The organism is Winogradskyella echinorum, assembly GCF_014297365.1.
Lineage (GTDB): Bacteria > Bacteroidota > Bacteroidia > Flavobacteriales > Flavobacteriaceae > Winogradskyella > Winogradskyella echinorum.
In genome coordinates this window covers 230686-288356 of record NZ_JACOQD010000003.1, presented here as the reverse complement: position 1 = coordinate 288356, position 57671 = coordinate 230686, and the positions used below count along the sequence as shown (strand labels likewise).

60 protein-coding genes (1 of these 60 running past the window's edge) are annotated in these 57671 nt (G+C 32.6%); 23 read left to right on the top strand and 37 right to left on the bottom strand.

The annotated features are described in order from the left end of the window. Nucleotides 1-461 carry the 5' portion of a helix-turn-helix domain-containing protein gene (locus H8K90_RS13090; protein WP_186846434.1) on the bottom strand. Its footprint begins 388 nt before the window's first position, so the window shows 461 of its 849 coding nt (coding positions 1-461); it begins with the start codon at nucleotides 459-461; its stop codon lies beyond the left edge, outside the window. Nucleotides 462-645: 184 nt separating this feature from the next. On the opposite strand from H8K90_RS13090, the gene H8K90_RS13085 reads away from it, so the two are divergent. The 3 genes from H8K90_RS13085 to H8K90_RS13075 all read left to right on the top strand — a co-directional run bounded on the left by H8K90_RS13085 (nucleotide 646) and on the right by H8K90_RS13075 (nucleotide 2452). After that, the gene (locus H8K90_RS13085) at nucleotides 646-1941 is read left to right on the top strand and encodes a DEAD/DEAH box helicase (protein ID WP_186846433.1); all 1296 of its coding nucleotides are present in this window, start codon (nucleotides 646-648) and stop codon (nucleotides 1939-1941) included. 69 nt (nucleotides 1942-2010) lie between these two features. Next, nucleotides 2011-2226, top strand: coding sequence for a DUF6500 family protein (locus H8K90_RS13080; RefSeq protein ID WP_186846432.1), 216 nt, complete (start codon nucleotides 2011-2013; stop codon nucleotides 2224-2226). A 1-nt stretch (nucleotide 2227) separates the two neighbouring features. Then, a complete protein-coding gene (locus H8K90_RS13075) occupies nucleotides 2228-2452 on the top strand; it encodes a VF530 family protein (RefSeq protein WP_186846431.1) in 225 nt (74 codons plus the stop codon). A 5-nt stretch (nucleotides 2453-2457) separates the two neighbouring features. Here H8K90_RS13075 and H8K90_RS13070 read toward each other — a convergent pair whose 3' ends face one another. From H8K90_RS13070 to H8K90_RS13005, 14 genes are all read right to left on the bottom strand, one after another. Then, a complete protein-coding gene (locus H8K90_RS13070; RefSeq protein WP_186846430.1) occupies nucleotides 2458-3753 on the bottom strand; it encodes a serine hydrolase domain-containing protein in 1296 nt (431 codons plus the stop codon). A 48-nt stretch (nucleotides 3754-3801) separates the two neighbouring features. Further along, the gene (locus H8K90_RS13065; protein WP_246457747.1) at nucleotides 3802-4293 is read right to left on the bottom strand and encodes a hypothetical protein; all 492 of its coding nucleotides are present in this window, start codon (nucleotides 4291-4293) and stop codon (nucleotides 3802-3804) included. A 160-nt stretch (nucleotides 4294-4453) separates the two neighbouring features. Then, nucleotides 4454-5185, bottom strand: a complete 732-nt coding sequence (locus tag H8K90_RS13060; RefSeq protein ID WP_186846429.1) for an acetolactate decarboxylase — start codon at nucleotides 5183-5185, stop codon at nucleotides 4454-4456. 137 nt (nucleotides 5186-5322) lie between these two features. Further along, complete coding sequence (locus H8K90_RS13055) at nucleotides 5323-6087, bottom strand: hypothetical protein (RefSeq protein ID WP_186846428.1); 765 nt, start codon at nucleotides 6085-6087, stop codon at nucleotides 5323-5325. A gap of 297 nt (nucleotides 6088-6384) precedes the next feature. Further along, nucleotides 6385-6561, bottom strand: a complete 177-nt coding sequence (locus H8K90_RS13050) for a hypothetical protein (protein WP_186846427.1) — start codon at nucleotides 6559-6561, stop codon at nucleotides 6385-6387. Between the two features lie 83 nt (nucleotides 6562-6644). Continuing rightward, on the bottom strand, nucleotides 6645-7013 hold the full coding sequence (locus H8K90_RS13045; RefSeq protein WP_186846426.1) for a hypothetical protein: 369 nt from the start codon (nucleotides 7011-7013) through the stop codon (nucleotides 6645-6647). Between the two features lie 137 nt (nucleotides 7014-7150). Beyond that, complete coding sequence (locus H8K90_RS13040) at nucleotides 7151-7480, bottom strand: EF-hand domain-containing protein (RefSeq protein WP_186846425.1); 330 nt, start codon at nucleotides 7478-7480, stop codon at nucleotides 7151-7153. Nucleotides 7481-7549: 69 nt separating this feature from the next. After that, a complete protein-coding gene (locus tag H8K90_RS13035) occupies nucleotides 7550-8002 on the bottom strand; it encodes a tRNA (cytidine(34)-2'-O)-methyltransferase (RefSeq protein WP_186846424.1) in 453 nt (150 codons plus the stop codon). 51 nt (nucleotides 8003-8053) lie between these two features. After that, on the bottom strand, nucleotides 8054-8266 hold the full coding sequence (locus tag H8K90_RS13030) for a hypothetical protein (protein WP_315970279.1): 213 nt from the start codon (nucleotides 8264-8266) through the stop codon (nucleotides 8054-8056). Next, the gene (trpA, locus tag H8K90_RS13025; protein ID WP_186846423.1) at nucleotides 8263-9024 is read right to left on the bottom strand and encodes a tryptophan synthase subunit alpha; all 762 of its coding nucleotides are present in this window, start codon (nucleotides 9022-9024) and stop codon (nucleotides 8263-8265) included. The genes H8K90_RS13030 and trpA overlap by 4 nt, the downstream gene beginning before the upstream one ends. An 88-nt stretch (nucleotides 9025-9112) precedes the next feature. Further along, nucleotides 9113-10294: a tryptophan synthase subunit beta gene (gene trpB, locus H8K90_RS13020; RefSeq protein WP_186846422.1), complete on the bottom strand. Its 1182-nt coding sequence runs from the start codon at nucleotides 10292-10294 to the stop codon at nucleotides 9113-9115. A 294-nt stretch (nucleotides 10295-10588) separates the two neighbouring features. Then, nucleotides 10589-11284 (bottom strand): tRNA (5-methylaminomethyl-2-thiouridine)(34)-methyltransferase MnmD, encoded by a 696-nt coding sequence (gene mnmD / locus H8K90_RS13015; RefSeq protein WP_186846421.1) that lies wholly within the window; start codon nucleotides 11282-11284, stop codon nucleotides 10589-10591. Nucleotides 11285-11287: 3 nt separating this feature from the next. Next, nucleotides 11288-11701 carry a hypothetical protein gene (locus tag H8K90_RS13010; protein WP_186846420.1) on the bottom strand — a complete coding sequence of 138 codons (414 nt, stop codon included), beginning with the start codon at nucleotides 11699-11701 and terminating at the stop codon, nucleotides 11288-11290. A gap of 19 nt (nucleotides 11702-11720) precedes the next feature. Then, nucleotides 11721-12224: a DUF4920 domain-containing protein gene (locus H8K90_RS13005; protein WP_186846419.1), complete on the bottom strand. Its 504-nt coding sequence runs from the start codon at nucleotides 12222-12224 to the stop codon at nucleotides 11721-11723. Between the two features lie 118 nt (nucleotides 12225-12342). On the opposite strand from H8K90_RS13005, the gene H8K90_RS13000 reads away from it, so the two are divergent. Next, nucleotides 12343-13410: a branched-chain amino acid aminotransferase gene (locus H8K90_RS13000; RefSeq protein ID WP_186846418.1), complete on the top strand. Its 1068-nt coding sequence runs from the start codon at nucleotides 12343-12345 to the stop codon at nucleotides 13408-13410. Between the two features lie 46 nt (nucleotides 13411-13456). Here H8K90_RS13000 and H8K90_RS12995 read toward each other — a convergent pair whose 3' ends face one another. Beyond that, nucleotides 13457-13843, bottom strand: a complete 387-nt coding sequence (locus H8K90_RS12995) for a pyrophosphohydrolase domain-containing protein (protein ID WP_186846417.1) — start codon at nucleotides 13841-13843, stop codon at nucleotides 13457-13459. A 41-nt stretch (nucleotides 13844-13884) separates the two neighbouring features. Between H8K90_RS12995 and H8K90_RS12990 the strand changes: the two genes are divergently transcribed. Continuing rightward, on the top strand, nucleotides 13885-14070 hold the full coding sequence (locus H8K90_RS12990) for a hypothetical protein (RefSeq protein WP_186846416.1): 186 nt from the start codon (nucleotides 13885-13887) through the stop codon (nucleotides 14068-14070). Between the two features lie 62 nt (nucleotides 14071-14132). Here the strand turns inward: H8K90_RS12990 and H8K90_RS12985 are convergent, their stop codons facing one another. Then, the gene (locus tag H8K90_RS12985; protein WP_186846415.1) at nucleotides 14133-14783 is read right to left on the bottom strand and encodes a YceI family protein; all 651 of its coding nucleotides are present in this window, start codon (nucleotides 14781-14783) and stop codon (nucleotides 14133-14135) included. A gap of 147 nt (nucleotides 14784-14930) precedes the next feature. Here H8K90_RS12985 and H8K90_RS12980 point away from each other — a divergent pair, with 147 nt between their 5' ends. The 14 genes from H8K90_RS12980 (at nucleotide 14931) to H8K90_RS12915 (ending at nucleotide 28907) form a co-directional block, all read left to right on the top strand. Further along, entirely contained in the window at nucleotides 14931-15485 is a 555-nt protein-coding gene (locus H8K90_RS12980; protein WP_186846414.1) for a nucleotide exchange factor GrpE, read from the top strand. 52 nt (nucleotides 15486-15537) lie between these two features. Further along, the gene (gene dnaJ / locus H8K90_RS12975; RefSeq protein ID WP_186846413.1) at nucleotides 15538-16653 is read left to right on the top strand and encodes a molecular chaperone DnaJ; all 1116 of its coding nucleotides are present in this window, start codon (nucleotides 15538-15540) and stop codon (nucleotides 16651-16653) included. 233 nt (nucleotides 16654-16886) lie between these two features. Then, nucleotides 16887-17813: an ABC transporter ATP-binding protein gene (locus H8K90_RS12970; RefSeq protein ID WP_186846412.1), complete on the top strand. Its 927-nt coding sequence runs from the start codon at nucleotides 16887-16889 to the stop codon at nucleotides 17811-17813. A 3-nt stretch (nucleotides 17814-17816) separates the two neighbouring features. Beyond that, entirely contained in the window at nucleotides 17817-19130 is a 1314-nt protein-coding gene (locus tag H8K90_RS12965; protein WP_186846411.1) for an ABC transporter permease, read from the top strand. A 4-nt stretch (nucleotides 19131-19134) separates the two neighbouring features. Beyond that, nucleotides 19135-20010: a mechanosensitive ion channel family protein gene (locus H8K90_RS12960; protein ID WP_315970278.1), complete on the top strand. Its 876-nt coding sequence runs from the start codon at nucleotides 19135-19137 to the stop codon at nucleotides 20008-20010. A 9-nt stretch (nucleotides 20011-20019) separates the two neighbouring features. Continuing rightward, nucleotides 20020-20907, top strand: coding sequence for a DUF6268 family outer membrane beta-barrel protein (locus tag H8K90_RS12955; RefSeq protein ID WP_222611357.1), 888 nt, complete (start codon nucleotides 20020-20022; stop codon nucleotides 20905-20907). Nucleotides 20908-20909: 2 nt separating this feature from the next. Next, nucleotides 20910-22073 (top strand): sigma-54-dependent transcriptional regulator, encoded by a 1164-nt coding sequence (locus H8K90_RS12950; RefSeq protein WP_186846410.1) that lies wholly within the window; start codon nucleotides 20910-20912, stop codon nucleotides 22071-22073. A 12-nt stretch (nucleotides 22074-22085) separates the two neighbouring features. Beyond that, nucleotides 22086-22964, top strand: coding sequence for a PPK2 family polyphosphate kinase (locus H8K90_RS12945; protein WP_186846409.1), 879 nt, complete (start codon nucleotides 22086-22088; stop codon nucleotides 22962-22964). Further along, entirely contained in the window at nucleotides 22957-24378 is a 1422-nt protein-coding gene (locus H8K90_RS12940) for a M20/M25/M40 family metallo-hydrolase (protein ID WP_186846408.1), read from the top strand. Before H8K90_RS12945 ends, H8K90_RS12940 begins: the two co-directional genes overlap by 8 nt. A 9-nt stretch (nucleotides 24379-24387) precedes the next feature. Further along, nucleotides 24388-24678, top strand: coding sequence for a hypothetical protein (locus H8K90_RS12935; protein ID WP_186846407.1), 291 nt, complete (start codon nucleotides 24388-24390; stop codon nucleotides 24676-24678). Continuing rightward, nucleotides 24675-25244 carry a hypothetical protein gene (locus tag H8K90_RS12930; RefSeq protein ID WP_186846406.1) on the top strand — a complete coding sequence of 190 codons (570 nt, stop codon included), beginning with the start codon at nucleotides 24675-24677 and terminating at the stop codon, nucleotides 25242-25244. The genes H8K90_RS12935 and H8K90_RS12930 overlap by 4 nt, the downstream gene beginning before the upstream one ends. Nucleotides 25245-25264: 20 nt before the next feature. Next, nucleotides 25265-26791, top strand: a complete 1527-nt coding sequence (locus tag H8K90_RS12925; RefSeq protein ID WP_186846405.1) for a carboxypeptidase-like regulatory domain-containing protein — start codon at nucleotides 25265-25267, stop codon at nucleotides 26789-26791. Between the two features lie 69 nt (nucleotides 26792-26860). Further along, nucleotides 26861-27238, top strand: a complete 378-nt coding sequence (locus H8K90_RS12920) for a glyoxalase superfamily protein (protein WP_186846404.1) — start codon at nucleotides 26861-26863, stop codon at nucleotides 27236-27238. Nucleotides 27239-27290: 52 nt separating this feature from the next. After that, complete coding sequence (locus H8K90_RS12915) at nucleotides 27291-28907, top strand: peptidase associated/transthyretin-like domain-containing protein (RefSeq protein WP_186846403.1); 1617 nt, start codon at nucleotides 27291-27293, stop codon at nucleotides 28905-28907. Nucleotides 28908-28948: 41 nt separating this feature from the next. On the opposite strand, the gene H8K90_RS17020 is transcribed toward H8K90_RS12915, so the two are convergent. The 5 genes from H8K90_RS17020 to lysA all read right to left on the bottom strand — a co-directional run bounded on the left by H8K90_RS17020 (nucleotide 28949) and on the right by lysA (nucleotide 33634). Then, nucleotides 28949-29080 (bottom strand): hypothetical protein, encoded by a 132-nt coding sequence (locus H8K90_RS17020; protein ID WP_261799354.1) that lies wholly within the window; start codon nucleotides 29078-29080, stop codon nucleotides 28949-28951. 49 nt (nucleotides 29081-29129) lie between these two features. Then, nucleotides 29130-30320: a DUF1624 domain-containing protein gene (locus H8K90_RS12910; RefSeq protein WP_186846402.1), complete on the bottom strand. Its 1191-nt coding sequence runs from the start codon at nucleotides 30318-30320 to the stop codon at nucleotides 29130-29132. A gap of 84 nt (nucleotides 30321-30404) precedes the next feature. Further along, nucleotides 30405-30797, bottom strand: a complete 393-nt coding sequence (locus H8K90_RS12905) for a response regulator (RefSeq protein WP_186846401.1) — start codon at nucleotides 30795-30797, stop codon at nucleotides 30405-30407. Then, nucleotides 30794-32287, bottom strand: coding sequence for a sensor histidine kinase (locus H8K90_RS12900; RefSeq protein WP_186846400.1), 1494 nt, complete (start codon nucleotides 32285-32287; stop codon nucleotides 30794-30796). Before H8K90_RS12900 ends, H8K90_RS12905 begins: the two co-directional genes overlap by 4 nt. A 141-nt stretch (nucleotides 32288-32428) precedes the next feature. Continuing rightward, nucleotides 32429-33634 (bottom strand): diaminopimelate decarboxylase, encoded by a 1206-nt coding sequence (lysA, locus tag H8K90_RS12895; protein WP_186846399.1) that lies wholly within the window; start codon nucleotides 33632-33634, stop codon nucleotides 32429-32431. Between the two features lie 121 nt (nucleotides 33635-33755). On the opposite strand from lysA, the gene H8K90_RS12890 reads away from it, so the two are divergent. The 3 genes from H8K90_RS12890 to H8K90_RS12880 all read left to right on the top strand — a co-directional run bounded on the left by H8K90_RS12890 (nucleotide 33756) and on the right by H8K90_RS12880 (nucleotide 36247). After that, complete coding sequence (locus tag H8K90_RS12890; protein ID WP_186846398.1) at nucleotides 33756-34412, top strand: hypothetical protein; 657 nt, start codon at nucleotides 33756-33758, stop codon at nucleotides 34410-34412. Nucleotides 34413-34553: 141 nt separating this feature from the next. Further along, nucleotides 34554-35744, top strand: coding sequence for an ADP-forming succinate--CoA ligase subunit beta (gene sucC, locus H8K90_RS12885; protein WP_186846397.1), 1191 nt, complete (start codon nucleotides 34554-34556; stop codon nucleotides 35742-35744). Between the two features lie 167 nt (nucleotides 35745-35911). Continuing rightward, a complete protein-coding gene (locus tag H8K90_RS12880; protein ID WP_186846396.1) occupies nucleotides 35912-36247 on the top strand; it encodes a hypothetical protein in 336 nt (111 codons plus the stop codon). A 37-nt stretch (nucleotides 36248-36284) separates the two neighbouring features. Here H8K90_RS12880 and H8K90_RS12875 read toward each other — a convergent pair whose 3' ends face one another. Both H8K90_RS12875 and H8K90_RS12870 read right to left on the bottom strand, forming a co-directional pair. Next, on the bottom strand, nucleotides 36285-36551 hold the full coding sequence (locus tag H8K90_RS12875; protein ID WP_186846395.1) for a DUF1456 family protein: 267 nt from the start codon (nucleotides 36549-36551) through the stop codon (nucleotides 36285-36287). A gap of 17 nt (nucleotides 36552-36568) precedes the next feature. Next, nucleotides 36569-37378, bottom strand: coding sequence for an alpha/beta hydrolase (locus tag H8K90_RS12870; protein ID WP_186846394.1), 810 nt, complete (start codon nucleotides 37376-37378; stop codon nucleotides 36569-36571). A 142-nt stretch (nucleotides 37379-37520) separates the two neighbouring features. Between H8K90_RS12870 and H8K90_RS12865 the strand changes: the two genes are divergently transcribed. Further along, nucleotides 37521-37922, top strand: a complete 402-nt coding sequence (locus tag H8K90_RS12865) for a TerB family tellurite resistance protein (RefSeq protein WP_186846393.1) — start codon at nucleotides 37521-37523, stop codon at nucleotides 37920-37922. 102 nt (nucleotides 37923-38024) lie between these two features. On the opposite strand, the gene uvrB is transcribed toward H8K90_RS12865, so the two are convergent. The 13 genes from uvrB to H8K90_RS12800 form a co-directional block, all read right to left on the bottom strand. Further along, nucleotides 38025-40031 (bottom strand): excinuclease ABC subunit UvrB, encoded by a 2007-nt coding sequence (gene uvrB, locus H8K90_RS12860; RefSeq protein WP_186846392.1) that lies wholly within the window; start codon nucleotides 40029-40031, stop codon nucleotides 38025-38027. Nucleotides 40032-40061: 30 nt separating this feature from the next. After that, a complete protein-coding gene (locus H8K90_RS12855; protein WP_186846391.1) occupies nucleotides 40062-42377 on the bottom strand; it encodes a tail fiber domain-containing protein in 2316 nt (771 codons plus the stop codon). 39 nt (nucleotides 42378-42416) lie between these two features. Beyond that, nucleotides 42417-43916 (bottom strand): T9SS type A sorting domain-containing protein, encoded by a 1500-nt coding sequence (locus tag H8K90_RS12850; RefSeq protein ID WP_186846390.1) that lies wholly within the window; start codon nucleotides 43914-43916, stop codon nucleotides 42417-42419. Between the two features lie 6 nt (nucleotides 43917-43922). Then, nucleotides 43923-45386: a tail fiber domain-containing protein gene (locus H8K90_RS12845; RefSeq protein WP_186846389.1), complete on the bottom strand. Its 1464-nt coding sequence runs from the start codon at nucleotides 45384-45386 to the stop codon at nucleotides 43923-43925. After that, nucleotides 45383-45529: a hypothetical protein gene (locus H8K90_RS12840; protein WP_186846388.1), complete on the bottom strand. Its 147-nt coding sequence runs from the start codon at nucleotides 45527-45529 to the stop codon at nucleotides 45383-45385. Before H8K90_RS12840 ends, H8K90_RS12845 begins: the two co-directional genes overlap by 4 nt. Nucleotides 45530-45643: 114 nt before the next feature. After that, the gene (locus H8K90_RS12835) at nucleotides 45644-49519 is read right to left on the bottom strand and encodes a hybrid sensor histidine kinase/response regulator transcription factor (protein WP_186846387.1); all 3876 of its coding nucleotides are present in this window, start codon (nucleotides 49517-49519) and stop codon (nucleotides 45644-45646) included. A 182-nt stretch (nucleotides 49520-49701) separates the two neighbouring features. After that, complete coding sequence (locus tag H8K90_RS12830) at nucleotides 49702-50472, bottom strand: T9SS type A sorting domain-containing protein (protein WP_186846386.1); 771 nt, start codon at nucleotides 50470-50472, stop codon at nucleotides 49702-49704. A gap of 10 nt (nucleotides 50473-50482) precedes the next feature. Beyond that, nucleotides 50483-51520, bottom strand: a complete 1038-nt coding sequence (locus H8K90_RS12825) for a hemagglutinin protein (protein ID WP_246457742.1) — start codon at nucleotides 51518-51520, stop codon at nucleotides 50483-50485. A 254-nt stretch (nucleotides 51521-51774) separates the two neighbouring features. Continuing rightward, the gene (locus tag H8K90_RS12820; protein WP_186846385.1) at nucleotides 51775-52395 is read right to left on the bottom strand and encodes a hypothetical protein; all 621 of its coding nucleotides are present in this window, start codon (nucleotides 52393-52395) and stop codon (nucleotides 51775-51777) included. 20 nt (nucleotides 52396-52415) lie between these two features. Next, nucleotides 52416-53855, bottom strand: coding sequence for a hypothetical protein (locus H8K90_RS12815; RefSeq protein WP_186846384.1), 1440 nt, complete (start codon nucleotides 53853-53855; stop codon nucleotides 52416-52418). 6 nt (nucleotides 53856-53861) lie between these two features. Further along, a complete protein-coding gene (locus tag H8K90_RS12810; RefSeq protein ID WP_186846383.1) occupies nucleotides 53862-54548 on the bottom strand; it encodes a hypothetical protein in 687 nt (228 codons plus the stop codon). A 16-nt stretch (nucleotides 54549-54564) separates the two neighbouring features. Further along, nucleotides 54565-56295 (bottom strand): OmpA family protein, encoded by a 1731-nt coding sequence (locus tag H8K90_RS12805; RefSeq protein WP_186846382.1) that lies wholly within the window; start codon nucleotides 56293-56295, stop codon nucleotides 54565-54567. A 12-nt stretch (nucleotides 56296-56307) separates the two neighbouring features. Beyond that, entirely contained in the window at nucleotides 56308-57621 is a 1314-nt protein-coding gene (locus H8K90_RS12800) for a hypothetical protein (RefSeq protein ID WP_186846381.1), read from the bottom strand. Between the last annotated feature and the right edge of the window lie 50 nt (nucleotides 57622-57671).

Below are 57671 nucleotides of genomic sequence, written 5' to 3'. Positions count from 1 at the left end.
CGCAGTTTATTTAAGATTAAAGCTTCATCAGCAAGTTGTGGATTATCAAGAATTATGTTAATGCTATTTTTGAAATTTAATAGCATTTTGTCAACCTGTATTTTGTTAATGTTGTAATTGTTATTGGCTTCAATACTATGTTGATACGGAAATATTTGTTTGACAAGTTCAGGGTAGAGTAGAACTCCAATAAGTTCAAATGTTTCATTCTTTAGTTGTTGTTTCAGTGAAGTTTCAGTATAGTAATTGAAACACTTAGCCAACATTCCACTACCTTCTTCAAATGTGACTAACTTGTTTGGCGTTCTAACTATAAAACTTCCTTTGTCTATAAACATGAAGCATGATTCATTATCATTAAAAAGTTTGGGAATTCTGTTAAAAGTGGTCAGCTTTACTTTTTCAAATACAATTTTCCCTTTGTATTCTATGGCTTGAAATTTAATCGGCTTGTGTAGCATCTTTAATTGTGGCTAACTTAAGTGATATGAGTCCGTTTTAATGACTTATATCAGACGTTAAACGAAGTTAATTGAAAATTTTTAGAAAGTCAACTAAATATACGGTAGCGAATAAATTAACACTACCTTTGCAGCTAAGAAGAATGACACTAAAAATTAGATGGTCATTTACCAAATAATATATATGTCATTTAAATCATTAGGCTTATCCGAGCCTTTACTAAAAGCTATTAGTAAAAAAGGATACGAAACTCCTTCACCAATACAAGCCAAAGCCATTCCGCCAGTTTTAGAAGGTAAAGATGTATTAGCATCAGCACAAACTGGTACAGGGAAAACAGCAGGTTTTACCTTGCCATTATTACATTACTTATCAGAAAACCCTAAAGCAAAGTTTAGACCAATACGAGCGTTGATTTTAACTCCAACACGAGAGTTAGCTGCTCAAGTTTATGATAATGTAAAGGAGTACAGCGAATTTTTAAATATAAGAAGCGCAGTTATTTTTGGTGGTGTTAACCAAAAACCACAAGTTGCAAGAATAAGACAAGGTATAGATGTTTTAGTCGCTACACCTGGTCGTTTAATAGATTTAGAGAGTCAAGGTGCGTTATCTTTAAAGCGTGTTGAGGTTTTTGTATTAGATGAGGCAGATCGTATGCTAGATATGGGCTTTTTGCGCGATATAGAGCGTGTAATGAAGTTAATGCCAGACAAACGCCAAAATTTAATGTTCTCTGCAACATTTTCTAAGGATATTAAAAAGTTAGCGTATTCTATTCTTAATAATCCAGTGCAAGTTGAAGCAACGCCAGAGAATACGGCTGTTGAAATTATTGACCAGAAAGTTTACCGTGTCGCAAAAGGTAAAAAAACAGGCTTAATTATTAAGCTTATTTCTGAGGGTAATTGGAAACAAGTATTAGTTTTTACCAGAACAAAGCATGGAGCTAATAAGCTTTGTAAAAAAATGATTAGTGCAGGTATTTCTGCCGCTGCAATTCATGGAAATAAAAGTCAAGGGGCAAGAACCAAAGCTTTAGCCGGATTTAAAAACGGTTCAATAAGAGTATTGGTTGCTACAGATATTGCGGCTCGTGGATTAGATATTCCGTTATTGCCACATGTTATTAATTTTGAGTTGCCTAATATTTCTGAAGACTATGTTCATAGAATCGGTAGAACAGGTAGAGCAGGAGCAAGTGGAGAAGCTATCTCATTAGTAAGTGCAGATGAAACAACGTATTTAAGAGATATTGAGAAATTAATTGATATGAAAATTGATGTTGAGATTGTTGAAGGTTTTGAGCCAGATCCAAATGCTTCAACTGAGCCTGTTAAACCTGGCCAGAATAGAAATCAGGGTCGTAGACGCAGTTCAAACTCAAAAGCTAGTTCTAAAAACAACTCAAGTAATAATAAGAATTCTAGCCGAAATAGAAATAAAAACCGTAGACGTAATAACGAGAATAGACGCTAGTTGCTATTGTCATTCCTGTATTGGTAGCAATGACAAAAAGGTAACCTCTTTGTAAAAAAATATAATGTAATGACTCCAATCCTCAAAATCAAAATTTTAGAAGTTTGCGATAAAAAAATTGCACAAAAAGGAACTAATGTTGGAATTTCTTTTTATGCTTTTTTTAAAAATAAAAATGATACTCCTGAGTTATTAATGGAAGCTGCCACTTGGTGGATACAAACACATACGTTAGATCATTTTGAAAAAGCAGTGAAGATTAAAGAATTAGTTAAAAACTTATAGTTTGTCTACTCAGCCTAATAACCCACTTCACGGAATAAAACTAGAACAGATTATTACTGAGCTACAAGCTCATTATGGCTGGGAATATATGGGTTACCAGATAAACATTCGCTGTTTTACTCACGACCCTTCTGTAAAATCGAGCTTAAAATTTCTAAGACGTACGCCTTGGGCAAGAACTAAGGTAGAAAATATGTATTTAGAGATGTTGCGTAAAAATCGTTAATGTATCTATTCACCTAATGCACCATATACAATCTTTTCTAATTTTGAATTAATCTCGTTGTTGTAAGGAGATTGAAGCACTTGTCTTAGTTGAATAACAATCAATTCATTCACTGGGTCTATCCAGAACACTGTGCTAAAAGCTCCACTCCAGCTATACGTTCCGTTTGGTCGCCTAGGATGCTCATTAGCAACATCAAACCCAAAACCGAATTTTGATTTTCCCCATGGGTAAGTAATAGTGTCAATCTGATTCTGGTGCATAGATTTTGCGGTTTCAGCTTTCAAAATACGATGACCATTAAGAATACCATCATTTAGCATCGCTTGGCAAAATAGAAAATAATCGCGCGCAGTACCTGTCATACCACTTCCACCAGACAAATAAGTTTTAGCGCCTTGTGTAGGGTAGTCTGCAATATAGAATTTCCCCATTTTTGATACTTGTTTGATTTCCCCATTTTGTCCAGGTACAAATACTTTAGTTAAATCCTTGGTTAGAGAATCATTAAAGTAGAAATCGAGCTTTTCTATCTCTAAAGGTTTTGTAATGTGTTCGCGGATATAATCACCTAATTTTTGCCCTGAAACAACTTCTATTACACGACCTAAAACATCTGTGTTTAGTCCATATACCCATTTTTCACCAGGTTGGTGCACCAAAGGTAGATTACCTAATTTATGAGCAGTTTCTTCAATAGTAATTGGTAGATAAGTACTTAAATCCGGAATATTGTTTTTCGCTAAAATAGCTCCGTTTACGGGAGGATTCATAAAACCATAAGGTACACCAGCTGTATGTGTTAACAGGTGTCTTATGGTTGGTTTTCTGTTTGATGGCTTACTCGTCCAAGTTGTGTCTGCTGCATTAAAACTGTTTAAAACTTCTGTCTCATTAAAAGAAGGAATATAGTTGCCAATTGGATCATCTAATTGAAGTTTACCGGCTTCAATAAGTTGCATTGCTGCTACTGATGTTAATGGTTTGGTCATAGATGCCATTCTAAATAAATGGTCTTTTCTATAAGGTTCAGTTCTTGCAGAATCCGACCAACCAACTGCCGATTCATAAATAATTTTGCCATTTTTGGCTATTAAAGTTACTGCGCCAGAATATTTATTAGCATCGACATAACTTTTTACCATATCATCAATTTGAGCAAGGCTGTCTGTCACCATACCTACATCACTAGGATTTGCTATTGGAAATTTTTCTAAAACAACTGTCTCTTTAATTTCCTTTTTACAAGAGTTAAAAAGTAGAAAAGCAAAAAGTGTGAGAATTAGGTTAGTGTATTTCATTTTGGTTGTGGTTATGTTAATTTTTAGATGGTATTTGTTATGTTGCTTTTACTCAATGATTAATTCTGTATATATTTTACCATCCTCTCCTTTAATATCTCGATTGAACACTTTTTTGCCAATAATCTCTTTAGCTTTTATCATCTCATCGAGATAACCGCCAAATTCAAAGATAAATGTATTAGAATTTGCCTTGTTTTTAGATGCTAAGAAATCCGAAACGTACATTAAATACTTGTCTAAAATATCTTCTAAAGGATATTGATTGTTGGTTTCATTCGCTACTAACTCATAAGATATGGTCATTCTATATTTGGCGTCGTCTTCATCTTTTAAATCCATGTAAATACCTTCCTCGATTTTCTTGTATCGTTTTTCATTTTTATATTTCTTAAGTGTTTCTAAAGAAATATTGGTCATCACATTATATTCCATTCTAAGTTCTTGGTTGTCTGTAGAATTAGAATCTTTCTTTTCTGATTGACCAAATAAATTACCAAATAGTCCCATGGTTAAAAACAAAATAGCAATATTTTTCATTATGGTGTTTTTATAATTACGTAGCAAATAGTTGTTTGTAATTTGCTACTGTGATTAGCTTAAAATTAGTTAAAGAAATCTAATCATTAGAAAATTACGAATAATTATGATAACTATGGCATAACCATTTACTTACTTATACAAGTTATGGAAGGTTGCTTTATTTTTTTGGTAAATACAATTTCATTGTCCCAATTTTAAGTGCATCTAAATGGCCCATTTTGCTTTCATCTTTTGTAATTAAATGCATATGTAAAAATGAGTCGTGATGTGTAAAAATTCCTTTGTGTTCAGTTGAGAAAAAGCCAACTATTTCGACATTTTCATTTTCTATAGTGTAATTTGTTTGGCCTTTATGTGCCTCTGCAGGAGATGTTACTATGGAGCCTTCGGGTAAATTCTGAATATGTATGGTTGCACTTGAAACCTTTCCGATTATTTTAAATGTAAAAGGTCTTATAAAATGAGATGTTTTGTCGTCAATAAATTTTTCTAAATCTTTAATGGTTTTTAAATTAGTAGGCAATTCTATTTCGGTCCATTCGGTTACATTGCTATATACAAAGAAAGGTGCAGACGCTTTAAATGTCTTTTTAACTGTCATTGTTGAATCTGAAGTAACTTCAGAGACATAGCTATTTCCGTTATTGATAAGTAATTCTCCTTTTAAATAACTCACAGGTCCTAGTCCATAAAGCCCATTTTTATCAGAGATAGTATCAAGATTAATACTATTACTTAGTTCGCCCTTCCACATCACATTTTTCATGGCGCCAACAATTTTTATGTTAGGATAGGTGTGTGTTTCTACAGGTTTGTTTTCTTTAGATTTTAAATTACAACTTATCAATCCAATAGTTAGAAGTCCGAATGCTAATTGTTTTATGTTCATTTTTTATTTATGCGTTTTTAAACATTTTCAGAAACTAGTGTTTTATAAACTTGTAAGATTCGATGCTATTTCTGCGTTTATTTTTAGATGTATACAACGGACTCTGGCCATTGCTATGCAACGTTTTTATTGTTTTATCACCAAGAATGAAAGTAATACATAAAACTTCCATCGCTTTTTAAATATAGTGTAAATCTTTCTCCTTCCGAATACATATGGACAACTGTAGCAACGGAATTATATTCTATTGGGTCAATGGCGAAATGTAATTCGGTTAAATTTCTGTCTGATAATCCTGTAATTGCCTTTTGCCAAATAATAGTTCCGGTTTTGTCTTTGCTTGTAAGTATGGTTTTATCATTAGCTTTTGAAACAACTAAAGTCCCAAATTCGGTTTTCTGTGTTTTAGTTGGTTTTAATTCAGATTGCGCGTTGTAGTCAAATCCATAAAAAGGGCCATCATCGAAAGTTGCTGTCATTTTAGGCAAATAAGCCACATTTTCAACTTGAGCATAGAAGTCAGAGCGTAAGAAGTCAATTTTATCGGCAATTGATTTTTTTAGAAAATCGGTTGAATCAATGCCTCTAATTTTTAGATAGATTTCTGAAATTTTATCAAAATAACTCGTATCAATGTCTTTATTACAATTAGGATGATATTCCTTTAATTGATATACAATCATCGGAATTATGAAGTTGGTTTTAATTTCAGATTGTCCTTTATCATTGCTGAAATCCATTTTCAATAGTCCGTTAAGTTGAGATTCAGGCCATTTTATAATTTCCGTGTTGTCTAAACCAAAAAAGTCCAAATACTTTATTTCATAACAATCATTAGATGCTTGTCCAAATACAGTTAGACTTATAACTAAACATAATATTGTTAAAATTTTATTTTTCATTTTTTAAAGAAGAGGTTGTAAACGAATTATTTTATGATTAATTACTTTGTTTTGATATCTAATTTTGAAACGCGAATTGAATAAAAACCTTATGTATTTCTCTAGAATGTGCATAAAATGATTTATCTAAACCAAACCATATGATGTCCCGCAAATAACTCGAGATAACCGTTTGTTTATTTGTGTCTCATCCGTTATAAAACTACAAAATTCATCGCACTTTATTATACGTAACTTTACATATATTTTATGAAAAAAGGGCAACGATTCTAAAGCCTAATTTGTGAGGTAATACTTTTAAAAGATCTCTTTAAGCTGGTCTTCGTTCTCATCGTCTTCTTTTATATCTATATGTTCTATGAGGTTTTTGGGTAGATTGTCCTTAGATGAAAATTTTAAAGGAAATGGTACCAAACAAGCCAAAACAATCATAAATATTAAGGCCGTAAACCTTAAGGTTTTTTTAATTTTCATTGAATAATAATGTATGGCATCTCTAGGTATAGAGACGCTGTTGTTACTAGATTGTGGTATAGCTAGTTAAAGCTATTTAAAAACTAGGATATACTATTATTATAAAGAGTTTGGCGTGCAGCATAGCTGTAGAGCTTGGTGTGTAGTTGAGTTGCTCTAAGACTAAGCGTGTGGTATGTATAGGTTTTAAAAGCTGTATTGGCTTTTGTTGTAAATTCCTTACGAAACTGTGAAAAATTAAATGCTGCAAACCTAGCATTGTCAATAAATACAAGGGTAATGGCTTTGTGATATGCTAAAGAAAATTGGGTTTTAAAACTAGGTTCATTAACAACTAAAGCTGTTTTTACAGCCTCTACAGGCAAACGGTTGTCAACATTTGTATACGCAACTAAGCTTAAGATAAGCGAAAGACTTACAAATAAGACGTTTTTATGTGTTATGCGTTTCATACTCAAAGATACTAAATAACGCGCTCATTGTTTTAGAGCTAGAGCTATCTTTGCAGTACTATGGTAATAAATGTATATAAAAAATCCTCTAGGATGCTAGAGGATTTTTATTTTGTATAGAAAAAGAATGACTATAATTAGCCTTTCTTTGCATTAGTTTTCTCTGTTCTTCTTTGAGAAGTACCTTCATAAAAAGCTCTAAATTCTGCTTTATCTACAGATCCATTATTGTTGGTATCCATTCGAGCAAAACGCTTTTCAACTTGTGCGGCTTTAGCAGGATCTTTTATGCGCATTTTTTTAAATTCTTCTAAAGTAATTTTGTTATCCTCATTAATATCGAGGTGTTTAAACATTTTTTTAGATGTATCTTCTTTATTTGCACTTAGCGTATCTTGCGCACCTACAAATGAAAATGAACCTATAGCAATTATAAAAAAACCTGCTTTTAATGTCTTGGTAATCATAATTTTAAGATTTGGTGTTAAACGTAAATTTAGAGCAATATAAGTGAAAAAGCGTTAATATGCACAATTTTATTCTAATTGTCGTAAACCTTCATATACAATTATACTTACTGCGTTGGCTAAATTTAGGCTTCTAATGGCTTTGTTATAAAGTGGAATCTTAAAAAGTTGGTCGTTATATTTTTTAAGTAATGGTTTTGGTAAACCCACAGATTCTTTGCCAAAAACTAAGAACATATTATTTACGAACTCAATATCCCAATGAGATTTAGTACCATGACTAGATAAGAATACCATTTTGGCGTTATTGTTTTGAGTAAAGAAGTCATTTATAGTATCGTAATAAATTACTTCTAAGTGTTGCCAATAATCTAAGCCGGCACGTTTTAGTCGTTTATCATCGATCTCAAAACCAAAAGGTTTTACTAAATGTAATCGAGAACCTGTAGCCAAAGCTAATCGACCAATATTGCCCGTATTGTTTGGGATTTCGGGTTCTATGAGAACGATGTTTAATGCCATCTTGTATTTGCTTGTTTTACTAAACTCTTCTTCTGAGTATAATTTAGATTCTTACTTTTTTAGTTTTAAAATGAGTAATCTTATTAATAATACAAAAGGAAAACCATGCATTAGAACATCAAAATAATCTTTTGGTTCCATGCCATTTGCACCTCCACTTATCCATCGTATTTTTCCAAAAAGATGAGGTTCTGGAAAAAATGGAGCCAAACCCAAGGTTAAGCAAAGCAGAATAATTAGCCTCCAATCGTTTAAGACTTTCACAATATACTATCAACAAATTTATGAATAGAATTTACTCCGTGTTCAGTGACATGCTTAACAAAAGCAGAACCAATAATAGCACCTTTGGCATACTTGGTTGCCTGAGTAAAGGTGTCGTTATTAGAGATTCCGAAGCCAACTATTTGAGGGTTTTTAAGTTTCATGTTGGCAATACGCTCAAAATAAGAGGTTTGTGCATCGCCAAAACCAGCTTTTGCGCCTGTTGTACTAGCAGAACTCACCATATAGATAAATCCATTTGAGACTGAATCTATATAATTAATTCGTTCGTCTGAGGTTTGTGGTGTAATTAAAAATACGTTGATTAGACCATGTTTTTCAAAAATGGCTCTATAGTCATCATTATAAACGTCTACTGGTAAGTCTGGAATGATAAGACCATCGATACCAACTTCTTGACATTTTTTACAAAATGCCTCAACACCAAATTGCAACATAGGATTAAAGTAACCCATTATAATTAATGGAATAGAAACAGATGATCTGATATCTTTTAACTGTTCAAACAACAACTCTGACGTCATACCATTTTGTAATGCTTTGGTAGAGCTGGCTTGTATAGTTGGTCCATCTGCTAAAGGATCACTAAAAGGTAATCCTATTTCAATCATATCTACACCACTTTCTTCTAAGTTTTTAATGGTAGAAACGGTATCGTCTATATTAGGATAACCGGCTGTAAAATATATAGATAAGAGCTTTTTCTCTTCTTGTAATTTTTTGTTTATTCTGTTCATATTTTTGAGAAAATAGAAAGTAGAATAAAGAGTTTAGACTATTTTAAGAATGGGTCCTTTCTCTTTTTTCTTGTTTCTTTAGGTCTTTTTAAAGTTTAAAATAATCAATATAATTTTGTAAATCTTTATCTCCTCGACCAGATAAATTAAGTACTACAATATCATCTGGTTGAAATGTTTTATGTTCAAAAACGGCTAATGCGTGAGAGCTTTCTATAGCCGGAATGATACCTTCTAATTTACACAACTCTAATCCAGAAGTCATGGCATCTTTATCAGTAATTGCAATAAACTCCGCGCGACCAGTTTTATAGAGATTTGCATGCATTGGTCCAACTCCAGGATAATCTAATCCGGCAGAAATAGAATACGGTTCTGTAATTTGTCCATCATTTGTTTGCATTAACAAGGTTTTGCTACCGTGAATGATACCTTCTTTTCCTAAAACTGAGGTAGCAGCACTTTCACCCGAATCTACACCCAAGCCTGCAGCTTCTACAGCAATAATATTTACATCTTCATTGTCTAAATAATGATAATAAGTTCCGGCAGCATTACTGCCACCACCAACACAGGCAATTAAATAATCCGGATTTTCAGTACCTTCTTTTTCTAATAGTTGGCTTTTAATTTCTTCTGAAACTACAGCTTGAAACTTAGCCACCATATCTGGATATGGATGAGGACCAACTACACTTCCAATAATATAATGTGTATCTACAGGATTGTTAATCCAATCTCTAATGGCTTCATTTGTAGCATCTTTTAAGGTACGACTACCAGAAAGTGCAGGGATAACCGTTGCTCCTAACATTTTCATACGAGCTACATTTGGTGCTTGGCGCGCAATATCAATTTCTCCCATATAAACAATACACTCAATACCCATGAGCGCACATACCGTTGCAGTAGCTACTCCGTGTTGTCCAGCACCAGTTTCTGCAATAATTCTGTTTTTACCTAAGCGTTTAGCCATTAGGATTTGCCCAATTGTATTATTGATTTTATGCGCACCAGTATGGTTTAAATCTTCGCGTTTTAGATAAATCTTAGTATTGTATTTTTCTGAAAGGCGTTTTGCAAAATAGAGTGGAGTAGGACGGCCAACATAATCTTTTAATAAAGCATGAAACTCTTCTTGAAACGAAGGCTCTGCCATAATCTTAAGATAGTTTTGGCGTAATTCTTCTACATTAGGATAGAGCATTTCTGGAATATACGCTCCACCAAACTCTCCATAATATCCTTTTTCGCTGATGTTATAACTCATAATAATTTTCCTGTTTTCAATAGCAATGCAAGTTAAGGAATTATGAGGTAAACTGAAATGAGAATGAGGTTTGTTTTAATCAAAAATAGTTGGGTTTAATTGCGATATTTATATTTTAAAGTTTGGTGCTTTTTTCTAAGCATTCAGCTTTCTTTAATAACTGAATGTTTTGTCAATCTCAACATTTAGTTCATTTCATTTCGCTGAATGTTTCGTTTCTCTAAACATTTAACTCGCTATACGCGTTGAATGTTGCCTTACTCTCAACATTTAACTCACTACGTTCGTTGAATGTTACGAGCACATTTTGCGCGCTCGTAACATTTCACGTTTGCCAGGAGGACCAGGAAGTCGCTCTACTGTAAAACCAACAGCTTGCATAGCACGTCTTACACTGCCTTTTGCAGAATAGGTGACTAAAACGCCATTTTTTTTCAGTGCTTTATACATTATTTTAAAGATAGCTTCTGTCCATAAATTGGGTTGAACACGCGCTCCAAAAGCATCAAAATAAATGATATTGAATGTATCTTCTGCATCTATGTCTTCAAAGAACTTTTGTTGTTTTTCTAATATAAAACTAGACGTTATGTGATATTCTTTTTCCCATGAAGTCGCATGTATATCTTGAAAAACTGTTGCATGTTTTTGAGAAATGAGCTCTACATAATTAAGCGCTTTTACTTCTTCTGCTTCAACAGGATAGGCTTCTACACCTGTATAACTAATATTTAGGTTTAGTTTTTCGGCTTCAATTAAAGTTAAAAAGGTGTTGAGTCCTGTACCAAACCCAATTTCTAAGATATTTACTAAAAAAGATTCTTCTCTTTTCTCAGAATGAAATGTATTGTAATAAAAAAGCAAACCATGTTTTAAAAATACATGATTTGCTTCTTGTATGGCACCATGGATGGAATGATAATGTTCATCCCAATCTTCTATATGTATGGTTTTAGAACCATCTGAAGTGGTGATTATTTTTCGTCTCAATGGCTATTGAATCAATAGTTTTTTAATCTTTGGAATTGGTCCTACGCATTCCGTTTTATGACAAGCTAAACAATTATTAATAGCATTGTTATATCGTGCTTTCAATTCAACATTAGAAAGCGTGTCTGCAATTGTTTGCTGTGATTTTATAAAAACGTTTACAAAGCTATTCCATACATGAGTTCTGTCTTTTCCTTTAGTCATTTCCGCAGAATGTAATTGCATTAAGTCTAAAGGCATAGAGATAGGTGTTTCTCCTGCAATAATTTGATTTTTTATCTGTAAGTTGTAGGCATACATTGCATTCATAAAGTTGGCCATTTCAGAAGGTTGATACATGGTGTATTCAACTTTCTTGATAGGTTTATCTTCTGGTTTTTCGTCGTTTTTACAACTGCTTAAAAGTAGTACTAACAAGAAAAAAAGAACTGTAACTTTATTCTTTAAGTAAAACACCATCGGCTTCAAAACGATATTCTAATTTAGGCTCTGTAATGGCTTCAATTTCTTCTTTAGATTTGCCTGCATCTTCTGCATAATGTCTTAATTCTTCTACCGGAGTTTCTGTAACAAATGCTTTTCCGTTAACAACAACATCACCTTTTGCATCTAATGGCATAAAGAAGCCGTAGTCTTTAAATTTTACCATAACTTCATTTTCACCATCCATATCTAAAGTCATCCAACAACCTTTTTTAGAACAAACTTCTACAATTTTAGCTTTCATTTTAGCTGGTATTGTATCGCCAGATTTTAATCCTTTATAATGTTCCATCATGCGCTCAGATGTTAGTGCATCAGTGTCATTTATTTCCATTCCGAAAGAAGCGTACGCAATCTCTTGTTTTGCTTCATTCACTTTGTTTTCAGCAGTTTCTTTTTCGTTTTTACAAGAAACTACGATTAAACTAATTGCTATGAATAATAATAATTTTTTCATTATTGATATTTTTTGATTTGAATAATTATTGAATTACAAATTTACACAATTAAAGGGAATATTAGCTTTTTTTAACGCTTACGATTGTGTATTTTTGACAATAAAATTATAAGTAATTATGGCTATTCATACAGAAAATATCATAGTTGAGAAAACTAAAGCATCTAGAATTAACAGTGTCGATTTTAGTAACTTAAACTTTGGAAGTGTGTTTTCGGACCATATGTTTGTTTGTGATTATGAAGATGGAAAATGGCAAACGCCAAAAATAGTACCATATCAGCCAATTACTTTAGAGCCATCAGCTAAAATTTTTCATTATGGACAATCGATTTTTGAAGGTATGAAAGCCTACAAAGATGAAGAAGGTAGTGTATTTTTGTTTAGGCCAATGGACAATATAAAGCGAATGAATATTTCAGCTAAGCGTTTAGCAATGCCCGAAATACCAGAAGCGTATTTTATGGATGGTTTAAAGGAGCTCTTAAAAGTTGAAAAAGATTGGATTCCTAGCGCTAAAGGTAGTGCGTTATACATTCGTCCTTTTATGTTTGCTACAGGTAAAGGTTTTCATGCTTCACCTGCAGATTCTTATAAATTTATTATAGCATGTGCTCCTTCTGGAGCTTATTTTTCTGGAAAGGTAAAAGTTCTTATAGAAGAGCATTATTCGCGATCAGCAAATGGTGGTGTTGGTTTTGCTAAAGCCGGAGGTAACTATGCTGGACAATTTTACCCAACTCAGTTAGCTAAAGATAAAGGCTATCAGCAAGTGATTTGGACCGATGACAATACACACGAGTATATTGAAGAAGCTGGTGCCATGAATATATTTGTTAGAATTAACGATACTTTACTAACTGTACCAACAAGCGATAGAATTTTAGATGGTATTACACGAAAAAGTATTTTAGCTATTGCTGAAGCGGAAGGCATAACTACAGAAGTAAGAAAGATAAAAGTGTCAGAGCTTATTGAAGCGTCAGAAAACGGAAGTCTTAAAGAGCTTTTTGGTGCTGGTACAGCTGCTGTTATTTCACCAATTTCTGGTTTTGGTTATAAAAATAAAGATTACGAATTGCCAGAATTAGAGAATACTTATGGTGAATTATTGAAAAAGCGTATTACAGATATACAAACAAACCAAACTGATGATGCTTTTGGTTGGAGAGTAAAAGTATGCTAGAATAAAGGTGAAGTTCTAAATAACTTCGCCATATTACAATTCAAATTTACTTTTCTAAAATTTCTTTAATATGAGGTTTAAAATAGTTAGGTCCTTTTAAAACTTTACCATCTTCTCTGTAAATAGGTTCTCCATTCTCACCTAATTTACTCATATTACTGCGTTGAATTTCCTCAAAGACTTCTTCAATTTTGTGTTGCATGCCATGTTCAATTATTGTTCCGCACAAAATGTATAGCATGTCGCCCAAAGCATCAGCAACTTCTACTAAATCATTTGCATTTGCTGCTTCTAAATATTCTTCATTCTCTTCGCGCATTAACTTGTAACGCAACATATTTTTGTCTATTCCTAAGTCTGCTTTTGGAGTTTCTCTGTGACCAATTTTAAATGCGGTATGAAACGCTTTTACAGCATTGATTTTATCTTGCATAGTTGTAGTTTTAATCCTTATTTTTGCATAAAAATAAGAAGATGTTTAGTAACGGTCAATTGATTTTTGGATTATTATTTTTTATTGCCTTCGCTGTAATTATTGGCTATCAATACCGTAAAGATCTTCGTCTTCATAAAAAGCACTACAAGGGAACAGTTTGGGTACTTATAGCTTTTATAGGTTTTATAGCTATGATTGCTGCGGTTAAATTCATTTTTATGTAAAAAAAAAAAGAGCAGTTGTTAAAAAAAACAACCACTCTTCTTTATGTATGTTAGACTATATTTTATTTGTTGGCTACCAAAGTAACTTTCAATTCAATATCATCATTGATAAATTTATCACCTAAATTATCGAAAAAGGATTTAGAGCCATATTCAACATTCCACTTAGAACGATCAATAGTAAAAGTTTCGCTAGTTAAAATCATTGTGCCATCTTTCATTTCTGTACTCACAGGAATACTGATGTTATTTGTTTTGTCTTTCATAGTTAAATTACCAGAAAGCATTGTTTTTCCATCTACAGTTTCAGTTCCTGTTATTTCAAAACTTGCAATTGGGTATGTTTCAACATCAAAAAAGTCAGCACTAGTTAAATGGCCTTTTAATTTTGCATTCCCTTCTTCTTCTTTTGGGATATCTGTAACTGCTATACTACTCATGTCAATTACAAATTTACCGCTTTCTATGGCATTGTTATTTACATTGATTTTTCCTTGTTTAATCCCAATTGTACCAGTATGAGAACCAGTTGGCTTAAAACCTTTCCACTCGATTAGTGATTCATCGATATTGGCTTTATAAGTAATAGCTGTATTTTCTGATACTGCAGCTTTTTCAGCTTCTTTCGTTTCAGCTTCTTTCGCTTTTTCTCCACAGCTTGCGAGTGAAACTAAAGCTATTACAGTAAAAATTTTTAAAAAAGATGTTTTCATAGTTAATGGTTTTGTTTTAAGTCTGCAAAGATAAGCATTAGAAGAATTAAACTGTCGTAAAAAAATGTTAATGACATTTTGACATTTTAATAATAATGGCAGTACTTTTGCCATCTCTAAATCGAAGATTTAAAAATGAAACTCAAAATGAGTAAAAAAAATAAAAATAAAAAAGTGGAAGAACCACAAGTTGAAGGAGCAACAACTGCAACACCAGAAGTTGAAGTTGAAGAACAAAAAGAACAAAAATCTGCAGAAGAGCAATTGCAAGATCAATTAGCTGCTGAGAAGGATAAGTTTATGCGTTTGTTTGCGGAGTTTGAGAATTACAAAAAACGAACTAGTAAAGAGCGTATAGAATTGTTTAAGACAGCCAGTCAAGATGTTATGGTATCAATGTTACCTGTATTAGATGATTTTGAACGTGCTTTAATGCATATTGAAGAGGATAAAGAGGCCGAAGAATTACGTAAAGGAGTATTATTAATTTATAATAAGTTAATCAATACTCTAGAGCAAAAGGGTTTATCTAAAATTGAGGTAAAGCAAGGAGATGTATTTAATGCAGATGATCATGAAGCTGTAACTCAAATCCCTGCGCCAAGTGATGATTTAAAAGGTAAAATCATCGATGTGGTAGAGCGAGGTTATAAGCTCGGTGAAAAAGTAATTCGTTTCCCTAAAGTGGTTATCGGACAATAAAATTATATAAAAGTGTTTTCCAGAGTATTGGAAACGAATAATAAATCATTCTATGAAAGAAGATTATTACGATATATTAGGAATAAGTAAAGGTGCGTCTGAAGCTGAGATAAAAAAAGCGTATCGAAAGATGGCTTTAAAATATCATCCGGATAAAAACCCAGATAATAAAGAAGCAGAAGAGAAATTTAAAAAAGCTGCTGAAGCTTATGAGGTTTTGAGTAATGCTGATAAAAAAGCACGTTACGACCAATTTGGTCACCAAGCCTTTGAAGGCGGAGGAGGCTTCGGTGGAGGTGGCATGAATATGGATGACATATTCAGTCAGTTTGGCGATATTTTTGGGGGAGCTTTTGGCGGAGGCGGATTTAGCGGCTTTGGCGGAGGCGGAAGACAACGTGTGGTTAAAGGGAGTAACCTTCGTATACGTGTTAAGTTAACTTTAGAAGAGGTTGCTAACGGAGTTGAAAAGAAGATAAAAGTAAAGCGAAAGATACAAGCACCTGGTACTACTTATAAAACGTGTGATACGTGTAATGGAGCAGGTCAGGTTACTAGAGTTACAAATACTATCTTAGGAAGAATGCAAACTGCAACTACTTGTCCGACGTGTTCAGGGGCTGGTCAAATAATAGACAAAAAACCGGCAGATGCAGATGCACAAGGCTTAAAAGTATCTGAAGAAACAGTATCTGTTAAAATACCAGCAGGTGTTGTAGATGGTATGCAGTTAAAAGTAACAAGTAAAGGTAACGATGCACCTGGTAATGGTATTGCTGGTGATTTATTAGTAGCTATACAAGAGGAAGATCATCCAACCTTAAAGCGAGAAGGAGATAATCTGCATTACGATATGTATGTAAGTTTACCAGACGCAGTATTAGGAACCTCTAAAGAAATTGATACCGTAACCGGAAAAGTGAGAATTAAAATTGAAGCTGGAGTTCAGTCTGGTAAAATATTAAGACTTCGAGGAAAGGGTATTCCTAGTATCAATGGATATGGTAAAGGTGACCTACTTGTACATGTAAATGTATGGACACCAAAGACTTTAAGTAAAAAGCAAAAAGAGTTTTTTGAAAGCATGAAAGAAGACGAACATTTTGTACCTAAGCCAGAAAGCTCGGATAAATCTTTTTTTGAAAAAGTAAAAGATATGTTTTCATAAAAAGCGTCTAATTCATAAAAAATAGTATCTTTGAGTTATCGCTAATGCTAATTAGCGGTAATTTTTCTTTTTCATAGCAATTTTTTCCCATCCTTATCTAACCATAAGGGTGGGTTTTGTTTTTTATACCACCATCTTAAAAATAGCGAATAATAAGTGTTCGATTATTCTTTAAAACTCTACAACATTTAATATATTTACCTAATAACCTTACTTAAAAAAAATAGCTATATATGAATGACTTATTAGTTGCTAATTCCGTTTCAAAAAACTTCGGGAATTTTAGAGCACTAAATCAAGTATCTATTGCTGTACCCAAAGGCAGTATTTTTGGATTACTAGGCCCAAATGGTGCAGGAAAAACCACTTTGATTCGTATTATTAATCAAATTACAATGCCAGATGAAGGCTCTGTTTTGTTAGATGGACAACCATTAAAACCAGAGCATATTAAAGATATTGGCTATTTGCCAGAAGAGCGTGGTTTGTATAAGTCTATGAAAGTAGGAGAACAGTGTTTGTATTTGGCGCAATTAAAAGGTCTAAGCAAATCTGAAGCTAAAAGTAGATTAAAATACTGGTTCGATAAACTAGAGATAGGAGATTGGTGGAATAAGAAAATTCAGGAATTAAGTAAAGGGCAGGCACAAAAAATACAGTTTGTAGTTACTGTGTTGCATAAGCCAAAACTATTAATTTTTGATGAACCGTTTTCTGGTTTCGATCCAATCAATGCCAATTTAATTAAAGATGAAATTCTACAATTAAGAGATGAAGGTGCAACAGTAATCTTTTCAACTCATAGAATGGAATCTGTCGAAGAATTATGCGATCACATAGCACTAATTCATAAATCTAATAAGGTTTTAGATGGTAAGTTAAATGATATAAAACGTCAATACAAAACCAACACATTCGAAGTAGGTTTACAATCTAATAATAGTGATGCTGTAGTTGCTGATATTAAAAATAAGTTTGATGTATTACCTGCAACATTTAAAAATTTAAATGATGATATTAAGTTAAACATTAAAATAAACGATACCACATCATCAAATGATTTGCTTTCGTTTTTAACATCTAGAGCAGAGGTGCATCATTTTGTTGAAGTCATTCCTTCAGCAAGCGATATTTTTATTCAAACTGTAAAAAACAACTAAGCAATGAATCATTTACCACTCATCATAAAACGCGAATATCTCACCAAGGTAAAGAATAAATCATTCATAGTAATGACATTTTTGAGCCCAATAATAATGATTGCTCTCATCGCTGTTGTTGCTTATTTATCGCAATTAAATAATGATAAAGAGCGTACCATTTCTATACTAGACGAAACAGGCTATTTTAAGGATGTGTTTCAGAATACAGAAAACACTATTTATACCAAACTTAATGGTTTAAGTTTAGAAGATGCCATAGCCTTAGTTAAGGAAAAAGAAGATTATGGTTTATTGTATGTGTCAGCTGTAGATTCTTTAGAGGCTTTTGCCGACAATGTTAAGTTTTATTCAGAAGAATCACCTTCTTTAACCATAATGTCTAATCTAGAACGTAAAATAGAAAAGCATTTGCGAGATATGAAACTGCAGAAAGATGGTGTAACATTTGCGCAAATTGAGGCTTCTAATACCAGTATAGATATTGCTCAAGAAAGTTTTGATGGACAAAAAAGTTCTAAAATAGATAACATTGTAAAATTAGCCTTTGGAGGTATTGCTGGCTACTTATTATTTATGTTTATCATTATCTACGGAAACATGATTATGCGTAGTGTTATAGAAGAAAAAACAAGCCGAATTATAGAGGTCATTATTTCTTCTGTAAAACCAATTCAACTTATGATGGGCAAAATTATAGGAACCTCTTTAGCTGGTGTAACTCAATTTGCAATTTGGGTAATTTTAGGAGGCTTATTAATGATAATTGTGTCGTCAATATTTGGTATAGATTTAACCCAAGCATCCGCACCACAACAAGAATTAATGAACCAAGCCATGCAAGCTGAAGGAGCTCAGGCTATGGCAGAAAATTTATTTACAGCGATCAGTAATTTGCCTATTATTAATCTGGTTATTGCATTTATATTTTTCTTTATTGGAGGTTATTTGTTGTATAGTTCTTTGTATGCTGCTATTGGTGCAGCGGTTGATAACGAAACCGATACACAACAGTTTATGTTGCCAATTCTTATGCCACTGATTTTAGCGGTTTATGTTGGTGTATTTACAGTAATAGAAGATCCACATGGAACTGTTTCAACCGTATTTTCTTTTATTCCATTTACATCTCCAGTAGTGATGTTAATGCGTATTCCGTTTGGTGTACCATTATGGCAACAAGGGTTGTCGTTGTTACTTTTAATCGGAACTTTCATTTTTGCAGTATGGTTCGCAGCAAAAATTTACCGAGTAGGTATTTTAATGTATGGTAAAAAACCTACCTATAAAGAGTTATTTAAGTGGCTGAAATATTAAGGTCGTGATACAAGATTTAAAACATATAGAAGAGAAAATAACTGAAAGCTCTATTTGGGAAAATATTAGTGAGTTTTTAGGAAGAAATCTAGATTTTGGCGATAAGATTAAAATATCAATATTAGATGTATTAATCGTTATTACCGTAATATTTATAACTTCTATTATTTTAAGAATTGTACTAAAGCTTATTACTAGAAATCTACCAGAAGATGATAAAGGTAAATTTAATGTAGTCTATGGTTATTTTAGATGGTTAATTTATCTTATAATTTTACTAATTACACTGCATTCAGTTGGAGTTAATGTTACAGCAGTTTTTGCAGCATCAGCAGCCTTGCTTATCGGTGTTGGTTTGGCATTGCAAACCTTGTTTCAAGATATTATTTCGGGTGTGTTTATTTTAATTGATCAGTCGGTACATGTTGGTGATATTATAGAAATTGAAGGTAAAGTTGGTAGAGTAGAAGAGATTAAATTAAGAACAACAAGAGCAGTTACTATTGATAACAAAGTATTAGTAATCCCTAACCATTTATATTTAACTAATTCTTTATACAATTGGACACAAAACGGAACGTTAACTAGAGAAAGTGTATCCGTTGGCGTTGCATATGGAAGTGATGTGGCGTTAGTAAAAAAGTTGTTGTTACAGGCCGCAAGTACACACGAAGCTGTAATTAGCATTCCAGAACCAACAGTTCTTTTTACTGATTTTGGTGATAGTTCCTTAAATTTTAAAATCGTATTTACGCTTGCAGATAGTTTTAAAGCCCAATTTCCAAAAAGTGATATTCGTTTTGAAATTGAGCGACTATTTAGAGTGAATAATATCACTATTCCTTTTCCGCAACGCGATGTACATATTATTCAAAAATAAAATTCTTATATGACTTTAAGCTTTTCGAGATGCATATCTATAATAGTAATTACATTATTTAGTGTACATTTTGTAGAAGCTCAGCTAACAGATTTAGCCAGATTAGAGTATTCTTTTGTCCCAAAAAGTGAGTCTGAAGATCAATACACAAGGCTAAGAGCGTTAGTAAATTATCCCATAAAAACTAGTGAAGACTGTTACTTAATTATTGGAGCTGAGTACAACAGAATTATTCTCAATTTAGAAGATGAATACCCATTTGATAAATCTTTATTAGAGACGATTAATATCATAGACCTTAATGTTGCTTACACTTTTAAAACAAGCGAAAAGTGGAGACTTGGACTAAAGTTTAATCCAAGAATAGCTTCTACCTTAACAGAAAAATTAACTTCCGAAGATGTTTTTTTAAATGGTGGATTTTATGCTATTAATGATAGAACAAAAGACGAAAGTGCTAAGAAGCCATACCGTTTAATACTAGGACTTACATACAATACTACGACAGGATTACCATTTCCTTTACCTTTTGTAAGTTACTATAGACGAGTAAATGATAAATGGTCGTTTTCTGCTGGTGTACCTAAATCTAATCTCAAATATTTCTTTACAGATAAAAGTATGCTTCAAACCTTCGTATCTTTAGATGGTTACTTTGCTCACCTACAAAGACCACAACAAATAAATGGAAAGCAAATAGATAATATATCTTTATCTTTAGCGGTAGGAGGACTTGGGTACGAATATTGTTTTACTAAAAATTTAGTAGCGTATATATACACTGGTTATACCTTTAGACTAAATAATGTTTTACGAAACGATAATAGAGACGAAGTCTTTAAGTTAAACGATGTAAATACCTTTTACTTAAGATCTGGATTAAAATTTAAAATATAAATATGCCAAAAATATTAATAATAGAAGATGAAGCGGCAATTCGCCGAGTTCTAGTTAAAATACTTTCGGAAGAAAGTGATACGTACCAAGTTGAAGAAGCTGAAGATGGCCTAGCAGGAGTTGAGAAAATTAAAAAAGACGATTTCGATTTAGTGCTTTGCGATATTAAAATGCCAAAAATGGATGGAGTTGAAGTCTTAGAAGCTGTGAAGAAAATAAAACCAGAAATACCAATGGTAATGATTTCTGGTCATGGTGATTTAGACACTGCAGTAAATACAATGCGTTTAGGTGCTTTTGATTATATATCTAAACCACCAGATTTAAATAGACTTTTAAATACAGTACGTATTGCACTAGATAGAAAAGAGCTCGTGGTTGAAAACAAAATGCTAAAAAAGAAAGTTAGTAAAAACTACGAAATGGTTGGTGAGAGTGATGGTATTGAGCGTATTAAAAACATGATTGATAAAGTTGCACCAACAGATGCAAGAGTACTTATTACTGGTCCTAATGGCACAGGAAAAGAATTGGTAGCACATTGGTTACACCAAAAAAGTGAACGCTCTAAAGGCCCTATGATTGAGGTGAATTGCGCTGCGATTCCTAGTGAATTGATTGAAAGTGAATTATTTGGTCATGTAAAAGGAGCATTTACTTCTGCAGCAAAAGACAGAGCTGGTAAGTTTGAAGCCGCAAATGGAGGAACTATATTTTTAGATGAAATTGGTGATATGAGCTTATCTGCACAAGCAAAAGTATTACGTGCTTTACAAGAAAGTCGTATACAGCGCGTAGGCAGTGATAAGGATATAAAAGTTAATGTAAGAGTTGTGGCTGCGACTAATAAAAATCTTAAAAAAGAAATTGCAGACGGAAAGTTCCGTGAAGATTTATACCACAGATTAGCAGTGATTTTAATTGAAGTACCCGCATTAAATGATAGACGAGAAGACATTCCGTTACTTATAGAATACTTTACCAGTAAAATTTCGGGAGAACAAGGCACAGCAAAAAAATCCTTTTCAGCTAAAGCTATAAAATTGCTTCAAAACTATGACTGGACAGGTAATATACGTGAGTTAAGAAATGTTGTTGAGCGTTTAATAATTTTAGGCGGTAATGAGGTTAGTGAAAGCGATGTAAAAGCTTTTGCATCAAAATAAAATAGTATAGTTATGAAAAAAATCAATATCGAAGATTTTAAAATCTCATCTCAGATAAAAATTGAAGATCTACCAACCTCATACGATTTAAACGCTTCAAAAAAGCAAACGGTTAGAGAATTAAGAACAGTAAGTGAAGATTTGGCCGAAATTCAAAATGCTATGTATGCTCATGGCAAATATTCAGTTTTATTTTGTATTCAAGGTATGGATACAGCTGGTAAGGATAGCTTAATCAGGGAAGTTTTTAAAGAATTTAATGTGAGAGGTATTGTTGCTCATAGCTTTAAAAAGCCAACAGAATTAGAACTAAAACACGATTACCTTTGGAGACATTATATTGCCTTACCTGCAAGGGGTAAATTCGGGATTTTTAATAGAACACATTACGAAAATGTCTTGGTAACAAGAGTACACCCAAATTATTTAATGTACGAAAACATGCCAGGTATTAACTCTGTTGATGATATAAATGATGCTTTTTGGGACAGACGATTTCAAGAAATCAACAATTTTGAGAAACATATTGCCGATAATGGTACTATAGTTTTTAAGTTCTTTTTAAACCTTTCTAAGGACGAACAAAAAAATAGATTAATAAGACGTCTCAATAGACCAGATAAACAATGGAAATTTTCTTCAGATGATTTAAAAGAACGTAAGCTTTGGGATAAATATCAAGAGTGTTATGAAGATGCATTAAATAGAACATCAAAACCGCATGCACCATGGTTTAATATTCCTGCGGACGATAAACCAACTGCACGCTATATTGTGGCTAAGATATTATATGATACATTAAAGGCTTATACAGATATTAAAGAACCAGAATTACCTGCTAAAGAAAAAGCGAATATCGGTCTTTATAAAAAAGAGTTAGAAAATGAATAAATCTCTAAAAATAGTTTCTAGAATAACATTGATTATATTTTTTACATTTTCATTAATTGTAAATGCGCAATCCGATGAAGATGTTTTAAAAACTGTTTATAAAACTTCACTTACAAATGGTAAAAGTTATGAATGGTTAGATTATTTATCTAATACCATAGGTGGACGTTTATCTGGTTCTACAAACGCTGAGCTTGCTGTGCAATACACCAAAGTAGAATTAGAAAAATTAGGCTTAGACAAAGTTTGGTTACAACCTGTCATGGTGCCAAAATGGGTGAGAGGTGAAAAAGAGATGGCCTACATTGAAGCTAATGGAACAATTAATAAAGTAAATATTTGCGCTTTAGGTGGTTCTGTCGCGACACCAAATGGTGGTGTAAAAGCACAGGTGATAGAGGTTGATACTTATAAAGATTTAGAAGCTTTAGGTGAAGAAAAAATAAAAGGTAAAATTGTATTTATCAATAGAGCATTACAGCCAGAATTGATTAATACGTTTCAGGCCTATGGTGGCTGTTCATCAGAACGATATGCAGGTGCAGCTGAAGCGGCAAAGTATGGTGCCGTTGGTACTATTGTGCGTTCACTGAGTTCTAGACAAGACGATTATCCGCATACGGGCAGTATGAGTTATGGTGATCTGCCAGTAGAGCAACGCATTCCTTCTGCAGCAATAAGTACTAATGATGCTGTAAAATTGAGCGAAGCACTTAAGAAGAATAAAAATTTAGAATTTTATTTTGAGATGAGTTGCCAACAATTTGACGATGTAGAGTCTTATAATGTTATTGGTGAGCTAACTGGTAGCGAATTTCCTAATGAGTATATTGTTGTTGGTGGTCATTTAGATTCATGGGATTTAGGAGATGGTGCACACGATGACGGAGCTGGTGTTGTACAATCCATGGACGTACTTCGTTTATTAAAAGAAAGTGGCGTTACGCCAAAGCGAAGCATAAGAGTTGTTTTATTTATGAACGAAGAAAATGGACTACGAGGTGGTAGAAAATATGCTGAGGTTGCTAAAGCAAAAAATGAAAAACATGTGTTTGCTTTAGAAAGCGATGCAGGCGGATTTACACCAAGAGGATTTAGTTTTGATTGTAGTGATGTAATGTTTTCTAAAATTGAAGCATGGAGACCACTTTTTAAGCCTTATCTAATTCATTATTTCGAAAAAGGTGGCAGCGGAGCAGATATTGGTCCATTAAAAAGTGATGATATAGTGTTAGCAGGTTTAAGACCAGACTCACAGCGTTATTTCGATCATCATCATGCGGCTAACGATACGTTTGAGCACGTTAATAAACGCGAATTAGAACTTGGTGCAGCAACCATGACCGCATTAGTGTTTTTAATGGATAAGTATGGTACTGAAACGATTACTAATACTAAGGAAATAAAGGATTAAAAGTAACTATTGAAAAAAAGAGACAATAGACATAGATTAAAAGAAATTCGGAAAGAAAATAGATTTTTGAACTGGTTAATTCTTTGTGTAGGTTTAGTGCTTTTTATTGTAGGCTTAATTAAACTTTTGTTTTTTAGACTAGAAATAGCTGTAAATGCAAGATACCTGCAACCAACAGTTGATAATGGTGGTGTTATTTGTATAGCAGGTTTTATACTATTAATTTGTTCTATTTATAGATTTAGAAATAAAGAAAAGGTGATTAAGGATACTTTCGATTTAGAAAAAGATGACCTATGAAAAATTTAATTTTAATTATTGCTTTACTATTGTCCAATTTGCTGTTAGCACAAGATGAACCTAAGTTACCATACAACGAAATCCCAGAATATTCAGAAGAATTTACAGCAGGTACAATGGCTGCACGTATGATTGATGCTCTAGGCTTTCGTTATTATTGGGCTAGTGATAGCTTAACGGTTAAAGATTTAGAATACAAAGCCAATGAAGAAGGTCGCTCTACTGAAGCAACCATCAAACATATTTATGATTTGTCTAAGATTATTGTTAATTCAACTTTAAAAGAGCCAAACACTAGTAGAGGTAAAGAAGAGCTGTCTTATGAAGCGATGAGAGCAAAAACATTAACTAACCTTAAAACTGCCGCAGATATATTAAGAGAGAGTGATGATATTTCTCAATTCAAAATCATTTTTGGAGAGCAAGAAATTCCGTTTTGGAATCAAGTAAATGGGCCAATTGCAGATGCGATTTGGCATTGCGGACAAATAGTAATCTATAGACGTACTACAGGTAATCCAATTAACCCAAAAGTGAATCATTTTACGGGTAAGGTGCGTAAATAAGACATTAATATTAAAAACATATGCGCTTATTTTATCTCGCAATAGTATTTATATGTCTTGGGACGTTTATATCTCCATCACAAGAAAGACAACAATTGCTATTTAGAGTTATCAATGCAGAAACTAAAAAACCTGTTTCTTATGCAACAATTAGATTCGCCAACAGTAAAAGTGGGACTGTAGCAAATGTTCTAGGAGATTTTAGAATTCCCATTCGTTATAAAAAGGAAAATGATACACTCGTTGTAAGTTGTATAGGTTATAGTACAAAGCGTTTTGTACTAAGTTCTTTAACGGAAAAATCATATCATATACTCATTCTATATCCAAAAACCGAACAGCTTAGTGAAGTTTTTTTAGATACTAAAAAGAAAAAGGAATTAACTGCAAAACAGATTGTAAAGAAAGCTATTGAAAGTATTAAGGATAATTTTCCTGTTGAACCTTTTTCATATATCACTTACTACAGAGATTATCAATTTGTTGACGAAAAATATATTAATTTAAATGAAGGAATAGCGGAGGTCTTTGATCAAGGGTTTTTAACACATAAAATTAGCGACCCTTTGAATACCACGGCATTATATAGTTATGACCTTAATACTGAATTTACTAGAGACACTTTAATAAGTAATTCTATCTATAATGATACAAAACAGATTAAAGATGGGAAAATGGGTACTAGCATAGGTAATGAGTTAACATTATTAAATATTCATAATCCCATAAGAAATTACAAAAGTGGTAGTTTTTCATTTGTTTATATTTTTGAAAAGGACTTTGTTAAAAATCATAAATTCTATAAAAAAGGAGCTATTTTTTTAGATGACGAAGAGCTGTATAAAATTGAATTTTCAGCTCACACTGATTTAACAGGATATGCCTATAAAGCAAATGGATTTATCTATATTTCTAAAGAAGATTTCGCAATACATCGATTCGATTATAAGTTATATTCTGAGTTATTGAAGAATTCAGTTTTTACTGTTGATTTAGAATATAAACGCCAAGAGAATGATAAAATGTATCTCAACTATATAACGTTTAATAATAATTTTTTTATCACAGAAAATAATGCTCTTAAGATTGAAAGTTATAGTTACGACAAAGCTAAACGTTCGTTTATTATGTCCTTTAATAGAGCCTTAGACGTAAAGTCCATTGAAAAAACAAGTAATGTAAAACTCTCTTATAAGGATGAAAAGTTACCAACTTATAGACTAAATTTTATAACACCTACAACCGTTGAAGTAAAGTTTAAGAAGGAGGTTTCAGATTTTTTGAATGCACAAAATATAGCAGATAAAGCCTTGTTTAGTATTAAACTTAAAAATTTTCAAGATCTTCTAGGATTTAAGATGGAAAAATCTAAAGTGAAAGGCTACCAATTTAGAGAAATGTTTATACAGCGTGTATTTTTAAATAACCCTTCAAACTCAAATCTAAAATATGTTGATAAGGCTAAGTCCTTAAAAGAAGCATTTATAAATGACTTTAATGCCGAAGACTATTGGCTTAATTCACCATTAAAAACTACAGATAACTAAGTATAGTTGGTTCTATGGCTAAGAATTTTAATTAAATTGTTACATTTATAAAGATTAATTTTTGAAGAAATGAAATCTGGTTATTTAAAACAAATTCATCCAATATTACCAGTTAAGGATGTAACCAAAGCAGTAGATTATTATATAAATAAACTAGGTTTTAGACTAGCGTTTACTGATACTACAAGCGATAAAGGTTATGCTGGAATAAAAAGAGACGGAATTGAAGTTCATTTGCAATGGCACCATGAGCAAGAGTGGATTATTGGTTTAGACCGACCAATGTTGCGTATTTATGTAGAAAATATTGAAGCATTGTATATTGAGTATAAAACTCAGGCTATTTTTCATGAGCAAACGTCTTTAAAAGAAACATCTTGGGGCACTAAAGAGTTTGCGTTTTATGATATTTATGGAAATGGCTTAACTTTTTACAGAGATTTATGATGTAAAATTGGTGTAATTTTTGATGAGCTATTATTAACTTTTCTAAACTAAAATGAAATATAAACTTACCCTGTTTTTACTTGTCTTACTAAGTTCTACAAATATACTTTTGTCGCAAAATGCTACAGATATCTTATGTAGAATTATAGATTTTGATTCTAAATATCCTGTGTCCTTTGCTACTATAAAATTTGAGATAAATAATAGTGGTGTTATAGCAGACGAAGATGGAGAATTTAGATTACCATTACAATATAAGACAGATGAGAAAGCTGTAATTATCTCTTCTATTGGTTTTGAAACACTCCGTGTTGAAATGAGTACACTAAAACCCAATACGATTAACATTATTTATTTAAATCCTAAAGTAGAAGCCTTGGGTACAGTTATGATATCGGGAAAAATAAAATCGAACACTGAAGTATCTACAGCTGAGCAAATCATTAAGGAGGCCATAAATAGGATACCGAAAAATTACCCGCAATCGCCGCATTCTTATATGGCATATTACCGAGATTATCAATTGGTTAATAATAAATATTATAATCTTAATGAAGCAATTTTAGAGAATTTTGACGCTGGTTTTCAAACTAATAAATTTGGATATTCTGAGAATGTTACTGCCTTATATTCTCATAACTTAAATAAAAAATTTCATTTAGATTCTGTGCTTCTTAAAAGTGTTTATGGAGATTCTAAAATTATAAATAAAGACGAAAGTGCAAAATTTAATACAGCACTAGAAAATGAATTAGAAATACTAAATGGACATAATCCAATTCGTAATTATAACAGACGTAGCTTTTCGTTTGTAGATATATTTAGAAATAACTTTATTGATAACCACCTTTTTAAATTAAAAGAGATAAAGTATTTAGATGGCACACCCTTGTATGAAATTACTTTTGTTTCTAAGGATACCGAAAATGCTAAATTTCAGGCAAATGGTATAATTTACATTGCTAAAACTAATTATGCTATTTATAAGTTTGAATACAGAATGCTGCAAAACGACAAATTCGGTCATTCAAAATCTATAGGTGTTAGTGGTCCAAGAATTTTAGGCTCCTTAGAACGATTAAATACGGTTTATGAAATAAAACTAGAGTATAAAGCTGTAAACGAAAAGATGTATCTTAATTATATGACATTTAATAATAGATTTATAATAAAAGAACCAAATCCGTTTAAGGTTGCAGATTTTGAATTCGATCCTAATGATGAGGCTTTTTACATCACATTTAATAAATCAGTTGATGAAGCTTCTATTCAGCGTAAAAGTAGATTTAAGTTATTATATAATGACAAAAAGCTCATAATAAAAAACATAAAACTTGTAGAATCTAATGTGGTTAAAATTGACGTTATAGATTGGGCTGCAGGTACTAAAGCTGATGTAAAAAAAGTAAAATCAGAAGATTTCTCTTATAAATTAAAAAGAATTAAAGATGTTTCTGGAGTAACTATATATAAGGAATCTAAACTTTTAGGTTATCAATTTAGAGAATTTTTTACTCAAGAAATATTTGAGAATAAGAAACCACCTTCAGAATTAATTTTTGTGAATAAAAGAAAACCTTTATCTGCTACTAATGTCAATAAAATTGGTTTTGATATTGATAAATATTGGGTGAATTCTCCTTTAAAACAAACTAAAGGGGTTGACTAACTTTATTTTTTTCTAATTTTTTTAAAGATGCAAATCATGGTTTAATTATCTTTTTTGTCATCATCTTCTTCATCATTACCTTTTTTTATTTTTAAATATCTAGATACTAAACGCATACCTAATCTAGCAAAAAGGATAACGGCAAATACCATTACAATGTCAAGTCCACTCATTAATCAATGATTACGTTTAAATTTATTAGTCTGTAAAAAGTTAAATAAGTTACAAATAACTTAACCACCATTTATCTTTATTATTGGCTTTATATTGCATGTATTTTTTGCAAATTGGGTATAACATAATAATTACTACAGCCCAAACTACATAGGTTACCCAAAGATCAAAACCAATATTAAATAAATAGCCTTTTTTAAATCGATCAACAGTTAAAACGAGCTCTTGCCAATTTTCACCTAAAACTACAAGTCCAACCATGCCTAAAAGATGAATTAGGTATAAATGAATTATATAATAGAAAAAAGGTACACGTCCAAAGACTAGCATCATATTTGTAAATCGGTTTTTTACCGATTCTATAGTGTATAAAAACAAAAAGGCTGGTCCTAATGTCATTAAGGTATAAATGAGAGATGGTGGATATTTTGTAACATTAAAAAATGATAAAATAGTATATATAAAATTATCTTGAGTTGACCAAGGTTTTAAATCACCATAGACATTAATAAATCTTAAAATAAAGAATAAAACAATGGCTCCAATCCCAAATCTAAGCAACCATGTTTTTCTAATTTTAGAATCGAATCCTTTCTGATAAAAATAACCAAAACAATAACCCAAAATAATAATTCCTAACCAAGGCAGAAACGGATAAGCAATGGCAAGCAAACCATTTCCTTCATTAATCACCTGAAAATTAAATTGGTGCACATAATACCATAATATGGATAATGGTTCTGTACCATGTTGTGTAATTCCGTCGAGTAAATTGTGGCCAAACACAATTATAAGACCTAAGGCTAAAAGTAGTTTTTTTGGCAAGTATATTAGTGCGGCAAGTAGCATCATGCAAATACCAATAGCCCATATCACTTGAAAAATGTGTACGCTAAGACTGATATCGAAGGTCCACGAAAAATTGACCACTGTTAATTCTATAAATACTAACCAAAGCCCTCTTGTAAACAAAAACTTGGAGAGCTTATTTTTAGACGTTTTCTTGCTACCATATAAAAAAGCAGATGTACCTGCCAAGAATACAAATATAGGAGCACAAAAATGAGTAATCCATCGCGTAAAAAATAGCGTAGGAGTTGTAGAATCTAGATTCGTAGGGTCCGCAAACATATACCCAGTATTGGTATAATCTCTTACGTGGTCTAAAGCCATAATAACCATAACGAGACCTCTAAGAATGTCTATAGATTCTATTCTGGTTGATTTGATTGATTTCATGTGTCTTTAATGTTAGGATTAAAAGACTTGAGGAATTTTAAAGGTAGTATTTTTTTATCTATTATAGTTTTTGATTTAAAGAGTTTAAAACGAATCTATTATTTGAGCTAAACTCTCTCTAGTAATTGGCTTAATAATATAATTACTCACTTCTCTATACGTTTTTGCTCTTTCAATATCTACAGGGTCTATTGAGGAACTAACGATATAAAGAACTATTTTTTTGTTACATTTTAATTTTGAAAATTCATCTAAAAATTGCCAACCATCCATAATTGGCATATTGAGATCTAACAGAATCAGCTCTGGTACATTTTCATTAGACTCAATTATTGGTTTTAATCCCTCTAATGCTTCTTTACCGTTATGATAGATAAGAATAGATTCGCAATAATTGTTAAAGTCAAATAATTTTTTTGTGGTGAAAACAAAAATAGGATCGTCATCTATTATACACGTAAGTTTTAATTTTTTCATTTCTTTATATATATTGAAAAAGTGCTACCAAGGTTTTCTTTACTTTGAACTGTAATTTTTCCTCCCATTACTTCTATGTGGTTTTTTGTTAAAAATAAACCGAGACCTCTTGAGTCTTCGTGTTCATGAAATGTTTTGTACAAACCAAAAATCTTGTGCTTGTGCATGTTTAAATTGATGCCTAAACCATTATCTTTAAAATGAAATATGTGATAATCTTCGTTGTTTTCATGTGATATTTCAATCTCAGGATCAATATTTTTTTGTCTATACTTTATAGCATTAGACAATATATTATATACGATACTTTCAAAATATGCCAATATAACATTAATAGTAATGTTCTTATTTATCTCATTTTTTATTGTGACATTATAATCCATTATTTGTCCAGATAAACCTTCTATCCCAATTTCAACAATATCATACGCTTTTACTTTTGTGAATTGCTGATCAATTTCAGTGTTTATAACTGCCACTTCACTAAGGTTTACTATAGTTTCATTGAGGTTATTAGAAGCTTTTAATAATAAAGGATAATAATCGTTTTGTGTAATATTTGGATGCTCAACTGCCATTAAATCTAAAAGTATAGACAAGTTGCCAGAATGCGATCTTAAATTATGTGATACAATATGAGCAAAATTAAGTAACCTTTTATTCTGGCTGTTCGTAGTTTCAAGTAATGATTTTATCCTTGTTTCCGAAGTTTTTGTTTTAGTTATATCTGTAACATGTGCCAAAAAATGAATTGGCTTACCACGATCATTTCTAATTAAGGATACACTAGACCAGCACCAAACACGTTGACCATTTTTTTTAATATAACGCAATTCGTGCTGAAAAACATCTTGATGTCCTTTAAGTAAATTATCTGCAGCATTATTTCCGATATCATGGTAATCTTCATGTACAATATCTTTTATAAATATTCCAATAAGTTCTTTAGTGGTATAGGCTAGAGTCTTTGCAAGCGCTTGATTAGTTCTAAAAATTTTGCCATCTAAATCTACCAATGCCATGCCAGTTGCGGCCATTTCAAAAGAAGCTCTAAACTGTTCTTCTTGTATTTTTATTTTAAGGGCATTATTAGTCTTTTCTGTAATATCCTGAAATAAACCAAATACTTTAATACAGGCACCATCTTTAAAAACAGGATAACCGATAGACCTTACCCATTTCTCAATACCTTTAGCAGTAATTATTTCGAGTTCTACATCAAAGTATTCGCCATGTTCTAGAGCACGCGATAGTTTTTCTTGAATAGTAGAAATGCTCAGTCCAGGTTTATAAAAATTAATAGCTGTCTCGACGTTAGGCTCATAATCGAGTTGAACGTCGTGTATTTTCTTGGTAACATCGCTCCAAGATAACGCATCAGTCTTAGGGTAAAATTCCCAAGTACCTATAACAGCTGCTTCCTGCATAAAATTAAATAGATCCTTATAGTGATCTTTCTCTGCAGAGAGCTTTTTTAGAATTTCATTCATGTTTCACTTATTCGGGTCAAAATCAACAATGATTAACACAAAAAGTAAACTGCTAGGTTAGGGATTTGCAGGTTGAGGTATTAGCAAGAAAGTTCTAAAATAGTTAAATAATGTAAAAAATCGAAGTTTTAAAAGGCTTTTCTATAAAGCAATTTCTATTTGATTGTTTAATATATCATCAAATGTTTCGCGTTTTCTAATAAGTTGTGGCTTACCTTTATGTATTAAAACTTCAGCAGGTCTGTAGCGAGAGTTATAGTTACTAGCCATAGAATAGCAATAAGCACCAGCATTTTTAAAACACAGAATGTCGCCTTCGTTTATTTCTGAAATTCTTCTATTGTTAGCAAAAGTGTCTGTCTCACAAATATAACCAACCACTGAGTAAAAACGTTCTTTTCCTTTTGGGTTAGATATATTTATAATATCATGTTGAGAACCATATAACATAGGTCTGATTAAATGGTTAAAACCAGAATCTATCTGTGCAAATACGGTAGAAGTGGTTTGCTTTACCACATTTACTTTAGCTAAAAACACACCAGCTTCGCTTACCAAGAATTTACCAGGTTCAAAAGCTAAAGTTAAATCTTTGCCATATTCTTTACAGAATTGGTTGAAACGTGTAGATAGTTTTTCTCCTAACTCTTCTATATTGGTTTCTATATCACCTTTTTTATAAGGCACTTTAAAACCAGAACCAAAATCTATAAAGTCTAGATTTTTAAAACTCTTTGCGGTTTCAAATAGAATTTCACTAGCATAAAGAAATACATCAATATCTAAAATATCACTACCAGTATGCATATGAATACCGTTAATATTCATTTTAGTATTTTCAACTGTACGAAGTATTAAAGGTATTTGATGAATTGAAATTCCAAATTTACTATCTATATGTCCAACAGAAATATTAGTATTTCCACCAGCCATAACATGCGGATTAATACGAATACAAACCGGAATATTAGGATGTTTAGCCCCAAATTGTTCTAAGATAGAAAGGTTGTCGATATTAATCTGCACACCGAGTTTAGACACCTCTTCTATTTCTTCGAGAGACACTCCGTTGGGTGTAAAGATGATATTTTCTGGTTTAAAACCAGCTTTTAATCCTAATTGTACTTCTTGTATAGAAACCGTATCAATACCAGAACCTAACGTATTAAATAATTTAAGAACAGAGATATTAGATAAAGCCTTAACGGCATAATTAAGTTTAAGATGTTTTACCTTACTAAATGCATTTGTTAAACGTTTATACTGAGATACAATTTTGTCTGCGTCGTACACATATACAGGACTTCCAAAATCCTTAGCAATTTTTAATAGGGTATTATTAGTCATTCTTTAATATCTTAATTATTCATTTTTTTTGAAGTGCTCAAATGTAAATGTAAACATTATTAAAAACATAAAAATTAAAAAATATTGCTATTTTTACACAAACTGTTAAATAGTTAACAAATTGAAAACAATAGCCTCTTGTGTAGAAGAAATAATAGTGTCTAGTCCTTTTTTAGAAGAAGGCTTGTCTAGAGAAATTATCAACTTTTCTGCTTTAGCAAAAGATTTAAATCAACCTATTTCAGAGATGCTTCGCAAGCCTGTAAAAGATGGTGCCATAATGATGGCTTTAAGACGCTATCAGCAACCTTTAAATCTCGAAAATTCCTTACATCTCAAAAAGGTGTTTAAGAATCTTGGTGATATTACAGTACGTTCAAATTTAAGTGATTTTACGTTTCAGAATTCTGAAACACTGATAGATAGTCATTCTCAAGTCTTAGAAAAGATAAGTACAAATCATCAAATCTTTTATGCTTTTACTCGTGGTATTTTTGAGAGTAACATAATTATATCTACTTCAGAGAGAGACAGTATTTTACAAGCCTTTAAAAAAGAAACACTACTAGGAAAACAAGATAAACTCTCAGCGATTAGTATTTATTTACCAAAAGGTAATTCTAAGATTGCAGGTTTGTATTATCAAATTTTTAAGCGTTTGGCTTGGGAAAAAATCACGTTATATGAAGTGGTTTCTACTACCAATGAGTTTACTATAGTGGTAGAGGATGACTTAGTTGATAGAGCTTTTTCGGTAATTAAACGCTTAAAAGGCTAAAATTATTGAGGCAATTGATCGTTATATATTATATCGATGAATTATTTACACTTAACCAGGCAATAAATAAGAAGATGATTTTTATTTGAGAAACGTTTTAGTATGCTTATTTTTGTGCCACCAATAAATTTCTGATCACAAATGAATTTACACGAATATCAAGGAAAAGAATTATTAAGCAGTTTTGGAGTACGTATACAACGTGGTATCGTAGCCCAAAGTGCTAAAGCAGCTGTAGATGCAGCTAAACAATTAACAGCTGAAACTGGTACAGGTTGGCATGTTATAAAAGCCCAAGTTCATGCAGGTGGACGTGGAAAAGGTGGTGGAGTTAAACTAGCTAAGAATCTTCAAGAAGTTGAAGAAATAGCAGGAAACATCATCGGTATGGATTTAGTAACACCTCAAACTTCTGCTGAAGGAAAGCGTGTACACCAAGTATTAGTTGCCGAAGATGTGTATTATCCTGGTGATAATGAACCAGAGGAATATTACATGTCTGTACTTTTAAATAGAGGAACTGGAAAAAACATGATTATGTATTCTACTGAAGGTGGAATGGATATTGAAACGGTTGCTGAAGAAACTCCACATTTAATATTTACTGAAGAAGTGGATCCTGCATTAGGGTTATTAGGATTTCAGGCACGTCGTGTAGCATTTAACTTAGGTTTATCTGGTGCTGCGTTTAAAGAAATGACCAAATTTGTATCTGCTTTATATACAGCTTATGTAAAGTCTGATGCCTCTTTATTTGAAATCAACCCGGTTTTAAAAACAAGTGACGATAAAATTTTAGCCGTAGATTCTAAAGTAACTTTAGATGATAACGCCTTATACAGACATAGAGATTTAGCAGAATTACGCGATTTACGTGAAGAAAATCCTATTGAAGTTGAAGCAGGTGCTTTAGGTTTAAACTACGTGGATTTAGACGGAAACGTAGGTTGTATGGTAAATGGTGCTGGTTTAGCAATGGCAACTATGGATTTAATTAAGCAAGCAGGTGGTGAGCCAGCTAACTTCTTAGATGTTGGTGGTACTGCTGATGCGGCTAGAGTAGAAGCTGCTTTTAAAATTATATTAAAAGATCCTGCAGTAAAAGCTATCTTAATCAACATCTTTGGTGGTATTGTTCGTTGCGACAGAGTTGCACAGGGTGTTATAGATGCTTATAAAAATATGGGTAACATTACAGTGCCAATCATTGTACGTTTACAAGGAACAAATGCAGACATTGCTAAAGAATTAATTGATAATTCTGGATTGGATGTAATGAGTGCTACTGAATTTCAAGAAGCAGCAGATAAAGTACAAGCTGTGCTTTCTTAAGGTATAGTAAGTATTAAATTTTATATAAAAATGCGCCTTTTTTAAGGCGCATTTTTTATTTGTTCTAATGTTAATTTATTGCTAATCAACGTTAAACAGTGTTAACAAATGTAACTTTCATAATTATTACTAGTCTATTAAGTATCAATCTTATAAAACGAATAATTATGAACAAATTAAAAATGTTAGTACTAGTCGTAGCAATTGCGTTTAGTAGTGTGATTTCAGCAAGCACAAACCCGATTAAAGATGCTGAGCCAACTTCAATTAGTAAAACTGTTGGAAAATTATTGGAAAACCCAGATTTTCAATTAAACAAAGATGTTGAAGCGATTGTAAATATTTTCGTTAATGAAAAAGACGAAATGGTAGTTGTATCTGTAGAGACAGATAACAAGGCTGTAGAAAAGTTTATTAAGAATCGCTTAAACTACAAGAAGTTATCTAAACAAACTACAAGTAAATCATTTAAGGTACCAGTTAAGCTAGTAGAGTCTATTTAAATACTTGTATCTTTTATTACAATATAAAAGAGCAACATTAGTCGTTGCTCTTTTTTTGTTTTGGCTTGTTAGAATTATCTTTTTTAGGCATTGGTCCTCTTAAATGAATTATTAAGCCATTGAGAAAATTTCTAAGAATTTGATCTCCACATTCCATATATTTTGGATGATCTTCTTTTCTAAAGAAGGCATTGAGCTCACTTTTAGAAATTCTAAAATCTACTAATTCTAAGATTTTTACAATATCGTCATCTCTTAGTTTGTGTGCTACTCTTAATTTTTTGAATATGTCGTTGTTTGTCATACTTTAGTTGTTAGTTGTTAGTTGTTAGTTGTTAGGTATTGGTATGCAGTATTAAAATTCTCACCCCATAATTTTTCGTTATGTTTTCCTCCTTCAATAATCTTGCTTTCTATTTGGTTTTCTTTTACACCTTTAGATTTTAGTAATGTTATCATTTCCTCTAATTTCGGAATCATAGTTTCACCTTCGTCTGTGCCAGCTAGAAAATAAAATTTAGATGATTCAGGTATTTCTGTAGATTCAACTAAATTAAAAATTTCTGGGTTTATCCAAAATGCAGGTGAAAACACTCCGGCTTTTCCAAAAGTATCAGGATATTTTATAGTACCGTAAAACGAAATTAATCCACCTAACGAAGAACCAAACAACGTAGTGTTATTGGCACCAGTCTTTGTCTTATAAGTGGTATCTATATGAGGCTTTAGTGTGTTTTTAATAAAGGTTAAGTAGGTATCACCTTTACCACCTCCATATTTTTCATGCTTATAAGGCGTGAGTTCTTCTATGCGTTTTTCGTTACCATGTTCTATGCCTATTATAATACTTTCGTTTTCGGTTAAAGTATCCAAATATTCATCGACTTGCCATTCTCCTACATATGACGATTTAGTATCAAATAGGTTTTGTGCATCGTGCATATAGACTACTGGATAGCGTTTTTCAGAATTTTTATAATTTTTAGGTAAATACACCCAAATAGTTTTTAGAGTGTCTAATTGAGGCGCAGCAATGGTAAATTTTGTAACCTGCTTAGAAGCAGGGCTTTGAGCGTTAGATGTATTTAAAATACATACCAAAAATAATAAGTAAATAAACTTAAATCTCATAGTGTAATTATGGCGCCGACTTGATAAACGTTTAAAAAAACCGACTAAATACTAATAATTTTTCGACAAGATACATTATATCAACGACAATAAAATAATACATCTATCTAACTTTACAATATAAAATAATCCCCTCGACGACATGATAAATCGTGCTGAAAAACTGAGCTTGTTATCAGAAATGATAGCTTTCGCCCAAACAGATGAAAATATAAGATCCATTGAATATAACTTCCTATTTAGTATAGCTAAACAATTAGATATATCTAAAGAAGATTTTGAATATCTTTTTGAACACCCAGTAACATATGTGCATTTAAAATCGCATAGCGAGCGTATTGTTCAGTTTCATAGACTTGTACTTTTAATGAATTTAGATCATAAAATTTCACCCAAACAATTGGTAAAGATTCATAATTTTGGATTAAGAATGGGTTTAAGTCATGAGTCCATAAACCGTGTTTTAGATTTAATGGATAGTTTTCCTAATAAAGTTGTTCCACCAGATTTTTTAATTGATATATTTAAAGTTCAATACAACTAAATTTGACTTATGTTAGGTGCTGATGTGTTTATTTATGGATGTGTTTAGAGTTAGGTAGTTTCACTAATCACTAATCACTAATCACTAATCACTAATCACTAATCACTTCACCTTCAACTTTTCCAATTTCTCTTGATAAGCCGTAATTAAGTCTCTAAAACGTGCTGCTTCCATAAAATCTAAGGCTTTAGCAGCTTGTTCCATCAGCTTACGATTTTCTCTTATTTTCTTTTCGAGTTGACTCTTTGTTAAGTATTCACTTTCTGGTTCGGCAGCAATTTTTGCATCTAACTCTGTTCTGTATGTACTCACAGAATTTTTTGCTAATGCGCTATCCAAACTTTTATTTAAGGCTTTAGGTACTAGATTGTGTTTAGTGTTATAAGCAATTTGTTTCTCTCGACGATATTCGGTTTCATCAATTGTTTTTTGCATGCTTTTTGTAATCTTATCAGCATACATAATGGCTTTTCCGTTAAGGTTTCTTGCAGCTCTACCAACAGTCTGTGTTAGAGAACGCGTAGAGCGTAAAAAACCTTCTTTATCTGCATCTAAAATGGCTACCAATGATACTTCAGGTAAATCTAAACCTTCACGGAGTAAATTCACTCCAACCAACACATCGAAAATGCCTTTTCGCAAATCTTGCATTATTTCTACACGCTCTAAAGTATCAACATCACTGTGAATGTAACGACAACGAATAGAAATTCTGGTTAAGTATTTTACTAATTCTTCAGCCATTCGTTTGGTAAGCGTAGTCACTAAAGTACGTTCATCTTTTTCTACTCGATCTTGAATTTCTTCAATTAAATTATCGATCTGATTTAAACTAGGACGTACCTCAATGATAGGATCTAATAATCCTGTGGGCCTGATAATTTGTTCCACATAAACACCATCGGTTTTTTGCATTTCATAATCCGCTGGTGTTGCAGAAACATAGATGACTTGGTTTTGAAGGGCTTCAAATTCTTCAAATTTTAAAGGTCTATTGTCCATTGCAGCTGGTAAACGAAAACCATAATCCACTAAGTTTACTTTTCGACTTCTGTCACCACCATACATGGCATGTACTTGCGAAATGGTCACATGGCTTTCATCAACAACCATTAAATAATCATCAGGAAAATAATCCAATAAGCAGAATGGTCGCGTACCTGGAGCTCTACCGTCTAAGTATCTCGAATAGTTTTCAATACCAGAACAATAACCTAGTTCCCGTATCATTTCTAAATCGAATTCGGTACGTTCTTTTAGTCGTTTAGCTTCAAGATGTTTTCCTATTTCTTTAAAATAGTCGTATTGTTTTACTAAATCATCTTGAATGTCTTTTATCGCGCCATTCAACACATCTGGCGAAGTTACAAACATGTTGGCAGGATAAATATTCAATCTGTCGTAACGTTCTATAACTTCATTGGTTTGGACATCAAACACTTCAATTTCTTCTATCTCATCTCCAAAAAAGTGAATGCGATAAGGATTGTCCGCATAACCAGGAAACACATCTACTGTATCTCCTTTAATTCTGAAATTACCATTTTTAAAATCAGCTTCCGTTCTGGAATAAAGACTTTGTACTAATTGGTGTAATAATTTTGTGCGCGAAATAACCTGATCTCTTTCTAATGTAATCACGTTTTTTTGAAACTCTACCGGATTACCAATACCGTATAAACAAGACACAGAAGCCACAACGATTACATCTCTACGACCAGAAAGTAGGGAAGAGGTAGTGCTTAATCGCATCTTCTCAATTTCCTCGTTAATGGATAGATCTTTTTCTATATAAACTCCAGAAACAGGAATGTAGGCTTCTGGTTGATAGTAATCGTAATACGATACAAAATACTCTACAGCATTTTCTGGAAAGAACTGTTTAAATTCTGAGTAGAGTTGAGCAGCCAAAGTTTTGTTATGGGCCAACACTAAAGTTGGTCGTTGCACTTCTTCAATAACATTAGCAACTGTAAAGGTTTTACCAGAACCTGTAACACCTAAAAGTGTTTGGTACTTTTCGTTACTTTCTACACCACCAGCCAGTTGTTTTATGGCTTGTGGTTGATCTCCTGTTGGCTCAAACTCTGACTTAATTTTAAATCGCATAAGGCAAAGTTACGATAAAGCGATTATATTTTACTGTTCTGTAATTTTCAATTCTGTTAAAAGATTTTTAATAGAACTGAACTCTAATTTTAATAGATAAATATCCTTTTTTTGATTTTCAATAAGTCTATTTTGTTCTTTTATAGCATTAATTAGAACAGGAATTAATTCTGTATAACTTACACCCAATGTCTTTAATTCATCATCTTTACACGTTACAATTTCACCAATTATAGTTTGAACATCTTGAGCAATAAGACCTAATGATTTTTTTTGTTTTTCTTGATTTTTCCAAAAGTATTGTTTGGGTTGTAGCTGTAATATTTCTTTTAAGCCATAATCTAGATTTTCAATACTAGTTTTTAAACGTCTATCACTATTGTGAATTACAGAGTTGTTGATTCTAACAACACCATTTTCATTTACAGAAAAAACATTATTATTTTCACCATCTCTAATAAAAAAAGAACTAGTGTTAACAATACTACCAAAATTATCATGGTCTAATTGAATCACCACAGCATCATTACTTCTCAAATATATATCACTACCTGAATATCTATAATCAGAAGCTATGATTCCGTCGTCGTTATCATTAGAACCAGAATTGCCTCCAAGGATAATATCAGGATTACTACTATTAGATGATGTTGCGAAAACACCTGTATCTTCACCTAAAAAGTAGCCACCTTGATAATCTGATGTAACAGCAATCCCAATATTATTAGCATTAGTTATATTTATCCCAATAAGAGAAGGTTCATCGATTACTATTCCGTATGATGGATTTGGAATGACTAAGCCTATATAATCGGCATTAATAGTATGTTGTCCATTTTTATAAACGGTTAATGCATTACTTCTATTGCTAGCGTTAGATCCATTTCCAATTTCAAAAAGAGGATCTAAAGGTTGCCATGTAGTTGATGATCCACCACCAATATTGTGACGTCCTATTGCCGTTGATGCATACGATGCTGCTGTAGTTCTATATCCCATCGCTGTAGTGTGAAACCCAGATGCTTCAGTATTGAATCCTGTAGCAATAGCGTTTAAGCCAGACGCTATTGTATTACCTCCTGTTGCAGTGGCATTTATACCAGAGGCTTCAGTGTCATATCCCATTGCCGTAGAACGAGGACCTGAAGCCTCAGTTTCTAAACCCATTGCAGTAGAATTTGTAGATGACGCTGTTGTATTTTGGCCTGTAGCTACTGAATAATTGCCAGTTGCATCAGTATTACTACCTGTAGAAAATGCACTTTGACCAGAAGCAAAGGTATCTCTTCCTATTGCCACAGCATAATCATTAGTCGCAAAGGCATCATCTCCCATAGCTATGGAATTATTGCCTTGAGCTTCAGATGAATCACCAAAAGCAAAAGAGAAGTTTCCTTGAGCTTCGGTACCACTTCCCATCGCAACAGAATTTGCTCCTGTAGCTTCAGTATTTCTCCCAAATGCAGTCGAATTTGCACCAGATGCAGTTGTGTTCTGTCCGATTGCTACGGCGTACTCATTAGAAGCAGTAGTATTGTTTCCTAGGGCAATGGCACTATTTCCAGAAGCTTCTGTTTCTGTTCCCATTGAAATAGCATAGGAGCTAGAGGCGATTGATAAGTGTCCAAGAGCTATAGTATTATCACCAGAAGCAGAACTATTTCTCCCAGAAGCTAGCGAATAATCGCCAAGAGCTTCAGTATTAAAACCTAAACTTGTTGAGTAATCTCCTGCAGCTTCAGTATTGTAACCCATGCTTGTAGTATAATCACCTGTAGCTTCTGTAAAGAAACCTGTTGCAAATGAGTTTAATCCTAAAGCTCCTTTATCTATAAGACCGGAATTACTAAAACTAAAATCCACAGCATTTTCTCCAATGTTACCATAAAAAACTTCTGGTCTATCAACTAAACGCCAACCAATGCCATTACCTTCATCTATAGCTTCAAGACCTTTTACATTAGCTGCTTTTTTAGCATGCAATGCATAAGGTACAGCAGAAAACTGTACAGTTCCTAGGTTTATGAAACCAGAACCCGAATCTATTTGAACATTTAAATAATGATTATCATCTCCCCATTTTATCTCATCGAAAATACCGCTGATAATTGTGCCTTCTCCTATGATTACAATGATGATTCCGTTATCATCGGTTGATGGCGAATGTGTTTCTTCATAGATATTGGTTTGTGCATCGCTTTCTAAAATTTTAAATTTTATATCTACCGAAGCGTTGACTATTGCATTTCCTAAATCATCCTTAATAAGTGCTTTGTAGTTGATGCCGTTTTGGGTATATCCTACCACTGAAACTAAGAGGAGTACTAAAAGTATATATCTTTTCATCTTTTAAGTTTTTTATTGGTTTACTACAATCGTAGCATTTTATTGCTTAATCATTTTTAAAGTCTTTAATGTTTTATCTAATTGTAATTTTAGAACATAGATGCCTTCAGAAAATGAGGTCGTATTAATGGTGATATGATTTGCGTTAGTCTGGTATTGTGAATACAGTAGTTTCCCATGCATATTATAGAGCTGTACATTAAAATGTTTATTTATGTCCTTTAAATCTATATGTATTTGAGTAGTTACAGGATTAGGATATACTGTTAATTTATCTTGAAGGTTGACAGTTTCAAGATTTAAAATATTGTCATTAGAAAACAAACGAACATGCCCTGTATTAGAACCATTACCATCATTGAGATAGGCACCTATAGCTATAATGTTGCCATTTGCACTTAAGCTTACTGAGTTACCGGAACGATCTTGTGATGCTTCACCATCAATATCGGCATCGATTTGTTGCCAATTGCCCGATTGATTTTTAAAGATTCGGGTATGACCAGCATCTAATGTAAAATCACTATTATAACGTGCTCCAACTGCAAGAATAGTGCCTTCTGCATTTAGACTTACCGAAAAACCAAATTCATCATCAATAGCTTCTCCATCAATAGCACTACCAATTTGCGTCCACGTATTGGCTAAATTTTCGAAAACACGTACTTGACCAATACCAGCATGATCTAATGCACCTACTGCAAGAATATTACCTTGATCGTTTAAACTTATTGCACTTCCGAATTTATCATTTAAAGCCACACCATCTATATCTTCTCCTATTTGAACCCAAGTATCAGTTTCGAAAGTATAAACTCTTACTTGGCCTGCACCTTGTGCCGCATCATTATTGTTTGGTGCGCCAATGGCCACAATGCTTCCGTCCGCACTAAGACTTACTGCAATTCCTGAATTATCTTCAGGATTTTCACCGTCAATATCATTACCAATTTGCACCCAATTACCACTTTGATTTTCATATACACGTACTTGTCCATAATTACTACCTACATTTTCCACTAAACCATTATCTGGTGCGCCTATTGCTAAACGATTTCCATCATCACTAAGACTTACAGAATAACCTGAATGATCGCTAAAAGCTTCACCAATAATATTGTTTCCTATCTGTACCCAATCATTACCTTGAAAATTATAAACTCTTACATGGCCAGCCTCAAATCCGTTATCATTATTATCAGGTGCACCTATAGCAATTGTATTGCCATCTCCACTAATACTTACTGAAAAACCAAATTGGTCGCTTGCAGCAACACCATTAATGTTATTCCCTTTTTGTTGCCAAGTATTAACATTGTTTTCAAAAATACGTACGTGTCCAGATGCTGAACCATTAGCATCATTATAAGGTGCACCAACAATGACCGTATTTCCATTAGCACTTAAACATACAGACCAGCCTGATTGATCATTTATAGCTTCTCCATCAATATCATTTCCTATTTGCATCCATTGTGCTGATAAAAGGAAAGAACTAAACAAGAGAAAGAAAAGCAATATTGTGTATTTTAAATTCATGATAAATTAATTTGAGGATTTAGATTCTAATTGTTCTACACGAGTTAACAAGGCTTCATAATTGTCTTTTGAAGCTTTTAAAGCGGCTCCTTGACTTTCAATAATTTTGTTTTGCTCTTTTATAGCATTAATAAGTACAGGAACGAGATCTGAATAATACACACCTAAACGATCTAACTCTTTTTTTGTTAATGTTCCAGATACTTCATCTTTTTCCCATATATGTGTGTGGACCACTTCGGGTACTAATATTTGAAGATCTTGTGCAATGAGCCCTATTTTTGTATCTGGATTATTTTTGTTCTTCCAGTTAAAACTTACTGGTTGCATTTTTAAAACCTCTGCAAGTCCATAATTTAAATTTGCAATATTAGTTTTGTTTCGTCTATCAGAAGTTTGTATGGTACCATTTACGGCATAGACATCTAACCATTTTCGATTTGGGCCACCTAAACGATCATCTTCGTCGACAGTAGGCACTAGACTTGAACTGAATGCTAAAATATCAGTTCCACCGTCTTCTATAGTCTCACTGCCAATACGTAAGCGACCTCCTGTAATATGTAAAAGTTCTTGAGGTGTATGAGTACCTAATCCTAAATTACCATTTTTTAAAACGGTTAATGCATTTGCTCTTACTGTTCCAGAACCAGTCCCAATTTCAAAAAGAGGATCAGTTTCTATCCAAGATTCCGTGTTGCCACCACCAATATTATATCTACCAATCGCAGTTGAAAATGCCGCTTCTGCGTTAGTTCTACGACCCATTGCGGTTGAATATAATCCAACTGCATTTGTGATGTCTCCCATAGCTGTAGAATTTACTCCAGATGCGGATGTATTGCTTCCCATTGCTGTAGAGTTAAACCCAGAGGCTACTGAACCTGATCCCATTGCTGTGGCACCTTGGTTTGAAGCAGTTGTATTAGCTCCCATAGCTACTGAAACAAAACCAGTGGCACCTCTTGATGTTGATTCTAATGAACTGTAACTTAAGTCAAGGGCATGCAAACCTATATTGCCAACATGAGTTGGATCTCTTCCAACCAATCTAAAACCACTACCATTACCTTCATCAATAGCTTCAAGACCTTCCGTATTTAAAGCGTGTTTCGCATATGGAACTGAATTAAATGGTGTGTTGCCAAAGTCTACAAGTCCTTCTCCTAAATCTATTTGTACGTTGAGTTCAGCATTTCTACGTTTCCAATCTATAGACATAAAATCGCCACTAATTATTGATCCTACTCCAATCACAGCAATTGCAATTCCGTTAATATCAGTAAACACCTGTTGTGATTCGCTATAGACCGATTCGTTATCAATTTTAATAGTAAAAACCACATCTATTTCTTGATTGCTTATGACATTTCCTGTAGCATCTTTTATTAAAGCTTTGTAATTAATTCCGTTTTGGGCAATACTAATTATTGAAATTAGCAATACTAAAAATGTAAGTTGTGTTTTCATTTTTCAAATTTTATAGATGAGACAATTGTATTGTTACTCATTATATTTAATTGATATGTGCCATCCTTTAGATGATCAACAGCTATATAAAGTTGTGATGGCAGATTATTTTCTGCTTTGCCTGTAGTTTTTAGTTTAGTCATTTGCAAATACTATAAATCTTGCATTTACAAAGCTATTTGAGATGTATGTAGGAGAATATTACATATGTTTCAAGATGTTATACATATGTAACAAGGCACTAGAAACCTTTAAAATTAGGGATTAAACTTTGCTATAAATTGTGAAGGAGTTTCGTTATAACTCTTTTTAAAGCACTTTATAAAGTAGCTGACAGAATTAAAACCAACTAAATAAGCTGCTTCAGAGATACTAATATTTTGTTTCTTTAAGATATCTCTAGCTAATAACATACGTTGAGATCTGATAAATTCTGAAGTCGTCATACCAACAATAGCTTTTAGCTTTCTATGCAATTGGGTTCTGCTCATTAACATATATTTACTAAAAGCATCTGATGTAAATTCTGGGTCAACTATATTTGTATCTAATACTTCTTTTAGGCGTTGCATAAATTCTGCTTCAACAGATGTAACTTCTAATTCTTTAGTAAGAATTGGTTGCTCAATAAAACGCTGCTTTAATTGCTCACGCATTTCTATGAGTTTATTCACTCGTACTTTTAAAATGTCTGCATTAAAAGGTTTTGTGACATAGGCATCTGCGCCAGTTTCTAAACCTTCGCGTTGTTGTTCTTGAGTGACTTTTGCGGTCAATAAAACAATAGGAATATGACTTGTTAGGGTATCTGATTTTAGTTGGTTACAGAGTTCTATACCATTTATTTCTGGCATCATAATATCACTAATAACTAGATCTGGTAGCTGCTTTTTAACTATTTGTAAGCCTTCGCTAGACTTTGTTGTTTTAATAACATTATAGTTTTCTTCAAAAATTGAAGCTACAAAATTTAGAATATCTTTTTTATCGTCAATAATTATAAGTGTTGGTCGTTCATTTATAGTAGTTGTATTATTTATGTTTTCTATTTCTGGTTTATCGAGTTTTATTAATTCATATTCTTCAAAGGCATCTTTTGTAATTGGTAAAGTGATGTTAAATTGAATTTTATGATCATCAAGAGTATTTGCTAAAATTGTGCCTTTAGAGAGTGTTACCAAATCTTTTACTAAAGCTAAACCAACACCAACTCCTTCGGAAGCTTCATTATCTTGATAAAACCGTTGAAATAATTGGCCTAATTTATCAGCCTTAATTGTGTTATTTTGATTAATGACAGACAGTTGTAATTGATCATTTTGCTGCTGTGCAGAAAAATAAACTGTTGATTCTTTTGGAGAATATTTTATCGCATTAGAGAGCAAATTAGAACCGATTTTTTCTACAATATCTTTATCAAACCAACAATTATGTAAATCATCTATATTAGATTCAATCTTTATATCTTTTTCTTTGGCTTTATATTGAAAAGCTGACACCAATTGTTTTAAGATAATGCCTAAATTTCCTTTTTCTACTTTAAGTTTTATTTGTCCGGCATCAATTAAAGATAAATCCATCATTTGATTGACTAAGCCTAATAGACGTAAAGCATTTTGTTTTACTACTAGTAATTCTTGCTTATTTTTTTGGTTTATAGTTTTGCTAGCGAGTTGTTTGTCTATTGGACCAGAAATTAAGGTTAGAGGTGTTCTAAACTCGTGCGAAATATTAGTGTATAGTTTTGTTTTGAAATTGTCGAGTTGTCTTAATCGTTCTGCTTCCGCATGTTCTAGTTTTACCTGAGTTTCTAGTTTCCATTTAAATTTAAAATAACTGTAAACACCATATAACAATAGGACAATTAATAAGCTGTACGTAATGAGCGCTAAATTGGTAGCATACCACGGTTTTAATATTTTAAAAGAAACTGTTGTTGGTTCTTTATTCCAAATACCTTCATAATTACTAGAAATAACTTTAAAGGTATAGTCGTTTGGCGGTAAGTTAGTGTAGTGAGCAAAATTTTTTATATTTGAATCTGACCAATCTTTATCATGGTTTTCTAATATATAACTATATGTATTTTTTTCTGGATGCGAAAAATGTAGACTAGAAAAAGTAAATGTAATAGTATTTTGATTATGCGCAAATACTAAATCATCATATAGTTTTTTTTCTTTACCAAAAACTTCGAACTTAGAGATAGTGGTTTTTGGTTTTGACTGATTGTAGGTTATTTTTTCTGGGTCAAACCAATTGACACCTTCAATACCTCCAAAATAAAATTGACCATCAACTGCCTTAAAATAAGCTCCTGTATTAAATTCGTACGCTTGTAAACCGTTTACTATTGTAAAATTTTCAACATAATGCTTAAAAGGGTCATTTGGATTGAATCTGGCGATTCCTTTATTTGTGCTTGCCCAAAAATTATCATTATCATCTCGTAAAAGACCATATATAACATTATTTGCTAAACCATATTCAAAATCATAATCTTTTACTTTTAGCGTTTCTTCATCTATACTTTTAATACCATTTCCATTAGTTCCAATCCATAGTACTCCATTAAAATAGTTTAATGATTTTATTTTGTCATCAAACTTATCTATTTTTTCAATATTTTTAGTAGTACAATCTAATTTGTATAAACCATCAACGTCTGTACCAATCCATAGTTTATTGTCCTTTCCTTGCTCAATGGTTCTAATATTGTTTGATAGTTTTGAATTATTACTATTATAAGTTTCTATGATACCATGATTTTTATCAAATTTAATGAGTCCTGCTGTGCGAGTACATAGCCAAATGTTAGCATTAGCATCTTTATATATTTTCCAAATAGCATAATTATTTAATTCTGGAAAAGATTGAAATTCACCATTTGGTTTTAATATTTGCAATCCATTAGATTGATGTCCAATCCATAGTTTATTATCTGTAAAAAGTAAGCTCATTACTCTATTACTAGATAGTTCTGAATTATGAGTTGTAAAGGTTTTGTATAATTTGTTTGCCCTTTCAATTCTAGTAAGCCCTTTACCAGAAGTGCCTAACCACATAATATTATTAGCGTCTACTGTAATAGAACGTACAACATCTACACTAACATTTTCTGGAACCTGTTTACTTGTAATAGTGTTAAACTTTACCAAGTGCTCATCGTAATAACTTAAGCCAGCACCTTCTGATCCAAACCAAATATTTCCGGTAATATCTTCATAAATTTTTAAAATATCATTGTAATGTAAAGCAAAAGGGTCTTCCTTATTTGCTTTAAAGTTTAAAAGTTTTTGATCAGTATCTAATAGATATAGTCCATCTCCATAGGTGGCAATCCATAATCGAGATTTAGAATCTAAAAATATATCTTGGATATTAAGATTGTTAGGTAATTTATTTGTTAATAATGTATGTGATAGGTTATTTGACTTAACGTTAATTGCATGTATACCTTTGTTATAGGTTCCGAAAATAATATTCTCACCATACTTTATTATACTACTTACAGCAAAATTATCTGTAGAAGCTATATGAGAAATTAATTCATTGTCAATTTTAAAAATACCTATACTGGTTCCTAAATACAAGGAATTATCGATTGCCTGTATTTCAAAAACAGAAGAATTATAAAGCTGTTCTTTAAAGATGGACTTAGTTTTTTGTGTTTTTATATTAATAGTAACTAAGCCTTTGTCTAAAGTGCCAACCCACAATGTTTCAGAATCTTTTCTATGCATAACGGTAGCATTGTGTATAGAAGTAATAGAGTCAAACACCTTAGACGTATAATTGTATTTTTCTATAATTTCATTAGAGCTGTAAGACCATAAATCGCCATAAGAATCTGAAAGAAGTTGCCCTAATTGGGTGTAATTAGAACGTGTAACATCTTGATATTGCTTATTAAAGTGAGTAAAATCTCTGCCATCATATTTGTTTAACCCATCTTGGGTTGCAAACCACATATACCCAATACTATCTTGAGTTATACTAACAACACTATTTTGTGAGAGTCCTTCATTTACTGTAACGCTTCTAAATGAAAACTGTTTGCTCTCTTGTGCAAATAATAAGCTAACAGGTATTAAAAGGCATAAAAAAAATAACTTTACTCTATTGATAATCATAGAGTAAAGTTATTGAATGCTTACTGATAATTCAAACTAAAATTGAATGAATATTACTTCAATTTCAAAAGCTTAGCTTAAAATTATATTTAATTAAGGGTTAATAAATGTCTGTTTCTATTGTGCGAATTCTAATTTAAATAAGCAATGATCTAACTTGTGCTTCTATTTAGAATTCAACGTTATTCAATAACAATTTTTCTAGTTTCAATTTTATTCCCAATCCATATTTTAAACAAATAAATTCCGGCATTTAAATTTGAAACATCGATTTCGTTGGTATTATTAAGTGCTCTTACCTGTTTCCCTAAGATATCATAAACTTCTACACTATCTATTGGATTACTAGATACAATATTGACCTTGTTTTTGGCAGGATTAGGATACAGTGTTAACTCTGCTAATTCACTAACCTCTGGAGTGTTCAGTATATTTCCGGCAAACTCATCAATAGCACCAGCTTGAGTAATAGTAAAGAACGATGACCTTGCATTTATACCCATCATTCCGTTAGCTGTTGAATCTGGGTCACTATCATTTTCAAATAGACGTGCCTCCGAATTACCGTCCGATGGTGTAAAAGTCATCCATAGTACTTCTGCACCTGCATTTAAAACACCAATATAACTAGAACCTCCTGTTGAATTAAAGACATAATAATCGTTATCTGGTGCTGCTTCTGGACTTCTAATAATTCCTGCAGAATTATAAGTTGATACACTCTCACTAGTATGAGCTAACGTTCTTGTACCCGCAACACCATCTGATGGAAACACTATTGTTACCGATGATGTACCACCAGTCGTTACTGGCGCAGCGGCATCCATATCTCTTGTTACATATAATTCGTATAGAGAATTATTGGCATCCCAACGTAATTCAAAAGTGACGTTTTGAGCAAAAAGTGATGCTGTGCAAAGTAAGATTGCAAAAAGTGTAATTGTTTTTTTCATGATTTTGGTTTTAATTATTATTTAATATTTCTATCGCATTTTCTAATCGCTGTATGTCTAGATTAAGTTGTGTTGCACTTCGTAATGCAGATGGTGAAGGCAATTGTTCTTCAAATAAATTGTATTGCGAGCTAAAGCTGGTGTTTAGTGGATATAAGAGTATAGATAGTAATATTTGGTTGTTCTCGTTTGAAAAAGACACATTACCATCGAGAAATACGTCAGATTGAAAATATCCATCAACAAAATCATAACTGGTACTAAAACTTGAATTTGAAGGAAATAAAATGATATCCGTTAGTACACGGTTAATGTCTCCAGAGAAATTTATAACACCATCGCCATTAGTATCTCCAGCCCAAAGAGCCATGTTACCATTAGTTAAAGTAGCTTGCGCTTGTGTCCCATAAGTAATGGTATTTACATCAGTAAAATCTACTATAGTTGGTGATGATGATTTATCTATAGCAACCGTTGAATTTGTCATAATACCCAAATGATTTTTATGATTTACAACCACGTAATAATCATCTGCTGAGACATTAGGACTAAGATTAGAAACACCGTCAGTAGCTACCACATCACCATCGCGTTGTAACAAAGCCGATTGTGATAAAATAACAGTTGTGTCATTATTTTTATCTCTCAGTTCTATCCAAACCCAATCTACAATAGCATTGTCACCAGTAACATTAAAAACAGAGGCATTACAAGTTGCAGCATCTGTATATGGACTTGTGGTTGGTATATAACCAGCTGCACGTAAATCGTCATTCATTAAATCTGCATTAGCAGGATTAAGCATTGGCCCTTGTAAAAACATCTTAGGATTGATACTGATTTTGAGATCAGCATTAATAAAGCCTTCGGATATTGAAATCCCTCCAGCGCTTAATTCTTGTACATTGACTTCGCCAATGGTATATAGCATTTGAATGCCTCCAGCAGTTGCCGATGCACCACCAGAATCTATGCTGAATTTTTCTATGGTTTGAGATGCTACTGGTAGGACGAGTAAAAGCATCAGAATTGTAAGTAGTTGTTTCATTTTATTCAAAATTTTAATTGTGTTTTTGTGAAAGGAACTAATTATTTAAAAAAGCTAAGAGCTGTAATTATTTTTTAATGAGTACTAAATTATAAACAACCTCATTTTCAAGGTATCACCATTGTAACAAATAGTGTAACTTATGTAACATTACTGTGCTAACAGTTATTTATCCTTATTACACCTCAATAGTAATAGCAAAAAATTTAATAAAACTAATCCTATAACTAATGAACCGACGTAATTTAGAAATGTCATTTTTTATGTGTTTTAACCAAATAATTTGCCAAATCAATTGCCTTTAACTTGAGTAGGTCATGCTGCTCCTCTGTTCTACCTTGCACCGAAGCTTTAGTTTGATACGTAATTACAATAAAGCTATTATAGTTTTCATTTAAAATGCTCACCATACCTCTCCGTGGCTGTAATGCAATGTAGCAATCGCCAGTATCCGCTAATAATATATCTCTACCCATAAGTACTCCGCTAGGTAGCTCTGCCTTATCTTTGAGCAGGTTAGCTATTTCTTTTTTGATTTGTTCCTTACTACTAGGAACTGGCATAAAGCGCAAAGTTGTCCCTGTATTGTCATGACCTTCCCCAAAACCTTTGATTTTAAAAAAACATTCGTTTAGAGAATTACTTTCTAGCACCCTAATATCAGAAACTGGTATTTTTAATATTTTGGCAAGTACTGCAATAGAGACATCGCAGGAGTAATTGTTAAACAAACTGCTGTAATCTGCACTCTGCTTTTGTGTAGTTGCGACTTCTTGCTTTGTTTCATTTTTAGCGGTTGTGCTGTTGTTTTCTTTTGTTTCTGGTTTGCAGGAGACCATTAGGCATATGCCGATGAGTATTATAATATTTTTCATAATTATGTGTTTAAATAGTTTTATAATTTATATATAACAAATTGGAAGGTGTTTGCGACTTGCGTACCACTAGAATTGAAAATATAAACCCTTAAATCACCATTAGAATGTGTTATACTAGCCGTTCTAAACTGACCAGATAATGGCACAACTGAAGCCGAACTATTAGTATGACTTAAACTTGAACCCGCCACATTAATGTAAACAGTAGGCGCATTTGTAACATCTACGGTAAAATTGCCTGTCCCACTAAGTATTGATCCTGTAGAACTTATAGTACCATAAGCGATAGGAACCATATTTGCATCACCAGTGGCTTCTCTATTTATTTCTTCAGAAACATCTAAAGTGCCTGCAACATTTATATCATCATTAACTTCAAACGTGCCATTAAGACGAAGCAATCTTGTATCAAAATCACCGTATAAATATGGGATGTTATTGAATTTTGGTCCTAAAAACAACTTACTACTCGTACTCGTACCAGAACCTGTTGAGCTTCCAATAAAAATATTGCCACTACCTGTTACATTTCCTGTGCCTGCATTGATACCTATAGCAATATTTCCTGCGCCAATTGTATTTGATCTTAAGGCTTGCCTCCCTATGGCAATATTCCTGTTTCCGCTTGAATTCTTATCCATTGATTCCTGTCCAATAGCCGTATTATAATCTCCAGTTGTATTGTCATTCATAGCATCTTCTCCAATAGCAGTATTTTCTATTCCTGATGTATTACGTTGTAATGCATCACGGCCAATAGCAGTATTTTTTTCTCCGGATATATTAAAATTCAATGATTCTGAACCTATGGCAGTATTACCAAATCCAGTTGAATTTACTCTTAATGCTTCAAAACCAATAGCGGTATTTCCACCAGAAGTATTATTTTTTAATGCTTCATAACCAACAGCTGTATTATTAATGCCTGTTGTATTCAGGTTTAATGTATTAAATCCTATGCTTGTATTTTTATTATCTGTACCATCATCATTTAATCCTGCATCTATACCCATGAATAGTGAGGATCCACCAGTGTCTGATTTACCGTCTGATAAGTCATCTATATTCTTAGGTGCGTTGGCTGCGGATAAAGCATAAGGTACAGCCATAAATTGTGAAGTGCCCATATCAGTAAGCCCATTTCCTGTATTTATTTGAACATTTAAAAAATGAGCTCCATTGGCCCAATCAATAGCATCAAAAGATCCAGCCGTTGGCGTCCCTTCACCTATATTCACTATGATGATTCCGTTATCATCTGTTGTGGGCGCGTGGGTTTCTTGGTAAACAGCTGAAATACCAGTAGTAATCGTAAATTGAACCTCATCTATCAGTTCGTTGGCTAATACATTACCTTGATTATCTTTAATAACAGCCTTGTAATTAATACCTTGTTGTGCAAAACATGAAATTGACATTAATATAGCGATGAGTATTGTAATTAGTGTGTTTTTCATGATTTTTTAATTTTTAGTTGATAATAATTGCGTCATATCGTCAGACTCAAAAAGTGTTTTAAATTCCCGTTTTAAAATAGTTCTCAATAATTTTGAGTAATTCTTTGTTAATTCATGGTTATCTTGTCTTTTAAACTTTCCGCTTATTGTTATCCCTTTTAATTCGAATGTAATTTTAGAATCCACCCTTTTTGGTGTTAACAATAGACTTATGTATTTATCTCCAGTCCACTCCACATTATGCAATGCCGAATCTGTCGTTTTATGATGGCTCGTATAAGCATTAAGTTGACTTTTTATAACAATGATATCTTGGTCATTAAAAGAAATAGTGCAGAATAACTGTTGGTATTTATTAGATTTAAATACGACTTCTGAGTTAGTTGTCGTTTCAAAATTATACTTCCAAAAAACAGGACCACCATAACGACCTTTATATAATTTTGTTTTAGCTTCTTTAGAAAGGCTATCTTCCGCAATGTGGTGACTATCTCTTAAATCGAGTGTTTTGCTTAACTCGTCAATACTGCAATGTGCTTTATCTTTTTTTAATTCTACTTTAAAACTAGAAGCAACAGTCGTGTTTAAAACGTCTTTTAAATGCTCTACTTCTTTTTGCTCTAGCTTTTGACCATTAACCATTTGAAATATCAACATGGTTATGAAACTAAATATGATAGACTTACTTTTCATGTGTTTAAACATTTTTTTAATTCGGTAAAATCAAAATCTCTACTCTTCTATTTTTCGCTCTATTTATGTCTGAATCATTTTCAACCAAAGGTTGAGATTCTCCATAGCCTTTTTCTTGCCATTTAAATTGGGTGCTGGGAATTAACTGTCTCAAAGCTTTTGAAACACTTTTGGCTCTCGCCAGAGACAAAGCATTGTTTGTAGATTCTGAACCCACATCATCTGTATGGCCTTCAACTATGATTTTGCCTTTTTTGAGTACAGTAATACTATTTACCAATTCTTTTAGGGCATCTAAACCTTTTGGTTTTAATTCACTTTTACCAGAATCGAATAAAACTTGGCTATCTAAATTTAATCGCATAGCAGCACCAATTGCAGCAATGGCGTCCACATCTGCTCCAGGTAGGGCGCTTTCCTCTTTAAGGTCTTTTAGGCGTACATAATAGAAAAGCTCACCGTTTTTTACAAAAGGTCCAATATCTACCGCAGCAACTCCACCATCAATCTTTCCTACCTTAATCCAGTCGATGCCATCTTTTGAAATTTCTAAATCCGTAGGTTCAATTTTACCAATTTCAAAAATGTACAGGTCTGGACCGTTAACGTTAGTTAATGCATTATCTATAAATTGTACAGTTAATGTGCCTGCTAACCCTAAACTGTGAATTCCGGCAATGTCCTCGGGTAAAAAACCTTCAATGACGTCTGGTTCTCCCAACACATTATTTACTTGCTGCGTCAATAATTTTGGATGATGTGCCTCAACTACTTTGTCTGCAAATGAGAGGGAACCCAATGGCAGATAAACAGCCTTCTTTTGATGTCCGATATAAGTTACACCAACATCATCGCCATAATAAAGATTTGGATTGAGTTTTTGAAATTCTTTCTTTGCTGCCGTAGCCTTACGGACAATCTGATTTCGATAGGTATTTACAATGCTTTTATTGAACTTTATGGAGCGTTGATACTCAGGACTGGCATTTAATTTTCCGGATTCTATATCTTGTTCCTTTTTAGTAAGTTCAGCTAATAATTTGGTCGCTTCTATATCACTGTGCACTTGTGAAGACAACTTATTCAGTACTTCCATTTCTCTTTTTTCATCGGTTGTTGCTGGCACTTCATTTATCCGTTCTACATCACGCATTACGTAACCTGCTTCTGTGAGATCCAATTGAGACATTACATTGGTACCAGCCAATGAATCTATTTTTTTAAGTTTTGCCATTGTGGCTTTCGGACCAGATTCGGCTTGGACTATTAAAATGGCTTCTTCTAATGATATTCCAGTACTTGTGTTTTTTGAGGTCAATTGTTCTTTGGAAATATTACCTTTTAAATAAACTTTGTCTTCAGCATTTTGTGCTTCCTGTCGCTCCTTCATAGCTTGCTGAGCTAGTACCTTAAGACTATCTGGATTATTAATAAGTTTTTCTAATGATTCACGAGACACTCCACTTTGCTCTAACATATCCAGTACCATTTCGGTATCTAATTGAAAATCTGTTTCACTTTTTTCAGAAGCTTCAAGCATACCTTTGCCCAAATTGAACAAATCGTTTAATTCGGAATTGGTAGTTTTATCTGAAGACTTTTCAGTATTACTTTTAGAACTCTCTGGCTCAGGATTGGCATTGGAATGCGTATCCACATGTACATCAGACGCTTTGGAATCACCCGATTTGTTACCACAGGAGTAGCTCACAAATACAACTAATAATAGAAAGACTGTTTTTTTCATTGTTTTTAAAATTTATCTGTGATACCTCATTTCTACAAAATTGTAGAACATTACACCAAATCTATCATACCAATCTTCTAAGCCATGAGCACGTTCGCAGGCATCTAAAGCCATTAAACTGTTATGAAACGATTCTAACATTTCGATACGTTTAGAATCATACGCTTTATCTACTTCATCAATGCTTCTCATAATTCCTCTTCTTTGCGATTGCCAAACGATGCCCACAACACCATGATAACCAGATGTATTATCTCCCAATGCAACAGCAGCATCCGTAAATGCTTTAGAACAATTATAGATGGTTTGAAGTCTCTCTAAATTATATCTACATCGATTAAATTCTGCACGTGCAGACCTAAAGCAATCTGCGCAATCACTGTCTTCATCATTACAGAAAGATGGTATTCTTGGTTGGCCAGGAGGTGGAGCAGAACCTAAACAAGAGCCTACATTCCTATATTGCCTTATATATTCTTCTAAGGCATCTGCAGTGGCAAATGCTTTATTTATAGTGTTTATTCTTGCATCGATTTGTCCATTTATAGTAGCATTAACAGAGTTTCTTTCTCTTCTATGAAATATTTCTGTTTCTAGATTAGATTCTCTGGCGCGTTCAATACCAACTGTTTGTCCATAACTTAAAGTTGGTACACCATGGATTGTCAGTAAAACAATTAACAGCATGGTATTTTTTCTTCCCATTAATTTTCCTGCCAATAAACCTACCACTAATAATAGTACACCAATGACAATATAAATCCACAGGTTATTATTGGCTTCTTGGACAGTATCGGTCTTTGCTTCAGAATTGACTACTGCACTATCTGATCCTAAGGTTGTTTCTGTAGCTTTAACAAAAGGTGAACCTAAATGATGCATTACTTCAGGACTTGCGTTGACAACTATAGAATAAGGAACATCGTGGGTTTCTTCAGATTTTACAGTAAAACCGATATCCTGATAGCTTCTTAATTTAAAGTTGATAAATCCGTTTTCGGAAGTTGATGTTTTTTGTGTTTCCTCTATATTATTCCAACTATTATAGACAACATCTGCTTGTAAACGTGCCTTAGCATCATTGGCATAGATGAAAATATCAACATATTGATAAATATCATGTCCTTCAACATAATGATAATTTGTGGAGTCCTTTTTTAAGGTTAAACTACCTTCAATATACTTTGCTCCTTCATATTTTGGGTGTTCAGTTAACCCTAATCTTATGGGCTTAATATTTTTATCGAGCGTAAATGGTTGTGCTGATAAAAAGTTAATACCTAACAATAAGAGAACAAGGGTCGTATAAAATATATTCGTTTTCATATGTATAAATTTTAATAATTTGCAATTTCATCATCTGCATGTTTTAGAAG

Coding starts and splice junctions, on each gene's coding strand:
- H8K90_RS13085 (WP_186846433.1), top strand. CDS start 646: ATGTCATTTAAATCATTAGGCTTATCCGAGCCTTTACTAAAAGCTATT.
- H8K90_RS13080 (WP_186846432.1), top strand. CDS start 2,011: ATGACTCCAATCCTCAAAATCAAAATTTTAGAAGTTTGCGATAAAAAA.
- H8K90_RS13070 (WP_186846430.1), bottom strand. CDS start 3,753: ATGAAATACACTAACCTAATTCTCACACTTTTTGCTTTTCTACTTTTT.
- H8K90_RS13065 (WP_246457747.1), bottom strand. CDS start 4,293: ATGAAAAATATTGCTATTTTGTTTTTAACCATGGGACTATTTGGTAAT.
- H8K90_RS13060 (WP_186846429.1), bottom strand. CDS start 5,185: ATGAACATAAAACAATTAGCATTCGGACTTCTAACTATTGGATTGATA.
- H8K90_RS13055 (WP_186846428.1), bottom strand. CDS start 6,087: ATGAAAAATAAAATTTTAACAATATTATGTTTAGTTATAAGTCTAACT.
- H8K90_RS13050 (WP_186846427.1), bottom strand. CDS start 6,561: ATGAAAATTAAAAAAACCTTAAGGTTTACGGCCTTAATATTTATGATT.
- H8K90_RS13045 (WP_186846426.1), bottom strand. CDS start 7,013: ATGAAACGCATAACACATAAAAACGTCTTATTTGTAAGTCTTTCGCTT.
- H8K90_RS13040 (WP_186846425.1), bottom strand. CDS start 7,480: ATGATTACCAAGACATTAAAAGCAGGTTTTTTTATAATTGCTATAGGT.
- H8K90_RS13035 (WP_186846424.1), bottom strand. CDS start 8,002: ATGGCATTAAACATCGTTCTCATAGAACCCGAAATCCCAAACAATACG.
- trpA (WP_186846423.1), bottom strand. CDS start 9,024: ATGAACAGAATAAACAAAAAATTACAAGAAGAGAAAAAGCTCTTATCT.
- trpB (WP_186846422.1), bottom strand. CDS start 10,294: ATGAGTTATAACATCAGCGAAAAAGGATATTATGGAGAGTTTGGTGGA.
- H8K90_RS13005 (WP_186846419.1), bottom strand. CDS start 12,224: ATGAAAAAATTATTATTATTCATAGCAATTAGTTTAATCGTAGTTTCT.
- H8K90_RS13000 (WP_186846418.1), top strand. CDS start 12,343: ATGGCTATTCATACAGAAAATATCATAGTTGAGAAAACTAAAGCATCT.
- H8K90_RS12995 (WP_186846417.1), bottom strand. CDS start 13,843: ATGCAAGATAAAATCAATGCTGTAAAAGCGTTTCATACCGCATTTAAA.
- H8K90_RS12990 (WP_186846416.1), top strand. CDS start 13,885: ATGTTTAGTAACGGTCAATTGATTTTTGGATTATTATTTTTTATTGCC.
- H8K90_RS12985 (WP_186846415.1), bottom strand. CDS start 14,783: ATGAAAACATCTTTTTTAAAAATTTTTACTGTAATAGCTTTAGTTTCA.
- H8K90_RS12980 (WP_186846414.1), top strand. CDS start 14,931: ATGAGTAAAAAAAATAAAAATAAAAAAGTGGAAGAACCACAAGTTGAA.
- dnaJ (WP_186846413.1), top strand. CDS start 15,538: ATGAAAGAAGATTATTACGATATATTAGGAATAAGTAAAGGTGCGTCT.
- H8K90_RS12970 (WP_186846412.1), top strand. CDS start 16,887: ATGAATGACTTATTAGTTGCTAATTCCGTTTCAAAAAACTTCGGGAAT.
- H8K90_RS12965 (WP_186846411.1), top strand. CDS start 17,817: ATGAATCATTTACCACTCATCATAAAACGCGAATATCTCACCAAGGTA.
- H8K90_RS12955 (WP_222611357.1), top strand. CDS start 20,020: ATGACTTTAAGCTTTTCGAGATGCATATCTATAATAGTAATTACATTA.
- H8K90_RS12950 (WP_186846410.1), top strand. CDS start 20,910: ATGCCAAAAATATTAATAATAGAAGATGAAGCGGCAATTCGCCGAGTT.
- H8K90_RS12945 (WP_186846409.1), top strand. CDS start 22,086: ATGAAAAAAATCAATATCGAAGATTTTAAAATCTCATCTCAGATAAAA.
- H8K90_RS12940 (WP_186846408.1), top strand. CDS start 22,957: ATGAATAAATCTCTAAAAATAGTTTCTAGAATAACATTGATTATATTT.
- H8K90_RS12930 (WP_186846406.1), top strand. CDS start 24,675: ATGAAAAATTTAATTTTAATTATTGCTTTACTATTGTCCAATTTGCTG.
- H8K90_RS12925 (WP_186846405.1), top strand. CDS start 25,265: ATGCGCTTATTTTATCTCGCAATAGTATTTATATGTCTTGGGACGTTT.
- H8K90_RS12920 (WP_186846404.1), top strand. CDS start 26,861: ATGAAATCTGGTTATTTAAAACAAATTCATCCAATATTACCAGTTAAG.
- H8K90_RS12915 (WP_186846403.1), top strand. CDS start 27,291: ATGAAATATAAACTTACCCTGTTTTTACTTGTCTTACTAAGTTCTACA.
- H8K90_RS17020 (WP_261799354.1), bottom strand. CDS start 29,080: ATGAGTGGACTTGACATTGTAATGGTATTTGCCGTTATCCTTTTTGCT.
- H8K90_RS12910 (WP_186846402.1), bottom strand. CDS start 30,320: ATGAAATCAATCAAATCAACCAGAATAGAATCTATAGACATTCTTAGA.
- H8K90_RS12905 (WP_186846401.1), bottom strand. CDS start 30,797: ATGAAAAAATTAAAACTTACGTGTATAATAGATGACGATCCTATTTTT.
- H8K90_RS12900 (WP_186846400.1), bottom strand. CDS start 32,287: ATGAATGAAATTCTAAAAAAGCTCTCTGCAGAGAAAGATCACTATAAG.
- lysA (WP_186846399.1), bottom strand. CDS start 33,634: ATGACTAATAATACCCTATTAAAAATTGCTAAGGATTTTGGAAGTCCT.
- sucC (WP_186846397.1), top strand. CDS start 34,554: ATGAATTTACACGAATATCAAGGAAAAGAATTATTAAGCAGTTTTGGA.
- H8K90_RS12880 (WP_186846396.1), top strand. CDS start 35,912: ATGAACAAATTAAAAATGTTAGTACTAGTCGTAGCAATTGCGTTTAGT.
- H8K90_RS12875 (WP_186846395.1), bottom strand. CDS start 36,551: ATGACAAACAACGACATATTCAAAAAATTAAGAGTAGCACACAAACTA.
- H8K90_RS12870 (WP_186846394.1), bottom strand. CDS start 37,378: ATGAGATTTAAGTTTATTTACTTATTATTTTTGGTATGTATTTTAAAT.
- H8K90_RS12865 (WP_186846393.1), top strand. CDS start 37,521: ATGATAAATCGTGCTGAAAAACTGAGCTTGTTATCAGAAATGATAGCT.
- uvrB (WP_186846392.1), bottom strand. CDS start 40,031: ATGCGATTTAAAATTAAGTCAGAGTTTGAGCCAACAGGAGATCAACCA.
- H8K90_RS12855 (WP_186846391.1), bottom strand. CDS start 42,377: ATGAAAAGATATATACTTTTAGTACTCCTCTTAGTTTCAGTGGTAGGA.
- H8K90_RS12850 (WP_186846390.1), bottom strand. CDS start 43,916: ATGAATTTAAAATACACAATATTGCTTTTCTTTCTCTTGTTTAGTTCT.
- H8K90_RS12845 (WP_186846389.1), bottom strand. CDS start 45,386: ATGAAAACACAACTTACATTTTTAGTATTGCTAATTTCAATAATTAGT.
- H8K90_RS12840 (WP_186846388.1), bottom strand. CDS start 45,529: ATGACTAAACTAAAAACTACAGGCAAAGCAGAAAATAATCTGCCATCA.
- H8K90_RS12835 (WP_186846387.1), bottom strand. CDS start 49,519: ATGATTATCAATAGAGTAAAGTTATTTTTTTTATGCCTTTTAATACCT.
- H8K90_RS12830 (WP_186846386.1), bottom strand. CDS start 50,472: ATGAAAAAAACAATTACACTTTTTGCAATCTTACTTTGCACAGCATCA.
- H8K90_RS12825 (WP_246457742.1), bottom strand. CDS start 51,520: ATGAAACAACTACTTACAATTCTGATGCTTTTACTCGTCCTACCAGTA.
- H8K90_RS12820 (WP_186846385.1), bottom strand. CDS start 52,395: ATGAAAAATATTATAATACTCATCGGCATATGCCTAATGGTCTCCTGC.
- H8K90_RS12815 (WP_186846384.1), bottom strand. CDS start 53,855: ATGAAAAACACACTAATTACAATACTCATCGCTATATTAATGTCAATT.
- H8K90_RS12810 (WP_186846383.1), bottom strand. CDS start 54,548: ATGAAAAGTAAGTCTATCATATTTAGTTTCATAACCATGTTGATATTT.
- H8K90_RS12805 (WP_186846382.1), bottom strand. CDS start 56,295: ATGAAAAAAACAGTCTTTCTATTATTAGTTGTATTTGTGAGCTACTCC.
- H8K90_RS12800 (WP_186846381.1), bottom strand. CDS start 57,621: ATGAAAACGAATATATTTTATACGACCCTTGTTCTCTTATTGTTAGGT.